This window comes from Limosilactobacillus mucosae (assembly GCF_046939755.1).
GTDB lineage: Bacteria > Bacillota > Bacilli > Lactobacillales > Lactobacillaceae > Limosilactobacillus > Limosilactobacillus mucosae_A.
Genome location: NZ_JBKZAY010000003.1, coordinates 1 through 56792 on the forward strand (window position 1 = coordinate 1; position 56792 = coordinate 56792).

A 56792-nucleotide genomic window follows, 5' to 3' on the forward strand; every position below is an offset into this window, starting at 1 on the left:
TTTATTATGGAGGAGTAGCGAAGTGGTTAAACGCGACGGTCTGTAAAACCGTTCCTTCGGGTTCGGCGGTTCGAATCCACCCTCCTCCACTTATGGCGGTATTGGTGAAGTTTGGTTAACACATCGGTTTGTGGGTCCGACATGCGTGGGTTCGAATCCCACATACCGCCTCTGTTAAAAAGATCATGTTCAATTGATTTGGACATGATCTTTTTTTTACATAATTTTAGAATAAAACTGCTAGGATTTACCACATCGCGAATATGATTGTTTATGCCTCAGAACTCATCTTGATCATAATTGGGGCAATTAGTCGGACATTACGCTGATATATCTGTTTTTAGAATCAAGGTCGGTTTAGGCAGTAATGGTAATACCAGCGATTCATTGAGTAACATTTTGGATGACTATTAAGAGCAAGGCAGCGACTGATTATAGCAGATGGGTTAGGTGATCCAAGCACGATGGCTTTGACGTCTGTCGTTGTCAAGAATCATGAAACTATGAACGAATGCCGATTGGCAGAAGACAAGGCTAATGGTGTTGGTTTTTTAAATTTTATGATGACCGAGACGTTCGCAATTTTATTCGGATTTCTTAAGCTGAGGTTGACTTGATAATTGACTCATTGATATTTGGCGGGCATTGGATTTCACGCTTTAAAATTCCAATCCAGCATAATGGTGAGCTTATTTTGTTCCAAGAATTACAAGACAACTTTGCGCGCTGTCCGCAAATACGTTGATTCCCAAATGTGATCAGCACTTTGACGTTTATGCAAAACTACAGCACAACTGGCAAGGAATGTACAGTGGTCACAAGCATTCAACAAAGTAAGCGATTGATTGGCAAAGAAAAAAGCGTTTTAGGACTAATTTACGGTCTTGAGGCGCTTTTATCGCAATAAAAAATCCCGACTTTAAATGTCAAGCCGGGATTGAAATCAGTTAGAAATTAAATTCGGGAAACCAGATCTTAATTTCACGCGCTGCGCCGTCAACGGTATCGGAAGTGTGAATAACGTTCCGCAAAACGCCATCTGGCCATTCACGACCAAAGTCACCACGAATCGTCCCCCATTCAGCCTGGCCCGGATTGGTAGCTCCAGCCATATTATGAATGGCTTCAACGACATTAGTTCCAGAAACGACCATGCCGACGATTGGTCCTTCCATCATGTAAGTCAGGATTTCAGGCCAAAATGGTTTGTCGGTTTTATCGTAATAGTGGCGCTCAAGTTCGTCTTTGGTAGCATTGATCATCTTCAACGCTTCAATCCGATATCCCTTGCGTTCGATGCGAGTAATAATGTCGCCGATGTGACGCGTTTTAACGCCATCCGGTTTTACCAAAACCAAAGTGTATTCATCTTCGACCATATTAGCGGCCTCCCTTTAACAAACTATGCTATTAGCATATCATATCGGCTACTTTTGTCAAGAAATCGCTTTCAAATTAAATGATTTTTCCTTTCGTGTGGTTAAACGAAAAGCTTTCGGATTTCTAATGAAGAACTTATTTTTATGTTGAGGCTAAATGCTTGAAAATAAGACGAGAATCGGTAGAATTAAACCTGCATAGTTAGTCAGAGAATAATAACCGGTTTTAGGACAAACTGGTTAAAATTGTGATTAGATGATTGGTAAAGAGAGAATCGGCAGCTGACTTATGCTGTTGAATCAATAACGGCGAATCCACGTTCAGATTTTGGATGCGGATTCGCTGTTTTATTTTGAACTAAACTAATACAACGTAAATAATGAATTGTTGATAGTGAATTGTAAATAGTAAAAAGTTAACCTTAGGCGAAATGTTAACGAAACTTGTTGATATTAAAGCATTTCGTTTACTGTTTAATAATCTCCCTCAATGTAAATAGTGAATTGTAAATTATGAATTATGAATAATAAATTGTTGATTAACGAAAAGGTAATCACTAATATTAAGGACTTTAAAAATATCGCGGCTGATGACTTGGGTCTTGAATATTTTGCCTAATTTCTATCGCCACCAAATCTCATAATCGATTATAATTAAGACAAACCATGCGGAAGGTGAGACTATGATAAGTTTAATAATGATGTCTGACGGCTGGGGCCTTTTTTGCCTTTTAGTATTAGGCTTATTTTTGATGTTGGCAGTTGGCTTTTTATGGGGGGATTTTTGTCGACGGATGCGACGTCACCGGCTCAACGTGCTGTCGCAACGGCATCCGATCTCTTGGCAGATTCTCCCGCTGGATTCGCCCGAGGCTTTGCGCGGTTTGCGGATCTTTAATGGCTTTCACAAAACGCTTGAAGCTGCCAGCGAACATCTTGCCAATAATAATCGTGATGCAGCTAAAGGAATCATGGATCAGTATATGACACCGCTGGAATCTAAAGCTTTCTTGCGGGAATGTGAGCAGCGAGTGTATGAAAGTCGGCGCGAATTAGACATGCAATTAGATCTGGTGCGTTGTCGTGAAGTCAAGCTGGAAGGACAAAGAACGATTTTTGAGCTGACAACGCGTCAAAATGGTCACGAGCAGCGTCCCGACGGCAAACCTGCAGCTGTTAGCTATGAACGGGTTGATACGTTTGTCTGGGATGAGACTCATGAAAAAATGCTGCGAATCTGGCGGGGCGGGGCCACTGGTCAGGAACTTGAAATCTGGATCTCACAGTTCGTCTACCCCTATGGCAAATACTGGCAGCGGATGCGCAATGCTGCTTTGGCCGTTGCTGTGCTGCTGATCGTGGCTGCTTTTGTAGTCGGCATTTGTTTTGGCAGCTGGCCGATCAAGAGCTGGGAGCCAATCGTCTGGGCATGCATCATGCTTTATGTTGGCCTTGGGCTGCTGTTTTCTCCTTTGCTCAATTCAGATCGGGATATGGCAGCTGAAGAATTTGTTCGATATTTAAAACGATAATCTAATATACGTTTTATTAAAATTTGTTTAACAGTTTCATGATGGGGTTTTAATAAACCTTAAATATCGTATAATTGATTTATACTGGTAGTCAGTTAATAATGTCCTGCTCAATAAACGCAATGTCATTAAGCGCTGAGCTTGACAATATTATTAGCCATTTGAGGTCATCTGATTAGTGAGGCAATCGCTTTTGGATGGTCTTTTTTGATGTCTGAATTGGCAACGACGATTCTATATTTTCGTAATGTTAAACTAAATAGCAACAGCATTAATTTACATTAACTAAAAATAATAGATAAAATTCGAACCAATAATTAAATGAATGTTTGGCGTCAATAAAATAATGACAGCGACTAAGAAAATGATGCTGATTATAACGAGAAAGTAAAAGAAGTGGCAATTCATAGTTAGTGCCTCAAGAAAACTTGGGTTGGAAGCCTGATAAAACGATTTTAAGCAGATCTGGTAAGAAAGGCATCCATATGATAAGAAACAAAGCAGCAATCATATCTCAAATGAACTCAGATAAAAAACGGCCTGACCGCAGGAAAGTCTGCTGCCAAGCCGTATCAATGAATTTGATTTATCATGCAATTTTAGAAGAAAACAGGGCCCTAAAAATGTTTGATACGGCACTGCTTTTTATTTAGCGTCATGGTGCTGTTGCTCTTTTAACATCTGTTTGATTTCCAATAGTTCTTGATGCAGCTGCTTGTTTTCGGCATGCAGCTTGGCGATTTCTTTTTTGGTGACCTCATGCGGATTGGTAGGTTCAAAATAAGTCGTGATCGTGCTGGTCAAAAGCCCAATGATGCTGACACCTACGACCATCAGCAAAACCGCGGCAATCCGTCCCCAGAGTGTAGTCGGTGAGACGTCGCCATAGCCCACGGTTGAAACGGTTGTCAAGGCCCACCAAAAGGCCGTTGAAAATGAGACGCCCTCTGAAATGCTATACATTCCCGAAGCAATGAATAAAATCCCACAACTAAGATAAAGATAGTAGATCAGGCCATCCGTATGAAAGAATCTTTTTAAGCGTACCGTCAGGCCAACCAAGCGCAAAAGCCGTAAGACGCGCAGCATATGAAAGACGCGGGCGACCCGAGCAAAACGGAACAGCGTAAAGATTGAGTTGGTCGGGATGATTGAAAGCAGATCCCAGATATTTTCCTTGAAAAATTGAATTTTGTCTTTTGCAATTGCTAGGCGCGTAAAGTAGTCAATCACCAGGATTACCCAGATACCGCGATCGATCCAAACGTAGGGCGCTTGGCTGAGATTAATGGCGTGAGCGCAGTCAAACAGCAGCAGAAGAATTGAGATTAAAGCGATCAGTGCAATAAACAGCTGATAGAACAACAGAATTTTGTGTTTGCGAGGATTCATAGTCAATTTTCCCAATAGTATAGTAATTAGTTTTAATAATAATTCGTTTGTAGCAAGGTGACAATAGTTTAGCGCGGATCAATATTTTAATCTGAGTTGAATCTTAGCGGTTTATGATTAGTATTCCCCATGTATGTGGGGGTGATCCTCTTTCAATCGACTGCCAGCCCTGGGATTATAAGTATTCCCCATGTATGTAGAGGCAGTCTGCTCAACTGAAACTGATTGATAACTAAAATAGCGCTATATCAAGCTTTGAAGCCTGGTATAGCGCTATTGGTAGTTTTAGACTTGTTGATCAAACGTTATGCTGAAGCTTTGTTGGCACCGTGACGTTTGATCAGCCAACTGGCAACTGCAGCCAAAAGCATCCAGATCAAACCAACCAGACTGATCTTACAGCCTAGAGCCAAACCTGGTACGTGGTAGTGCAGGACAACGCGATGAGTTCCCGCAGACAGGCGCAGACCGACAAAAGCTTGGTTGGTCCGCAGCAAGGCAGTCTTTTTGCCATCAACGGTCGCCGTCCAACCAGTTGAGTATGGAATCGAAGAAGTCAGAATACCGACCCGCGAAGTCGTAATCGTTCCTGAAAGCTGATTGCGTTTGAATTTGACGTTTTTAAGCGCGTGTTTTTGAATCTGACGCACTTCTTGATTGTATTTGGTTCCCAGCTTTTCGGCAACTACTTGATACTGCCACTGATAGATCCCCAGCTTAGAAGGTTTGAGGGTTAAAGAAGATGGCATTCCCTTAGCAAAGTAGCCAATGTTCATCGTGCCGTTTTTGACTAGCTTGAAGAATGAAAGCTTGCTTTGTTTAGGCTGTTCTAAGTTTTCTGTACCTAGTCGACTGGAGATCTTAATCGCATAGCTCATATCTGGTGAACCGTTCAGAATATGGTAGCGCCAGAATTTGTACTGGTTAAAGCGATAGTTGACGATATCTCCAGGATTCGTTGACTGCTGTTCTTCGTGCTTTTGCTCATAGGCGATCTGTTGTTTCATTGAAAACGGCTGGTACTTGATCGAGGAAAACTCAACGTGCAGTTCACTGTCTTTGAGCTGTTTTTTGAATGCCTTGCTGGTCAACTGCGGCAGTTGCAGCTGATAGGTTTCCAGACTGTCAGTATATTTAAGATCAGTTGCTTTGATTTTGTTTAAGCGGTTTGAAACCAGCTGCGACTTAAGTTTGATGACATTGCCTTTCAAATTGGCAGTCTTCATTCCATTGGTGGCGCCGTTGTTTTTTGAGCTAATCGTTACCCCGCTGGCCAAGGCACGTTCCTTAGCAGTAGGCGATAGCTTCTGGTAGGTCTTTTTACTGATGTAGGAATCCTGCCAATAAAGCAGCGGAAAGGCATTATTGGTCTGATAACGATTGGTAGTGGTTGGAACCAGCTGTGTCTGATCAGTTGGATTGGCTGGCTGACCAACGTCATAGTTTATTTTAGGTTCCGTAGTGGCATCAAGGAAATAGCCGCCCGGAATCTTATTGGCGTTATCGCTGTTGCTTTGTACGAATAGATACTTGACGCCAAGGAAATTATTCAAAACGGTCCGATCATCAACCTGACGCAATGGAACGTTAGCCTGATACTGAGTATTTTGCAACGAGGTACTAAATTGTCCTAAGTACTTGTTTTGCAGTGAGTAGTATGAATCGATATTGTGCATCCCTGAGGTCAGATCATTATCTAAAAGCCCGCCAGAAGTAATCTGATTGTTGGAGATCGTGGACACCCGGAAAAACGAGCCATCGTTCAATCCCTTTTCCAAGCCGCCATAGCGATTTTGGGCAATCGACTGATACTGGCCGCGCACCAATGTACTGTTGGCGAAATTACCGTTATAAGGCGTACCGACATACAGTGCGTTGCAGGCAGCATTGGCCAAAATAATCGTAACCAGCCAGCGATCGGGATGCGGCGTGCCATGCAGATTAATGATCCAAAGCATCAACAGCGACATAATCAAAAAGATGATCGGCATAAACATGGTCGTGTCGTTTTGGAAAATATAGGTTACTACCAAGACTAAAAGATAGATGCCCGTCGCGCAGGTTAAAATCCAAAGCGTGTGCCGATCAAGTCGGGTCGCATTCTGCAAAAGCAGGCAAACCGTTATGGCAATCGGTAGGTAGATCAGCAGCGTCCAGCGATTGGAGGCCGCCATCATACCGTTGAAAAATGCCCCCACCGCCGGAATCAACAGCATAGCCAATGCCAGTGCCAGGCTGATTGATAAAAGCGGAAATTCGCGGGTTCGTGTATAAAGATAAACGATGGCGATAAAAGCGATGCTGACTAAGCCCAATGCCGACCAGAACATAAACGTCCACTGGTCACCATTGATCAGCTGTTTGGGCAAGAACAGGTAGTAGTAGAACGGATAGTGTTTAAGACCATTGGCAAATTCGGAACCGGCTCGAGTGGAGTTCATAACGGCCATGATTTCTGGAACCAAAAGGCAGGCCGCGGTCATAATACTGGTAACTGCAGCAAAGGCCAACTTAGCCAGAACTCTGCCGTAGCTAAGCGTGTGGCGATAATGAGTGGCCACGCGGAGTATCAGATAGATAAATGTACCGATTCCTAACACATAGGCTAGATAGTAATTGTTGATCAGCATCCACAAAAATGCCAGAGTAAGCGGCCAGGCTGAGCCATTTTGCAAGACACGTTCAAGCTGGACGACCAGAATCGGAAACAGAATAAAAGTCGTCATGAAAAACGGCTGGGCGATGCTGGCGTACAATAGGTATGAGTTCACCATGTAGACCACGGTACCGCCTAAGATAACGTGGTCGCGAAAAGAAAAATGACCAGCAAACCAGCAAAACGTCAAGCCGACAAAATACGTTCGTACGACGGTGATAACTTGATAGGCCAGCGTTAGCTTAGCTGCTGGGAACAGCAATGCCAGATAGGCGAAGATATCACCAATCGAATAGTAGGAAAAGACCTGGAAAGTATCGGTGCCCAGTCCCATGTTCCAAGACCACCAGTTTAATGGTCGTGTCGGATGATGGAGCCAGCCCAGCACGATTTTACGATATTCGCCAAGCAGCGGCACGTGCTGATTTAAGGCATCCTTATTCCAGATCAACGTATGTCCGGTGATAGCATAGCTGCCGAACATGCACAGCGCGATAAAGGCAAACATCAGCGTATATTTTAGATACAGCATGCGATGATCGCGCTTGTCGAATGAGAAGTTCATTGAAATTGCTCCTTAGAATAAAAAGTACACCTTTCTATTTTACTATATATTCTTGTAAACCTTGCCAGTGAAAATATTAAGGTATTTTAACGAATTGTTGGCTTTATGATCAGATTGATACGCAACCCATTCAAATCAAGCTAACCGACTGTTTAAAAATAAGATTGCCAAAAGTATGTTCGCCTGCTAAAATGTAGATGGCGAACATATGTTTTTTGAAAACTTAAGGAGGGAATCAAGATGTCATTTGCCTTGCTGTATCGATCGCTTAGCCACACGCGCTGGTATTGGTCAGTCAGCCAAAATTTCACCCAAAAAAGCGAGCGGCAGTTTATCTGGGAATCGGCTACGGATTTGGCTGCCGATTATCCTAAATTGAAATCACGCTATCCTACGCTGTTTGCCAAGAAGCGTGCCGAGGCCTTTTGGATTTATGATCTGGCGCATGATGATGCAACGAGACTATCGCTTGCTGCGGAGAGTAGTGCTGATGTACCAGCTGATGATGCAATGCAAGCAGAAACCGATACTGATAAAACCAATGCCGTTAATTCACCGACAGCTGATAATACGCTGGTTTTGCAAACGAGTACGCCAAAACAGCAGGAAAGTGATCCGAAAACGGCAGAGCATTTTGTTTTGATCGTGGATGGCCAAAACCATGCGTCCTATTACTATAGCCGAACACTTAAAAAATTTGTGGTCTCGGTTAAAGAACACGCCTCGGTCTGGGACCGGCGAGACTCCGCTATCGATGTGGGAAAAGAATTGGCAATCAAGGATTCATTTTGGCTTGGTCATGCTGAATATAACCGTACAACATTGCGATTGGTCAGAGTTGAGGATGGTGAACAGATCTGGCCGCGATTGACTGGGGATGGCTTACCAATGCCAGAGCCAGAACTGATTGATCAATTCCGCCAGAAAATCAGTGCCCATTTAGATGATGATGGTCCGGCAGCGTCAACGATGAGCCTGACTAAAGCGGCACATCATGAGGTTGAAACGATCGATTTTGAAAAATTCAATTTAAGAAAGATTTTAGGAGACGTTGACTATTTGATTGATGCATTGCGACTTAAAGCAACTGCTGAACACCAGCTGAAAGTTTTTGACCAGTCGATTCTGCAGGACTATCTGCATGTAATTGAACTGACCGAGCCTGACCAGATCGATGCGCAGCGGCTGGTTGCCAGTCTACGGTCAAACCGGTGCGCGCGGCGTCAGATCAAAGACCTTAAGATTATATTAACGGCCCTGGCTAAGTCGTTTGATGTTCAGCAGTTTTTGAACATTCTGCTGTCAGAGCCATCACTGGGCAGTCAATATTATTTTCGTGACCAGGCAACAGCTGCAAAGATAAAAGAAATGATCCATTAAAAATTGGCGATTGCGACCAACCAATAAAAAAAGCCGCCTCCAAAGAAGACGACGGTTAGGTTAATGTTCAAGGTAGGCAATCAACTGAGGCAGCTGCTGTTCCATTTCAAGCAATCCCTCATCATGAAAGCCGGCCAGTTTTTTGACGTTATTTTCAAATCGGCTGACCTTAACCGGTTTTTGTGGCGTAATGCAGTAAAGCTCATTATTTAAAAAGGCAGCGTCGATTTCGTTGCATCGCTGATTATATACTTCCGGCCGGTTGATGCCTTCTTCGGCAAAAATCGGATAGTCTTTATACTGGCGACGATAAAGCGCCTTGACCAGGGGACTGGAAGGCTTTTTGCGATATGTGGCCTCACGCGTTCTGACGACAACGATCTTGTCAAATCCTTGTTCTTTAGCCAGATCAGTCGGAATCGAATCAGCAATTCCGCCATCGAGGCAAGGACCTTGATCAGTCGGTTGCGGTTCAACTAAAAACGGCATTGAGCAGGAAGCCTTCAGAGCAGTTACCAAACCTTCACGCCGGTAGTTTACAAAGTCAATTCGCTTGCCAGTTTCAATTGAGGTTGCCACCGCTGTAAAGTTCGATGCAGAGCGCTCATAGGCATGATGATCAAATTGATGCCAGTCCCAGCCGTGATCATCAAACAAAAAGTCCAGATTGAGAATATCTTCATGATGCAGTCCGCGTTTGAGCGAAACATAGTCAGAATCATGACGGTAGCTGGTGTTGACGTGATTTACGTACCCATACTGCTTGGCCACGTAACAGGCACCGCACAATGCACCGGCTGAGACGCCAATCACGCTTTTAAACTCGATGTGATGCTTCAGCAGACAATCCAAGACGCCGGCTGTATACTGACCGCGAAAAGCTCCACCCTCCAAAACTAGTGCCGCATTGTAAAGCATTGTAATCCCTCTCTCTTCATGCATTTAATCGTATTGAATATGATTATAATAACATATCATTAAAGCAAGCAAGGATTATTAAAATGCAAAACGACCGCTAAGCCGTGGTTAAAAAGGCTTGGCGGTCGTAGAATCAGACGTTTTTATTTTGGCCGGCCTGCTTTGCCTGTGTTTCGGCTTGTTTTTGGAGCTCGCGATTGACTAGTTCCGGATCAGCCTTGCCGGGATTGAGTTCTGTGATTTTACCGGTCGCTGCGTAGATTACCCATTCGACGAGGTTAACGATATGATCGCCAATTCGCTCCAGCAGATGAATCACGGTAATGTAGTGACTGCCATCCTTGATCAGTTCGGGATGAGCGTGCATGCGGTTGATGATTTTCTCATGGACCTGTACATATTGCTTATCGACTTCCAAATCCATGTTGGCAACTGAATAGGCCGTTCTTTCATCAGTGTAGACATAGGCATCGAGCGCCTTTTCCAACATATGACGCACGGTTTCAGCCATTTCGGCGATGTCGTTTTCGATGTCTGGCCAGTGTTGGTCCATACCTTTAATACGGATGGCGTCTCTGGCGATATGAGAGGCGTGATCAGCCATTCGTTCCAGATCTGAGCTTGCTTTTAGGATGCTCATGATTGAACGAAACTCGTTTTCCTTTGGCTTTTGAATGTTCATCAGCTTAAAGGCGTGCTTTTCCAGGTAGGTTTCGCCATCATTGATCAATCGGTCGTTTTCGCCGACTTCTTTGGCTAGTGCCACATCGCGATCAATGAACGCCTTAGTTGCCTTATAAATCTGTTCGGAGGTGTTGATCCCCATTTCCATAAAACGGCCACGCAGTTTTTTTAGCTCATCGTTAAAAATCTCGTTCATATGATCTCTCTCCTTTATGGGGCTTTTTTCTTTGACTACTATACTTGTCTAATGTAAAAAATGTGTAAATATAGCGTAAAATTATCTATCTATTTTATAAAAGGCTAATTCCCAACGATTACAGACCTGTTAAAAAATTACAAGGGACACTGAAGGGGAAAATCATACGTCAAGATGATTAATCAGACCGCTGTATCGGGCAGCGGTCTTTTTTGTTACATGCAGATAGATCTCGCGCGTAATGGTGGAATCCTTATGACCTAACCGCTTTGAGATCAGCTCAACTGGCACGCCTAGCTCAGCTAATTTAGAAGCGTGCGTATGGCGGAAAATATGCGTCGACAGTGGTTTGTCTAATTTCAATTCTTGCTGAATTATGTCAAGCCGATTGTTAATTGAAGTAGGGTTGATAAAAATACCGGTTTTAGTTTGAATACTAAATAAAAGGTCATTAGGCTGCTTATTCAGACAATACTGGCGAAAAATTCTGACCGCTTTATCTGGCAGAAGAATGGTCCGGTTGCTGCTTTGAGTTTTGGGAGTGCTGCTAATTGTATACTTACTTTTGGGTTTGTAAGAATAATCCAACGTACAGTCAATTTTGACATACCACTTGCCATTTTCTTGAAAAACTTTCTTGATCTGCAGAGCGAGAATTTCACCGATCCGCATGCCAGTAAGATATTGCCACAACAAGACGTCAGCATGTACTGGATTGATTGCTCTAACAGCTTCCAGCACCTGTTTGACCTCATCATCATCAAGATACTTATTTTCAATTTTTTTCGCTGAATTATCGCGTTTCCAATTAATCTCAAGCTGACCAATTGGTGTTGCACTATAGTCATGCCGGTACGCATAGCGCATCAGCTGATTAATCTTAAACTTGATCAGACCAACGTAAGTATTGCTATATCCACGCTGATAGATCATAGCTTCCAGCATATTGACCAGATATTTATTGGTGATTTTTGATACCAAAATGTCTGAGTTGAAATTCTTTAAAATATGCACCTTGAGATTTTTCCAAGCCGCAAACGTTGAAGGTTTAACCATTTGCTGATAGTATACTTCAAATTCTTCAATTAATTCGCCGAATGTAACGCCTTCTTTGATCTGACCATCTGCAAGATGACGAAGTTTCTCTTCAATCCGCTTGTTCAGGGTCTGCTGCGCCAGCTTGCGCGTGGTATTGGTTTTCTTGTCCATCGTAATTGATACACGCGTGTACTTGAGCGTCAACGGGTTTTTAAATTGTTCAACAAACTTGACTTTGCCAGTTTTCGTGGGTTCAGTCCACATGATTGATCCTTCTTTCTATGAATTTACGGCTGCCGGGCACGCGCATAGCTAAAGGATCAATCAAAATTCTATTGATTTAATTCAATGATACTACTTTTGCCGCAACCTCGTTCCAAGGTTGGAACGAGGTTAAACAAAAAGAGGGCCATTGTTGCACTAATTTTATCATTGAGTATCTTAAATTCTAGAGTGTGGTTTGAAACCACATTCTAATAACTCAAAAGAGGTGAACGATGTGTCAGCAACTACTGAGAATACAAGCAAGGTCAAGCTGGAACTGCCAGATGATTTGAAACAGGCGATTTTAGAAATAGTAAAAGATGCAGCAGTCCAGGTGGTTGGATCGGCAACTCGGCGCGATGAACAAACGTGGCCAGAGTATATGAATAAGCAGCAGGCTGCAAAATACTTGAATATTTCCGTAAACACGCTGCAAAACTGGATCGCAGATGGCGATATACCGTTCGTCGTTGTTGGCAAAATGGTGCGGCTGAATCGCCACCAGCTTGATGCCTGTATGTTAAAAAAGACATTAAAGTAAAATGACGCAAAGTCTTGCCGGGCACGCGCGTCAAAAGAAAGATCTGCAACCTCGTTCCAACCTTGGAACGAGGTTAACCAAAGGTGACGAAACAATCGTTGCCTTTTTTATATATTCTGGCGAAAGTTGAACAAAGTTTGATTTCAACTAACTTTATTAAGTACCGTTGAATGAAGGGAATCTAGAAGGGAGTCCAAAATGGCAGAGTATATGATTTTAACGGAAAAGAAGTCAGCAGCCGATAATTTCGCACAAGCGTTGGGCGGCATGAGTGGCAGCTTTGACGGCCATAGCTATCAGATCGTGCATGCGCAGGGACACTTGATGGAACTGGCAGAGCCAAAAGATCAGGTATCCGATGATTTAAAAGATCGCTACAGTTCCTGGGAGCCGGAAAATATGCCCTGGAATTTGGCCGATTTCAGTTGGAAAAAGGAACCAACAAAAGGATCCAATATCAGAAAGCTCTTGAGTCAGATTAAAAAAGTCAGTCAATCTTCGCAATCAATTGTGATTGCTACTGATAATGATCCGTCTGGTGAAGGGGAACTGCTGGCCTGGGAAATTATCAATGCCATTGGCTGGCATGGCAAGGTTTATCGTGAGTATCACGATGATGAGACACCTAAGTCAATCATTAAGGCAATGCGCAATCTTAAGGACGTTTCCGATCAGTCGCAAGACGGCGACTATCTGAAAGCTAACGTCCGCTCCAAGTGGGACTTTGCCTCAATGCAGCTGACACGTTTGGCCACCAGCTACATTCGTAATGCCGGCTACTACGTTAAGGTAGTTAATCAGGGGCGCTTGAAGTCGGTTATGCTGTCGATGGTCTATCAACGTGAACAGGCAATTAAAAACTACGTCAAGAAACCATATTTCGAGGTTAAGTTTCAAGACGATCAAGGTCACGTTTATGCTCGCAAGGTAGCCAAGGACGATGAAGAGAAACTGGCCAAGATTCGGCATAGCGACAAGGCACTGGCAGAACAGGAGCTGCAGCAGTATCAGTCGCCGGTGCATGTCAAGCGCTTGAGATTGGAAAATAAGCGCAATATGCCAAAGACGCTGCTTGATTTGGCCAAGGTTGATGCGCTGCTGAGTAAAAAAGGCTACTCGTCAAACCAGATTAAAAACGTTTACCAGCAGCTCTATGAAGCTGGCTATGTTTCCTATCCGCGAACTGAGGATAAGGTGATTACTACTGAACAGTTTAATGAGCTAGTACAGAACTCAAAAGAGGTTGCCATGCTGGTAGGTGTCAACGTTAAGCTATTGACGCATACAGCGCCACGCAAGGAATTGGTCAAGGATTCTGCTACGCACGGTGCCAACCGGCCGGGATCCAAAGTGCCAGCCAGTCTCGATGACCTGGGCAAAGTGCTGAAGAATAAAAACGACTTACAATGTGCCAAAGATATCTATTGTCTGCTTGGTCGTACGGCCTTGGCAATCCTTGGTGAAGACTACTTGTATCGGGTCGTTACAGCAGTTATCGAAGAATATCCGGCCTTCGGAACGCAGTACAACGTGCCGGTTAACTACAACTACAAGCAGATCTACTGCGAGGGTGAACTGCCTAAGGAACCAAAGCCATTAGGCAAGCAAGCCAAATCGATCGTTGCCGAAGGTGCCAATCCAAAGCCATCTAAACCAACCAAAGCCTGGCTGTTCAAGCGGTTGGCCAACTACGGCAAGTATGGTATTGGTACTGGGGCTACCCAACAGAGCACCATGGCTGATCTGACCTCAGCCAAAAGCAACTCTCACTTACTGAAGGATACCAAGGGTGTGCTGTCACTGACGGAAACTGGCTTGATGTCGGCTGTGATTGCGCAGGGGACCATGATTGCCTCGCCAAAGGCTACCGAACAGCTTTTCCAAGGTATGGATGCCGTTGGTGCTTTTAAGCTGAAACCGCAAAAGGTGCTTAACTCTATTAATACGGTCATTACGCATGATAAGCCACTGCTGCAGCAGAACATGGCATTGGTTGAGCAAACCATTGGCAAGCCAGAAAAGAAGCAATATCCAAAACGTGACAAGGTAGACGTAACCTACCAGGGAAAGCCGGTCCAGATCAATGCCAAATGGGGCGAACATACCTGGACGCAAGGGGAACTAACAGAGCTTTCCGCAGGCAATACCATTACGTTTGACTACAAGAAGGGACAAATTACTGGTCAACTTGGCGAACGAGAATACAAGGGCCACAAATTTATCGCTTTTGTTCCTGATTTTGACAAGGACTAAGAAAATACGAGGAGTGAATCATTATGTTTAAAATCCGCGGACACTTTATCAAACAAGAACCATACTTCAACAACCTGATGCAGCTGACGTTCAGTACTGAATGCGGCGATCTGGATATCATGGTGCCACAAGATGACTACCAACAGTACTTTGTAACTGATACGGAGCCACAAATGGGTTCTTACTGGATTCTAAGACTCTTTCAAAAGAACTATGCCGATCTGGGCGGTGTCATGTTATTTCGGTTTGGGACGGCTGAACAGATTGCCGAGGCACCGGCAGCACCTGCACCTACAGAAAAAATCGAAGAAAAACCGATGGCACCTGTGGCTATAAAGAAAATTGAAAAATCCCCAGCAGCCGAAGCCGATGCAAAATCAGCATCGGCCAGCGAAGAATTACTGTCTGCTGATACAGACGAAAAAGATACGGCTGAAGATGAAATGCCGGCACCCAATTCAGATACTGAATCAAATGAAGCTACTACTGATGGTGAGAAAGCCGGTGAGCATGAAGAAGAATCAGAAGAACAGCCAATTAAACTAACGCCGGTTAATAAGGAAGCTTCGACTACCGATACGAGTCTGATTGACGACTACGATCCTACTAAGGAATTTCAGAATGACGACGATGAAGAAGATGATGATGATGACTTTATCACCGATGAAGTCCAAAACGTCGATGGCTTTAACTGGGATTTTCAAGAGAAGCAACCAGATGAATCTGCTAACGTTATAGAAGCCAAAACCGTTGGAACTGGTGATGACGTGGCGGAAAAGTTTGCCGAACATGAGGCTGAAAAAACGGCCAGCGAACAAGTAGCCGAAAATGATCCAACCGACTTGGCCGGCAAATGGTCAGAAGATGCAGCAGACAATGACGATGAATGGGCCGACGATGATGAAGCTGATTCTAATGAAGAAGATGATGACGATAGCGAAAATCTTTGGTAAAGATCAATGTGAATGGAGGTGCAGGCCATGGAGCAGAAACATTTTCAGACGCTTCGTGCACTTAACCAAAGCGGCTACACGGCTGATGTCGTCCACAAGCTGAATAAAGACTCTCGCCAGAGTGCACAACGCTGGTCAGATAAGTCAATCATGACTGACTTGACTGCGCCGAACCGGCTGCCAATTGGCTGGCGGGAAGATGGCCTAAGTACACTGACCAGGCTGCGCATTTACGAACTGCGCGATGCGATGGAGCTGGCTGGTCTGAACAGCAACTACTGGTTTGTATCTAATCAGCTGACCAAGGATACATGGGAAATCGACAACCCATTTTTAATGCGCCGCTTTGAGGTCAGCTTCTGTCAACGGAACGAAATGATTGAGTGTTACTGGTATGACACAGGCGTTAAGCAGATCAAAACTTCCAATATCATTGAGGCAATTTTGCTTTCGCAGCCATAGAAGGGGGCGGTACAGTGACTACTGAAACACCATTGATGGATAAATACACTGATGATCTGACCGCAGCCGTAGCGCTGAATCCTAATGCCTACCGGGCAATTGCTCGTGATGACGAAATTCGGCAAGTGATTTACAACCTGAATCGTCGCTCCAAAAACAATCCAATTCTGATTGGCGAGGCGGGGGTTGGTAAGACGGCCATTGTTGAGGGACTGGCTCGGCTGATTGTCCTAAAAAAGGCTGGCCGGCAGCTTAATGACAAGCGGATTCGGGTCCTGCAGATTGCCGCGCTTGGTCAGAATGATACGGTAAGCAAAATGCTGGGCCTGATCAAAGAGTTTCAGGCGACAAAAGGGCAGAACATTCTTTTTATCGACGAGGTTCATACCATCATGGGTGTGGATTCAACCAATGGCGCAATGGATCTGGGCGACGTGTTAAAGCCGGCCATGGCGCGGGGCGATATTCAACTGATCGGGTCAACAACGCTTGACGAATATGATAAGTTTATCGAACGCGATCCAGCTCTACAAAGGCGGTTCCAGCAAGTACTGGTCAATGAGCCGACAAGAGCAACGGCGATCAGAATATTGCGAGGAATTAAGGGAACCTATGAGAAGTATCATCAGGTTAGATATTCTGACAAAGCCGTTGTTGGCTGCGTTGATCTATCAATTCGCTATATCGCTGACCGCTACCTGCCGGATAAGGCGATCGATCTATTGGATCAAGCTGGAGCGATTGCTGCAACGCATGGCAAAGATAAGGTTGGACTAAAAGAGATTGCCTTGGTGCTTCAGGAAATGAAGGGCATTCCAGTAACTAATGTGCTACGTAATGATAACGTCCGTCTGCGCAATATGCGGCAGAAGCTGGGGGAAACCGTCAAAGGGCAGCCTGAAGCCATTAAAGCAGTGGCTGATGCAATCACAATTGCCAAGGCTGGCCTGCAAGCACCGAATAAACCTCTCAGCTCGTTTCTTTTCTTAGGCACGACGGGAACAGGCAAGACGGCATTATCAAAGGCGTTGGCCAGAGTCATGTTTGATGATGAGGAAGCAATGGTGCGGTTCGATATGTCAGAATTCAGCGAACGTTCCTCACTGGATCATTTTCAATCCCTGCTGACGGATCAGATTAAACGACAACCGTACTGTATTCTACTGTTTGATGAAATTGAAAAGGCATGTACGGCCGTGCATGATCGACTCTTACAGGTACTTGACGATGGAGAGTTGCGCGACAAGCGTGGACGGTCAACCAACTTTCGCAACTCGATTATCATCATGACGACAAACCTGGGGGCAGATCTGATTGCGGATAAGGAATCTTATGAGCATGCCATTGACGAGGCCTCACTGGTCGATGAGACGCCACGACAACGAATTCGCCGTCGGGACGCGTTCCGCAAGCAGGTACAGATGGAGCTGACCAATATTTTTCGGCCGGAATTCGTCAACCGAATCCAGCATAAGATCGTGTTTAACATGTTAACGCGCGATATCATCGAACAGATCGCCAGAAACGACTTAAAGGTCATCAATCAGCGCCTGGCTGAACATGGCTTTAAGCTGGAGTTTCAACAGGATCTGATCGATTATCTGGCAGATGTCGGCACTGACGTTAAGAACGGTGCCCGGCCGTTGGAGCGCGTTATCGAACGCGATGTCACCGCGCCATTATCTATGATTATTCTGCAACTGGAAAGCACGCCGGATAATCACTATCACACGATTCAGACCGAGGTTTCTGACCATCGGACGCAACTAGAACGCCAGCCGCTGCAGCGTCATTTGATCAATGGCCGGCAAATTATCTTTAAGCAGCTGCTGGACACCAATTCGAAAGAAGGCACAAAAGTTGGCTAAAGCTAAATTTACGAATAAAAAAACTCTGAATGCCCAAGAACAGTATGAGCAGGCACTGGCCAAGGTGAAGGCAGCCCGTTTAAAGCTCAACCGGATCAGTCAGGAAGAAGAGACCAAGGTCGCCCAAAAGATCGGCGAACGCGTTATGGAACTGTACCACCTTGAGTCCACGGATCAGGTTAAGCAGTGGCTAGCTGAATTGCCGGCAGCAATGCCACCAGAATCAACGTCTTCTGAAAGCGAGGCGTCGGCGCCAAAGGAAAATTTTCGGCCTGACACGGGCGATTCTAAAACAGAAACAAGCCAAAATTATTGATGGCGAAACTTAAACTAACGAAAAAAATGTTTATTCTGGGTAAAAGATCGTTTGTAGAAACGAAATTCATTTGGAAAGGAGAATGAAAATGCCTACTTGGATGCTTAATCTCTGGGCTGGATACCAAACGCATGTGGTAAGTCCCTTGTACTTTAACGCTGACGTTGGTCAAAATACGGCTAACACGATCAAGACGATCGCCAATGATCTTAAGATCGCGGCGCTGGTTGGTATGGGTGCCTCAATCATGTGGGGAGCTGGCCTGTTCGGTATTGGTGGCGAGGAAGCCGCACGGAAAGCAAAGAAGCGCTGGATTCAAGCCAGTGTTGGTATTGTTGTCTGCATCGCCGCTTGGTTCCTGCTGAGCTGGCTGGAAGGCTACGCTAACCAAAACTTCTCAGAATAACTGCTTAATAAATCTCCTAATATTATTTCACCAGTCGAATCTTCGGCTGGTTTTTTTGTTTGGCGAAACTTGTCTAACGATAAAATCCGTTTAGGCTTACTCATGTATTAATTTTTAAAAATAAATAAGGAGATTTAGCGATGGGACTTTTTCATAGAAAAAATAAAAAGAAAAGCATCATGCTTGATGACAAATATACGATTCGCTTAGAATTTGCCGATCAATTCAAACCGGAAAACAATACGCAGGTTGCCGAGGCAATCCAAAGCGCCTCTGAAACGGAAAAGAACAATGGTCTGCCAGCTTTGGATCAAACCTTGCCGTTTGCCACGCTTAAGACGGCTGAGGATCTGTTTGACAATCTGCGTGACGTAGTTGCCGAAACAGCAGAGCCGATCGAGTTTGACTATCTGGCCATTTGGCTGTTTGACAAAACTAAAAAAGCCAAGATGGGCAAGCCAAACTCTGATGACGGCAATCCGCACGAATACATTACTTTGCCAGGCTTTAAGCTTAACTACGACTACCAAAATCTGACTAAAGTAATTTTCGAGACGATCTTCAATCTGCCAGAAAACAGCGATGTTTCCTATGATGAAAAGATTGAGATCTGCCAAGACTTAAAACGGGCCTATCTGGAGTCGGTGAACGTTGGTGAAAATGAAATTGCCCGCCTGCCGAAAAAGGACGAGATTGAAAAGGGAGCCGTTACGCTTGACGTGCCAGCCTATTCAACCAGCGAACCGCCGGCGGAAGCAGAACCCAAAAAGCAGTATTATGATGCAAAAACGCATACCTTCAGTGATCATCCAATTGAAGATGACGCGCCAAGCACAACCGAAACAGTTGCTGCTGAGCCGGTAAGTACTCCAGCGCCGGCGCCGATTGAAAAGCCCAAGCCTGCTGCCAAGCCAACTGCACCGGCTGCTTCTACGGTACATGAGACACGCTCGGCCGTCAGAGCCGTAACCGATGCAGCAGACGACGAACAAAAGCTTGCCCGTGAAAAAGGGCATGTCTCGGCACCGCAGTTTGAGGTGGCAGAACTCGATCCAGTTGAACCAGGGCAGCATGGCTATGTTGAGTATCAGCTAAACCAGCGCAAGAAAACCTTTAATGCGCTGCTGCAAAACAGCGCGGAAAAAATTAATGATAAAAATGAAAAAGCAATTCTTGATCTTCGTGAAAGTTATAAGACTAAGATTGAGAAGGCCGTTGCCAATTTCCGCAAGCAGCACAAAAATGATGCAGCAAATCTGCATGCCAAGATCGCCAATGAACTGTATGCTGCTAAACAACGAGAGTTAAAAGCCGAATATGCCAAAATCGATCGGCAACGCGAAGATGACCTGGAGCAGGCTGAACGTGTATATCAGCAACAGCAAAGCAAAATCAACAGCGATTCCGAAAACAACAAACAGCAGGCCGAACAACGACTTAGCAAGCATTACGAACAGCTTGCCAATAAAAAGTTTGATACAGAATGGGCTGAGATTAAGCGGCGGAATGATGATGCGGAAACTAAGCTGCGCCAAGAGAAACAGCGCCACTATGAACTGCAGGCTCGTGAAGATGCTGCTCAACTGCGCGTCAACGGTTTAGATCTGCTTCAGCAGATGCTGACTGATGAAACGCAGGAATTAGACGATTATCGGACGCAAGTGACGAATGAGCATTTAAATGCCAAACAGATTGTCATTTCAGAAAATCGTTCGGAGACGGAAAAGCAACGAATCCAAGCACCGTTTGAGGAACTGCGGGAAGCCAACAAGACTATCAGCGACTTAAAGGAACAGCTGTCTCGCACTGAAGCGCTGCGGGCAACAGCGGAAACTGAAAATGCTGCGCTCAAGAGTGACAAGCAGTTGCTGCAGGAAAAAAATGATTCTTTAATGAATGAAAAACTGGCAGCTGCTAAGGAACTCAGCACCAAAGATTCCAAAAATAAAAACGATGAGCTGAATTCAACGCTGTCCAACTACATCAAATTCAAGCTGGCAACCGAAATGCAGCCGCAACAGCCAGCAACGCGCGTAGCTGCAGTTGAATCAACAGCAGTTGCCGCCGATGATCATCAAACGTCAAAAGGGCACGGCGAACAATATACTAAACAGATGGACGGCATGCTGCATGGGGTGAAAAGACTGGTTGTTATGTTCTTCCTGCTGCTGGTACTGATGATCTGTGGCTTCAGCTACTACACTTATCGGCAACATAAAGAAAATGCTGCTCGTGTAGAACAGATTACACAAACGATGAACAAGAAGGTTGCCAAGGCTAAGCAGACCAATAGCAACGTTGTTCAAGAATCCTACAAAGCCAGTTCAGCAACTGATGAGACGCAGGCTGCTTTGAATGCCTTGCATGCAAATAACGGTACTGAACTCGACAAGTACAAGAACGAAAAGTACTACGCCTTGGACAAGGCAATCATTAACAACGATGCTAAGGCTGCTGATGCGGCGGTCAAAGCAATGGGAACTGACTTGGCCATGAATGATCGCTATCGCTCAACGCAGGCAGTATCACTACTGAACCAAGCCGGTGATACTGCTCTGGCTAATAAGGTCAGTGATGCTAACAAGTAATATCCAATTAAGCGACTGTTGTCTTGCAGACAATGGTCGTTTTCGCTTTGATGGCGGAACTTGTCTGAACTGGAATTTAAACTAAGCTTTTGTCTGAAGTTACGAAAGGATGGTGGTGCTATTGGCCTTTAATTATGATAGAGAAAGACGCCGCAAAGATGGAAAACAGGGGCGCTTGATTGGGCAGCCAATTGTGCTGACGATAATCTGGCTCTGCTGGGCGGTCTTTATCAGCTGGCTTAATTGTTGGCTAACCGCGGGGATCCGGGCAACGATTGACTGGTTTCACTCGCCGGATAGCTATCAGTTTCTGAACGGTCAAGTTAACGCACAAGTATTTTCAATACTAAGCAACGGTTGGCAGAGGGCCAACTTAGGAAATTATCAGGTCATGCGGAGCAATCCGCTTATTTTTGGAGTAGTCGAACTGATTGGTGCTGGGGTAATGTTGCCATTGGTGATCAAAACCTGGCTAAAATGGCGGCCAAATCATGGCAACCAGTATGGCAATGATCGGCTGACGACGGAAGATGAGGTATTGGTCCAATATCCACAGATTCCAGACCGCGGCTTTGAGTATGATGGCGTAGGCGGGATTCCCGTATCGCACATTAAAGCAACGGCACCGGTCTTCTTGAAACATCACCCGGTTGCCTGGCTACGCTACTATTTCGCGCCGGAGGTCAATCAGCTGGCCACACGTTTGCCTATGCTCAAAAATGCCTTGCCGTTTGTTGAGCCGGCCAAAGGGTTTTACTCAATTGACCAGACAACAGTTAACTCCCTAATCGTCGGGATTACCCGTTCTGGTAAGGGTGAAACACTGGTGATGCCGCTGGTTGATATTCTTTCACGCGGTTCGGAAAAATGCTCAATGGTTGTTAACGATCCAAAAGGTGAATTGTATCAGATGAGCTATGAGACGCTCAGAAAGCGGGGGTACAACGTGCAGGTGCTTAACCTGCAAAACACGGATTTCTCCATGAGTTATAATCCGCTGCAACAGATAATCTCGTTTGCTAAAGAGGGCTACTATGATGAAACGCAGCAGGCTGTTAATACCTTGTCGTCAAGCATCTATGTTGATCCAAACGCCAAGGATAAATTCTGGCAGAACTCATCAATCAACCTGCTAAACGCTTTAATTTTGGCCGTTGTTGACTATGCCAAACGCAACGATCGTTGGGACGAGGTAACGATGGACAACGTACTGCATATGATGACGGAACTTGGCTCTAAACAGGTCAACGTCAATGCCAGTGGCGATATCGTACCGAGTGCAGATGAATTGATGGCAGATAAAAGCCTCAAAATGCCTAGTGATTCGACGATTGCTGGGCAGAAGAACAAACTGCTCGTCTACTTTGCACAAATGCAGAAACTCAATGAAAAGCACTACAGCCAGTTTCGGCAGATGGCGCTAGACTCGTTTGCGCAATCCAAGTTTGCCGGCGATGAAACCTCAGGTAACATCTACTCGTCAGCGATGGAAGGAATTAAAATCTACCAACAGTCGAACATTGCCAAACTGACCTCAAAAAACTCAGTTAACTTTGAAAGTATCGGCTTTCCGCGGACGATGCGCTTTCGGCTGCCAGAACGCTACAAGTTTAAGACGGCTGTCATCGAGATTGACGACAACAACGGTAAAAAGTTGGAGAAGCGGACGCAGATCGTTGATAAGGTTGGTATGCTCAACTACGCAATCAAAGCTAAGCTGCCAGATGATTTTACGATCAGTATCAATTTCGACTATCGCAAAAACGAACCGGACTATCGTGATGCCAAACTCGTGGTCAATGGCCACAAGCTGTATCAACGCAACGGTTTTACGGCCCATTCATTCAAGCGTGATCCTTACACGCATCAGCCACTGCTAAAAGAGGTCAAGCTGACGATCAAGCAGACTACGCTGGCTGGCGACGTTACAGAAATGAAGATGGACTATTCCGAATCACCGGTGGCCATGTTCCTAGTAACGCCACCAAATAATCCATCGTACAACCAGCTGCCGGCTTTTGCCGTCGATCAAATTTTTAACACGATCTACTCAACGGCTCTGGCCAATGGGCGCAAGTCATTTACACGCGTTCATTTTCTGTTGGATGAGTTTGGTAACTTACCGCCTATTTCGCATATGGACACCAAGGTATCAATCGGACTGGGGCAAAACCTGCTGTTTGATATCATCGTGCAAAACCTGGAGCAGCTTCAGATCAACTACTCGCAGCAGCAGGCGGACACTATTGAGTCCAACTGTGCCAATCTGCTGTACATTCTGACGGAATCCAAAAAGACGGCAGAAACCATTTCGGCCAAAATCGGTAAGCGGACCGTCAACGTACAGACCAGTTCTGGCAAAATGGGCGACGTACATGGCACCAGCTTCTCAAACCAATTTATCAGCCAGGATATCATGTCAATGAATGACCTGATGAAGCTGATGGGTGGGGAAATGGTCGTCTTGCGGTCAGTCTATCGTCAGGACCAAAAAGGCCATTCGGTTGCGGCCATGCCAATTTTTGACCATGGTCAGACGGCCATGCCATTCAGATATACGTTCTTGCGGCATGAGTTCAACGATCAGATGACCTTATCCGATATTGGCATTAAATCGCCGCATCGCTCGCTGGACTTAAAGGCGCTGCGCATTAACTACGATAACGCCTATAATCAGTTGCTTGAGCTGATGGACAATGGCCAGACGCAGGCCGAACCAATAGATCCGTTTGGCAGCAACGAATCGGTAGCCGGCAATCAGCCGCATGGAGCTAAGCCTCATCTGGGTGATGAGGATTTCATGCAGGAATTTCTGCAGCCTGATGATGTTTTTGGCACGAATGATCTGGTCGATGATGATAACGATCAAATCTTTTCAGTCGCCGAACTGCAGAATCAGCAGCTACTAGATGGTACGTTTCGAGTAGTCTATACGCTGCTGGCACAAGGATTGCCCAGTGAACGACGCATGCGCTTCTTAAAGGATACGCATGGCTACTGGTCGAAGCCGGAAAACAACAGCTGGAAAAACTTGGCAGGCCTTTTTGATGGCAAGCCAGAGCTTTTTGACAAAGCGAAGGATCAAATATTGCAACTAAAAACTGAAACTTCTGAAGGGGGGAACGCTTAATGCTGACAATGCTTAAAAGCCTGCTGCAGCTGGTGCCGATCATTGCAGTCAAGGCGCCAACAGACAGCGAACTGTCGCAGGCAGTCAGCAACAGTCCAATTACGGACGGATCCAGCAGTCAGATTGTCAAATTTTATCAAGAATGGGGACCGCATCTGCATCTGACCTGGGGTATGTTTCGCAAGATGGCCGGCTGGTTTCAATCCGTGCCAGTGCACTGGATCTATGATTTTAACCGCGGTTTTGAAAAAATCTTTACGGCAACCTTCAGCCTGCTGGGCTGGGACGGTACCTTGTCCAGCAAGGGGTCGCCACTGCACGGGCTGTACGTTGTAATGTCCTCGATTGGTTGGGCCTTACTGGGGGCAGCATTGATCGTGATCGTACTCCAGTCGCTTGGTCATGCCGTCAAGTGGGGCAAAATCCTGCCGAACGTCTTGATGGTTGCCTTAACACTAACGGTCCTGCCATTAATGATGCGGACGGTCAGTGGTGCCGGATCAACGTCAGGCGTCGGCAACGTCGCAGTCTCAGCGCGCAAGGACTTAAATCAGGCCAGCGACAAGGGCATGACTGATGATCTAGCAATCCAGCCGATCAAAAATAATATTATTGATCTGAGTACCGTTGTGCGACATGGCTGGCAGGAAAATCCGGATCGTTTAAATATCTCTAAGCTCAATACCATTAGTGATGAAAACGACGTAAGCAACTTGGACTTTGGCGATTATCTGGATAAAGATACGCTGAAGAATTTGGGCTTGGATAAAGATCCTTACAAGAACTATACGGCACCGCTTCAGTATCACTTAAACGATGAGTCCAAACAGACTGGCGGCGGCTATATCTTGGTAAAGAACGCGACTGGTGTTGGGGCCGGCTCCAACAACGATGACGTCTATGCGCGCTATGACGTTGACTGGATGGGCCTGCTGGGGCAATCCATCATCTTAGGCGTCATTCTCTTGATTGCCTCAATCCGAGTCGTTAAGGATATCTTCGAACTGACGGCCATGAACTTGGTAGCACCGATTCTGGCATTCCAGTCAGTACGCAGTCCGAAAAAGCTGCGTGATCTGGTCAATTCAATCGTGGGATTGTATCTTTCCATGGTCCTGATCGTTTTGGTGCTGAAGATGTTCTTCATCTTTATTGCTGTAGCGCCGACAAAGCTGCCAACTGATATGACGTGGATCACGCACGCCCTGGCCGTAATCGTGATCTATGCCGGTGCCGGCTATGCCATGTTGGCCGGGATCAGCTACTTTGAACGAGTAACTGGCGTCAGCCAAGGCTTTGCTGACGAAAGCGGTCATGCCATGGCTGCTGGTGCAATGGGCGGTGCCATGGCAGGCATGGGTGCTAGAGCGGCCGGCTGGGGCTTTAGCAAGGTTTCCAGCTTTGGCAAAAATAGCAGCAAGGGGATCTATGGCAATAATGGTTCCAACAATTCACACAACCAGTCGCATGATTCCAACAGCAATACGGCACTAGGCAATCATTCGCAGAACAGTCACGGTATCAATGATAACGACAATCTGCAGAATAACTCGGCCAACCATAATGTGAGCCAGAACGCAGCCAACAACCATAATGCAACGGGAATCAACAGCAATACTCAAAATGCTGACAATTCCAGCGAAAACAATAATTCTGGTCAAACCGATGCCAATGTTGATAACAATGCCGATAACAGCATGAACAATAATCCTTATGATGCTACCAACTATGATCAACAGGGTGATACGATCGATGGTCCAGCAACAGGGATCGGCAGCAGCGATGAGATGGGTGAAGAAGCTGGTTATGGCAGCAGTGCGGACGGTCAAGGAATTGGCGAACCTGGTGTCGATGGTCAAGGTGATCAACCATACGCTGACCCCGAAATGGGTAACGGCATTGCTGAACCTGGTATTGATGGTCAAAATGATCAGCCATACGCTGACTCTGAAATGGGCAGCGGTATTGGCGAACCTGGTGTCGATGGTCAAGGTGATCAGCTATACGCTGACTCTGAAATGGGCAGCGGCATTGGCGAACCTGGTATTGATGGTCAAAATGATCAGCCGTACGCTGACCCCGAAATGGGTAACGGCATTGCTGAACCTGGTGTCGATGGTCAAGGTGATCAACCATACGCTGACCCCGAAATGGGTAACGGCATTGCTGAACCTGGTGTCGATGGCCAAAATGATCAGCCATACGCTGACTCTGAAATGGGCAGCGGCATTGCTGAACCTGGTGTCGATGGCCAAGGTAATCAGCCATACCCTGGTTCTGAAATGGGTAGCGGCATTAATGGTTCCGGCACTGATGTGATTGATCAAGAAGCATATGGCCATAGTGGCAATGCTCAACCAGGACTGGCAGCAGATCACGGCATTAATGGTGAAGCACCTAACAAATTTGATATGTCAGAAAAGGCGCATCAATCAGCAGAACCGACTGGAACGGTAGAACCAACGAGAGGCGGTTATGAACATGCTAACGGTAATGCTGGTTATGCTGATCAGGGAGCTGCGCCATCAGTGGCACCATCGATTAACAACGAAAAAGCACCGGACACAAAAACGGTAACGCATGATATGCCAGAAACGGCGATTGAAAAGCCAAGCGTAAGTCAGCGGATCAATCAGGCTGGCAAGAAGCTGGAGAAGTCCAGCACCAGTTATCTTTCGAGTCGTCGCTTCAACATGTCCCAGCGAGGACACGTCAGCGGTCGAGAATCAGCACCATTTGAAGACGATGAATAAACACTAAAGAGTCAGTCGTAAGGCTGGCTCTTTTTTTAACCTCGTTCCAACCTTGGAACGAGGTTGGCGAATGTTGAGCGAATGGCATGGCTAAGTATTATTGGTTGATGAATTAATAACAAGAAAAGGAGGCCGTGATATGGATTTTGGCGTTGTTCCTGATGTCCGATCGGAAATTAAGTTTTTTACCGGCGTTTTTCTTAAGGATGTTGGATGTTTTGGAATTGTAATTGGCAGCGCCTTTCTGCTTGGCAATCTGTTTCCAGCTGAGCAGACGGTGCAGCAGACGCTGTTTATGATCACGTCAGTAATTTTAGCTATTTATTTGGATTTGCGTCCGCATACGAACCCAGGCAAACGCAATTTTGAGGTGATCTGGATGCTGATCGTTAATCGGCAGCCAAGACTGTTTAAGTCATTCGGCTACTACGAGTTTAAAACAGTAGCTCAGATGAGAGAGGAGGACCAGAACTTTGGCGATTAGAGGAACCGCAAGTGCAGACATGGCTGGTCGGCAGCGGCATGGGGCTTTTGCAGGACTTTTTGGTAAAAAACGTCAACAAGAGCAATTAGATAGCGAACACTACCGCGGATCAGAGAACGTACCCAGTGCCACGATGCTGGAATTGCTGGCCTATCGTGGTTTTACCAAGGATACCGATCACTTTATCGTGCTGCGGGAAAAAGCTGATGGCTATGCCGATATGCTTAATATTCGCGGGCAAGGCGTAGGTACGATGTCCGGCCGAGAACAGCAGCAGATTATTGACGGGTTTCATCATTTCTTACAGACCGCGGTTGACGATATGAAAATCATTATTAGTCCTTTCCCAGTCGATGCTTCTAAGCAAAAGTCATACTGGCAGAGTCGGTACGTTAAAGTGCTGAAGGCAGTTCAGCGGGAAAACGATCCGCGACGCCGGCAGCAGCTGCGTACACAACTGCGCTATATCGATATCAAGCAGAAGCAAAACGTAGCCGTAGAAAAGAAGCTGGTATCTGAAGAGTTTATCTTAATTATTTTCGGCAAGCGGAAGCAAGAGCTGCGCAATCTACGCGACGCGGTTATCAGCTGGGGCGGCGATTCGTTGATTCTGGAACCAATGGATCTGGAGCGCAAAGAAGAGACGTTGTTTCGGATCAACAACTTGAACACGCAGATCAAATAAAGGGGGGAATTTGATGAAACGAAAGGAAATTCTACGCTTAACGCAAGCGGGCTATGATCTTGACTTTCTGGCGCGGATTCAGCCGCAAGGCAATCTGAAGCGGCATGCGCGCTACCTGGAAATGGGCGATGGGTACGTTACATGCCTACGCGTATATAAGTATCCAGCACACGGACTGATGCCGTTTTGGGGCGTACCATTAACCAACAACGACGCAACCATGGCCGTGATTAGTCTCGGCACGGAAGACCGGACGGAAATTCTGAAGCAGCTGTCACGCTCTGCTACGGAACAAAAGATTCGAGTTTCCGGCAAAGCTAAGGAAATGGATAACGTGGAAGCGTCCGGCACCTACATGGACCAAATGCGGCTGATGAGCCAGATCTCGCAGGCTAATGAGGTCATGAAACGGGTCTACATGCGTATTTTTGTCTATGCACCAACATTAGCCGAACTTGAGAAGCGGACAAAGCGACTGATTCGGGAAAACGGCCAGTTTATGATGGCTCGGTATGCTGATGAGCAGCTTTCTGATTTTGAGTCGATTTTCATTCCAACGATGCAGGAACAGGATATGCTTAATCACCCGGTAGGCGTACCAATTTCGGCTCGATCAATGTCAGGATCCTATCCGTTCAACCACGTCAAACTTGAGGATCCAAACGGTTCGTACTACGGCTATACACGGACTTCTGGCGAGGTCATGTTTGATCCGTTTCAGCGCGATCGACACCGGACGCGTTCCTTTTTCTTCGTGACGGGGAATGCCGGTATGGGTAAGTCAACCTTGTTAAAAAAGCTGAACGACGACGTATTCGCCAGAGGGGCCTACATTCGCAACTTTGACGTCTCTAGCGAGTATACGGATCAGACGCGTGACCAGAACGGCGTCATCATCAAGCTTGATCAGCCGGAAAACATGATCAATCCGTTTGAGGTCTTTCCTACAGTAGTAAATGACGATGGCACGGTCGATGAGATCAACTCCTTTGCCCAGCACGTAACCAAGCTAAAGAACTTCTTCAAGTTTCTGAGCGAGGACGCCAATAGTGACGATATGACGATGCTGGATAGCTGGATTCAGGATTTCTACATTGATCAGAACCTCTGGGTCCGCAATCCGCAGCAGAACGCCCAGTCGATCCGCATTACTGGTCTGGATCATGATATGTACCCAACGCTGCGGGACTTCGTACTGTACGCCAATGAGCGCCAGCGAAAAGCAGAACGCGATCCACGCATGCGGCTGACCAGCAACATGGTCACATCGATGAACCGGATCACCTCTACCTTTGCCAACATTGAGGAGTCCAAGGGCGATATGTTTGATGGCATTACGAGATTCCCTGATCTGACCAACGAACAGGTGGTAACGTTTAACATTCAAGGGTTACTGGCACAAGGCAAGCCGATTTTCAACGCGCAGATCTACTCGGTCTTGACGCTGTTATCCGCTGATATCATCAAAAACGGCATGAAGCTTCGCCGGCAGCTGAAAAACGGCACGCTGGATATGTATTCGATCCCTTGGTACTACCTGAATATCGATGAGGTTGAAAACATTATCAATCCAAAGTTTACGTTTGGTGTTGAGTTTTTGGCGTCAATGATGGAGCAGATGCGGAAGAATTTCTGTGCAATTACGATGGCTGCCCCGACGATCAAAGACTTGATCATGAACGGCAATTCGCATGATCCGTACGTTTTGGCCGTGCAAAAGATTTTCTCGCTGTTTCAGATCCGCTTCTTCTTCCAGATTTCCGATGATGATCTCCCACGCCTGCAGATGGCGCTGGGTGGCTCAACCACGACTGATGAGCTGCAAGGACTGACTAAGCTGGAAAAAACGGAAGTCTTGATGAACATCAACGGTGATCGCAATGTGCAGTTCAAGGTTGAGATTACGCATGACGAGGAACGGCGGTATGGAGGTGGCATTTAATGGCAATTCGATCACGAGTCCAACTGCGTAAAGATGCCGAACACAAGCGCCAGTCTGAGATTACCGACAAGGCAGTGCGAAAAGCAGAGAAAAATTACCTGGTCAAACACCCGATCAATCGTTATCAGCGGCTCCGCGATGACACCAATGCAGCCGTTCAAAAACGTAAGCAGCAGCTCCTAGATAATGAACACGTCCCTGACTATCAGAACGAGAAGCTGAAGTTTATGCTGATCGCACTAGGCGTTATGGCGCTCATTATGCTGCTCCTGCTGATCTAAGGGGGCGGGATTTTTGAAAAAGAAAAAGTATTGGATTATTGGCGGTATCGCTGTGGGCCTGTTGCTGTTAATCAGTATAATCATGGCCATGATGATGCTGCTCAGCAACAAGTCATGTAAGACCGGTGGCACTTCTGATATTGGTGGTGGCAGTACCGGTGGCGGTGGTGCCTGGACACAAGTGGGAACCGAAGCCTATAAAAATGCCGAAGCCACCTTTAAATCCTGGACCAGCATAGGCATGAGTGGGGCGCAAGCCGCTGGGATCGTTGGCAACATTGGTGGGGCTGAAGATCCTGGATTTGTATTGGATCAAGCGGAAATTGGTGCTGGGGCTGAAGGTGGGGGTGGTTTGTACCAGTTCACACCAAAGAGCAAGTATCTGACCAGTCCAAAGTCGGATAAATCCTGGTCGGTCGAAAACCAGCGAGACGTCGTAATGGCGCTTGAACCACAAACGGTTAAAGCTTACTTCAAGGAAACCAAGGGTGGAACGCCAGAAGATGCGGCAACCGCTTGGATGAACGGTTATGAACGGCCATCGCCATCAGCACGGGCAAATACCAATAGTGCACGACGGGCAGCCGCGCGGACTGCATATGAGCTGTTTGGCGGGGCCAACATCAGCGGTTCAGACTCGATTCTGGGCGATGCTGCGGCAACAGCTGATGGCGGATCTAACGCACAGAACGATGAGAATCAGTGTAGCTCTTCAAGCGCCGGATCTGGCGGTGACTGGGGTTGGCCGTTTGCGTCAATCAAAAACAACAATCCGGCAATTTCCGGTGAGCAGCTGTTTGGCCATAGCACGAGTCGAACGGGAAACTTCCATGATGGCGTGGACTTTGGCGATGCTGCCTATGGCGGACAGGAAATCAAGGCCATTCATGGCGGCACCGTTTATAAAATCGGCCACAGTGGGACGACGCAAAACGACTTAGGCTACTACATTTGTGTTAAATCTGACGATGGCTACTACGAGGTCTATCAAGAGTTTGCCTTCTCAGATAGCCAGGCTGCCAAATACATTAAGGTTAAAGAAGGCGACACGGTTAAGACTGGTGACACGATTGGTACCTTGCCGAAGTCGGGTTCTGAAACCAGTCCGCTAGTTAATCACGTGCATATTGGCGTTTCTAAAAAAGAAATTAGCGCTGCTGAAAGCTCAGCGTTCCGCAATGATGGTACGTGGCTCGATCCGGTGCAACTGATTAAGGACGGCCAATCAAAGTAGGGGGTTAGATTTTTGAAAAAAAACGAAATAGTGCTCTGGGCAGTGGCTATCCTCTGTGCAGTTCTGGCAGTGGTCAATATTCCTAATACTACCAAGCTAAAGACGGTCAACGCGCAGATCCGGCAGACGCAGCTGAAAAAGAAAGCCGTGGCCACGCAGACGGCGATGAATTCGCCATACTCAAATGAATTTGATTTAAAAAGCGCCGAACAGCATGCCGAAGCAACGCTAAAAGGCGCAATTGCCAAGGAACTTGGGGACCTTCACTCTAGAAAGGACTATCAGGCCAATAAAAAACAGCTGCAAGCCGCACTAGGCAAACAGCTGACAACGGAACTGATCAATCTGAACGAGGATCCCAACACGAAGAAATGGGTAATCACTAAAAACGATGCCACGATGGTTGCATTTGGCAATGCTGACAACATCAATAAGGTTCCCGTCTATATCACAACAGAGTTTGAGCAGCAAGATGGTACGAAAAAGCTCTATCTGATCACTTTAAACTATGATCTGGAAAATCTGAGCGTCAACTCATATCAGATTCAAGTCATTACCACGAATGGAGGCAATCAAGATGGAACAAACTAAAAAATCCACACTGGCTGCCGTACTGGTAATTGCTATCAGTCTAGTCTTGCTAGGAATCTTTAAATATCAGCAGAATACTTATGATCAAAAGCTTCAGAAAGCGCAGACGGAGTTGGCAACGGAACAAAAGGCGCTTAAAAAGGCGAAGAAGCAAGAGCAGCGAAAGCTCCGAGAAAAAGCAGCTACCGGTACGGCGGCGCAGCAGGACTCCGCTAAGCAGGCCAAAGCGGAAAACGATGCCAGTACGCAGGCGGCCAAACTATTTAAGATCTTATTTACCTACAGCTCGCAAGCAGACTGGGCTGCACGCAGCACGCAGGCTAAATCGCTGGTGACGGATACGATACTAAACGACAAGACGTATTTCAACGACGGTAAGGATGATACGGGCAACAGCATCATCGACACGATGAAGCTACAATCCAGCTTTATCAGTGCCGATACGCGCGTCAGTCTGATCAATGAAGACGCAAATACCGTTGACTGTGTTTCAGTCGTTAAGTATGCCGCGCAATATGGCTCAGAACGCTCAGCAACGACTACCGTTGTTTATACCAGTACGTATGATTTAAACCAGCAGAAGTTTACGAAACTACAAAAGCTTGGCACCACGATGGTTGACGCAACGACGGATCAATAGAAAAGGGGGATTGTAATGATCAACAAGCAATTGACACGGGTGCAGAAGGCTGATTCGGCTGTTTACGAAACGCCTTCCTGGCTGGGACGGCATATTTTCGGACTGCTGCTGGCAGCAACGGTCGCCACCTTTGCAGGGACAATCACGGCTTGGGCACTGGGGGCGTTTAATTGATGACGGAAGATACGACTCGACGAACAGACTGGACCATTGTTATCAGCTATTATCTGATCTGGCTTGGCTCGTCACTGCTTATCGGTAAGACTGCTTATCTCAGTTCATACACAATGGCTGGGCTGGATACGATCATGCTGATCGCCATATTTTGGCGCTCTAAGGAGCTTAAACGGCCAATTGATATAAATCTCCTTAAAGGTATTGGCTGGGGCTTAGTCGCGTGGGGAGCTGTACTGCTGGCCATGCTGAGTATCAAGGCATTGACTAATAATACAGTTGGCAGCAGCAATACCAGCCTCATACTGCATATGATGCGCAAACAATGGCTGTATACGGTCTATATCGTGCTCGTGGCGCCATTGCTGGAAGAAATTGTGTTTCGGCAGTGTCTTTACCAACGGATTGATACCTGGATGACAAAACACTGGCCTGGCATGTTGCCCAAGGCACAATTTATCGCAGCAGCCTTGGTCGTGGCACTGTTCTTTGCCGCCATGCACGGGGACACGTCGCTATGGGAATATGCACTGATCAGCCTGGTACTACAGGGATTATATCAGCGGTATGGTGATCTGCGCGTCAGCATGGCAGCGCATCTGGTGTTCAACCTAACGACTCTAATCGTTTTAACCTGTTTATAAGAAAAAAAGCGTTATACCGGGAAATTCTTGGTATAACGCTGCTTTTATTTTATATTAAGCCTATGATTGCTTTAAGAGGTGAGTTAGTATGGCAAAGCAAAAAAGCTACTGGGATCTAATTGAGGTAGTATTAGCCAACTCTTCAGCAAAAGATTGGGAGAATGCTAAAACCGAATGGACAATTGTTGATTTTGAAGTTGATGAAACTGCAACTTCAAAGTGTGTCTGTAAAAAAGAAGGCCTGAAGTATTTATACAAGATCAGTAATTTTATTACCGGTAAAACGCTGTTTCCAATTGGTTCTGTGTGCATTAACAAGTTTGAAGAAGAAGAACTGAATCAACAAATGCAATATTGGCAACAATTGGTTAGGCTGAAAAATCTAGCAGTAGAATATGGGAAGAAAAAGAAAATTGACTTTTTTGATGACAAGGCTTATTTTTCACGTAAGCTGATCTACTATCTGGAAGAATTAGAAATAATTGATCGTAAACAACGGGGCTTCTTAATTGATATGTTTAATTCCAGAAGCGATCCAACTGATGGTCAAGAACGTTATGCCTGGGTGATTATCAATAAGTATATCTATCCAGGATTGCGACAAGTATATTGCGATATTCGTGCAAAAAAAGTAACCAGGTATTTAGAAGCCGCATCAGCAATGGTAGATCGATGGATTTAAAAACAGCGTTATACCGGGAAATTCCTGATATAACGCTGCTTTTCTTATTCCTCATGCAAATTCCTTTAACCTCGTTCCAAGCTTGGAACGAGGTTAGTTTATAATGATTCTAAATGATATGGAAATAAAAAGGCCAGCACTTGGCTGACCTAACCACAATAAACGTGGTACTCGATTAATGGCACCCTTAGTACCATTAGTAAAAGCAAAGGTGAAAGTTTGCGCCGTATTCAGGTTATCGCCCACGCCTGTTACCACTTGCGGACCCCGGGGCAGCCGGCTACCCGATCAAGTCTCTCCTTGATCCTCTAATTTAGTCGCCTTCTATTGAGTTACTGTATTCTAACATATTACAAACAAAAGAAAAAGCCTGCGAATTAATCGTAGGCTTTTGTTCTGCTCATTGAGTCGTGGAACAGAGAGGACGAGAATATACGCCGTATTCAGGTTATGCCTGCTCATGTTTCCAATACGCAGACCCCGGGGCAGCCGGCTACCCGATCAAGTCTCCTTGATCCTTTAATTTGCAGGTCCTTCTTCTTTACAAATGATTCTAACACAATGATTTTTAGCATGCCAGACTTCTAACCTCGTTCCAAAGTTGGAACGAGGTTGTTTTTTTAGGTGGCGAAACTTGTCGACAACCAATTTTTATTTATAAAGAAGTTTGGAAGCTCAGCAGTCAAAAACTTTCTTTAAAAATAATGACTCCGAGGCTTCCTGAGTGCGTTGGGGGACCTGCGGGTGTCCGTGTGCAATTCGCATTCCTAACTGAATATTTCCAGGCAAGAAGAGCAATCTTTTTCGATTGGCCATCGTTAATTGCCGCTCAGCAGCGACTCTGCGCCGTTAGCCACCCGAAGCGTCCGTGATTCTGAAGCACACACGGAGTGAAGTTTACCTAAAGAGCAAACGACACCCGGAGCAGGAATTGTAGTCAACAACAGGTATGCGACACCTTCTGCCACAGCAGGCGGTAAAAAAGTGGCTGGATGTCTCGGAAATGCAACAGACCATCCTTCTGATCAATGCGATTTTCTTAGGTTCTCGCGATGTTTTGCTCGAAATTGTAGTAGAGCAATCGTACAAATCAACTCTGGGTCTGAAGGAGCAAGGGCGAGATGCGCTTAAACGGTTTGCCGAAATTTAGTCTTAATTGCTTAATATTGCAAAATATTAAGATGTTATTGAGACTTAAAAAATAGGGGTGTAATGGTGTGCGCACTTTTTGCCACGAGATAGGCAAGGTGCGCAGGTACCCCAGGGGTGGCTTGAGGTCAAGCCATAACGGGGGAGTTAAGGATAAGTGGGCCTAATGGCAGGCAAGCTGTAGAGACTGCAGGGTGCCGATATTAAGAGAAAAGGAAAAAGGTTAGATAGCTGCTAGAGAGTAAGTAAGAGGCCTCGCGACGAAGATGGACGCGGGGCTATTCTTAATTCTATATATGGATAATATTATTTTATATATCTTTTATTTAAGAATACCCTTGTAATTAATATGTGTCATATATATAATAGCTATATAAAATAATACAACAAATATATATGAGGTGGTTTGAATGGAATATATTTTAAATGCAGCCAACGATTTAGGGTATGGCTCAATCAAGGCAACGCTGAACGATGAAAAGGTCAAGATGCCATCAGTAATTGCCGGCAAGAAACCGCAGGATATTACGGAACCGGTATCGTTTGATGATCAAGAAAAGCAGACGGCCTACATGAAAGACTTTCTTAATAAGATGGACGTATCAGTCTCGAGTTCAGTCGTAACCAAGCAGGGCCGTTACCTAATCGGCCAGGCCGCGGTCAACAGCAATCTGCCATTGACGGCTTTTGACGTTAACGACTTTGCCGGCAAGAGCGATGATGATCTGGCAATGGTCCTGACGTTAAGCCTGATTGCTGGCAAGCGGGTCAAAGATGCCTTCTTTAACAGCGAAGATCTTGGTGAAACGCTGAAGGTCACGGTAAACATGGCTACGGCGCTCCCAGTTGCGGAAGGTAAGAATACCGGCGTGATTGACCGCTACAAGAATAAGTTTCTGGGCAAAACCCACACGGTAACGTACCACAACTTTAAGGATCCAATTACCGTAGCCATCAAGTTTCGGACGGTCTACGTTGCTTTGGAAGGCGAAACGGCGCAACTTTTCATTAAAAACTCAGATGAAAAATTCAAGGCCGCGATGGTAGCAGATCTGAAGGCCAACTATCCAGAATTGGCTGACGTTTCAGCTAACGATATCGTTCAAACCCAAAATGTGTTGGGGATCGATATCGGCGAGGGCACGACTGATCTGGTCATGCTGGTGAACAATCTGGTCAATGCCAAAGCTTCTACGTCGTTAGCCAAGGGTTACGGCAACGTCTTGCAGCTGGCCAATGATGCTTTACAGAAGCAACAGATGGGTTTTGACAATCGGGCACAATTGCAAAGTTATTTGGCTCAGCACGTTAGCCCATTTGCCCGCAAGCATCAGCAACGGATTCAGAGCATCGTATATGAACAGCTGGAGCCGTTTGCTGATGAGATTGTCACGGCAGTTTCAAAAACCATGCGGCTGGCAAACGCAAGAGCTGAATTGATCTATGTCTATGGCGGTGGCTCAATTCCAATGGCTACGCAGTCTAGTCTGCGCACGAAACTGGCCGACAAGCTACGACACTTTACCGGTGGCGATGAAGTGCCGATCATCTGGATTGCGCCTGAGTACGCTCAATTCCTAAATGAAAAGGGACTGGAACTGATCTTGAGCGCAATTGCAGAATAAGGTGGTGATCAAATGGCTAGAAAAAACTACAGCTTCGGCTTTCCAGTCGGCTCAACAGCTTATGAATGGCTGGAAGCACAGGATAACAAAACTTTGTCGCTTAGTCTGGCAATCGATTTTCTCGTTCAAGTGTATGGCAAAGGCGACTTCATGCAGGTCGTGATGGGGGCAATGGCCAACAACGTTGCGGATCCGGCTGACTTGCTGGCAGAAAAGGTTAATCAGATGAACCAAAAGCCAGAACCAAAACAGCCGGTTTCAAGCACTGCTTCTGAAGAAGAATCAAAGGAAACGGCTGAAAAGACGCTGGCAGGCAAGACTGTTAGTGCACCAACGCCAGACAAAAAGAAGATTGATATCAGCATGCTGTCAACGGAGCGCGACTCATGAGAAAGCAGGCGGCCCTGGCTATGATTTTCGGCGGTATGATCATTGCCTTGCTGGCGTCAATTTTAGGACAACTGGCGCAAGGTGATAAACAGCTGATCAAAATGTCAGCCGGATTGATTGTGCTGGGCGCAGTCATTATATTTACCGGCGCCTTACTTGGATTAGAGTAACGGCTGATCTTGGGGGAGATGGTGTGATGCACAAGGTTAAGGTTAAGCTGGCCGAGATACTCATTGCACTGGTGTTAGAGCAATGGCTCGGCTTATGGACGTATTTATTGATAAAGCTGTTTTGGTTCAACAAGATGCTTGGATTTGCACTGGCACTGGTCATGATTGTGATAGCGCTGGTGGCCGTAGCACTCGTAATGGAACCAAAGGATTAGAAAAAGGAGATTATAGCCATGAACACAATGGAAATTTATGAAGTAATACCTATAACGGGCTGAGGAAATTGATCCCAACTCGTTCCCAACAGCCACGATTATTGTTTAAGCCTACGGCGGTCGGTTGATGCCGATTGCCGTTTTTTAAAAGGAGTGAAAAACATGTCAACTAGCTTAACCTTTGGCGCTATGTTGCTGATTATTGGCTTGTTCATTAATTTATTGGCGCTGGAGTGGTCGATTGAGCACGACGACAAGCGATCCATCGAAGTCTGTGTCGCCAGTATGACGGGGCTGATAATGGTAATGTTTGTCTACGCGATGATTCATTAGGGGGGTGATGATAACCATGAGTATTTTAGAACTTATTATCATAGCGGTTATTGTTTACTTTGTCGTTGACTTGCTCTTGCGTGTATTAGGCGGAAAGATAGCTGAAGATAGCCTGACGATGAATGATCTATTGGCAAGGTTTTTCTCTTTTGCAATTGGACTAGTCATTAGTGATTGGCATTATCTTATATTTCAAGTGGAACTAAGCAGGCGGCGGTCAGTAATGATTGCCACTTTTTCGTTTGATAACAGCAGAATTCATGACAATTAATCGTTGTCTGTCAAAAACATTTGTTGACAACCGTTTGCACAAAGCGTAGTATTGCTCGTTGAGATTTTTGAATCTCATTAGATTTTATAGGTACATCTGGGAAAAGGCGGACTGCTTTATTTGGGGCAGGACCGTCTTTTTCCATACAAAAAACAGCCGCTAGACTCATCTAACGACTGCTTGGCACAAGGTTGTGTTGTATTCAATTTATGTTGAGTATACGGGAAAACCGATCTTTAATCAATCGGCCAGCTCTAGAAAAAATCTTGCGTCATATCAGTTATTAACTCATAATGGATAGGATTATGAAATTGCTACCACAAAGGATGGTGAGTGGTCATGGTCGCAAGTGATGCCCAGAAACGGGCCAGACAAAAATGGGCAAGTCAGCATCAAGATAAGCTGCGTATCTATCGCTATCGTTCCTATGCCAGGAAATACGTCCGCGAGATCGCAACTGATGGTGACTTGCAGGAGTTAATTGAGTTAATTAAAAAACGTAAGGAAAAATATACGGCTGGTAAATGCTAGAAGATTAGCCTATAAAATGAAAACATAAAAAGGAGGACTTCTGCATATGGTAAATATTAACGAGACGATTGCGAACGTAAACAAGCTTGATCCAGAACTCGCACGCCAGGTTCGTAAATACGTGCGTGATCATAGTTATGGCCTGGTGTTTGAAAATAATCTGCCGGAGGCCGTACGGTTATACACGAAGACTGTTGCTGTCGGTGATACAGTGAATATCCGTCCGGATCGGGGAAAGAAAGAGCACAATGAAAACAAGGTCGCATGGAACGTCAAGACTATAAAAGACGATATAGCAACCATTGAGAACGGTAAGGAAGAGTGTAATGTTGCTGTAGAGGACCTTGTCCCCATTGTGTCGTACCGTGATGTAATTTATCCTGGTCTTCATGAAGTAGACCGCATTGAGCGTGGCGACAAGGATGATCCGTACCAAGTGGTAGTTAATGCCGAGAACTATCATGCACTTGAGATGCTCACGTACTGTTATGCTGGTAAAGTAGATTGTATCTACATCGATCCACCATATAACACGGGAGCTAAAGATTGGAAGTATAATAACGACTATGTTGATAGTAACGATCAGTACCGGCATTCAAAATGGCTAGCATTCATGGAACGGCGTTTGAAGCTAGCGAAGAGACTACTCAACCCGAAGGATTCCGTACTTATTGTCACGATTGATGAAAAAGAATATGCCAGGTTAGGATTGCTCCTTGAGCAGATGTTTCCAGATGCCCAGATACAGATGACAAGTATTACTATTAATCCGTCTGGTGCAATTAGAAAAAATCTTTTTGCTAGGTCTGATGAGTATGCCTATTTTGTGTTACTTGGAAATGCTCATGTTATCCAGCAAGAAGGAATTGGAGATGAAAAAGAAGTCCGGTGGTGGTATTTGAGGCGGTTGGAATATGCATCTCGAAGAGGAACAGTTAAAGGTGGCACTGCGCAATTTTATCCAATATATATAAATAATGAAACACAGCTTATTGAGAAGATAGGGGATCCAATCACTCCTGATATTGATAGATTTAGTGTGCCGGATATCGATGGGTGCACAACGGTTTTTCCTGTTAGAGATGATGGAACAGAAATGAATTGGGGTGTGAAAGGTGAAACATTACAGTATTTGTTGGATGAGCATGTAGTACAGGTGACGAAGAATGAAAAATCTTTATATCAGCCATTTACTATTAAATATCTGAGCGCAAATTATAAGAAAAAAATAGAAAGTGGAAGATGGGCTATTAAAGGATATAGGCCAGACGGGTCCAAAATTGTTGTTGAGACTGGCGGAAAAATCAACAGGACCACAACAGTTTGGACTAATAAGATTTATGATGCCAAGACCTATGGTACTGTGATGTTGAAGAACATTGTTGGGAATGATAAGTTCTCATTTCCAAAATCATTATATGCTGTACATGATTGTCTAAAATATTTTGTAAAGGATCAGAAAGATGCACTAGTTGTTGACTTTTTCGCAGGTTCTGGTACCACTTTGCAGGCAGTAAATCTTTTGAACGCCGAAGATGGCGGCCATAGAAGATGCATTTGCGTTACAAATAATGAAGTACCAGCAGATCGTAATGGTGGAGAACATAATGCAAAAGATATGATGTCAGAAGGCCTTCGCCCAGGCGATCCAGATTGGGAAAAGTATGGTATAGCAAACTATGTTACCTGGCCACGTACAAAGTGCAGTATTGAAGGGGTGGATATCAACGGAAATCCACTACAGGGAGATTATGGTCATCCATCAAAGGATATTGATTTGGGTTATTCGCTTCCTATGTCCGATGGTTTCAAGGCAAATGCTATCTTCTTTGACCTAACATATGAATCTGCATGGCCAATACGTCTCGATAACGCATTCGATGCCATTGCGCCGATTCTCTGGATGCAGGCAGGATGTAAGGGACCAATTATTCATCGTGTTGGTAAGTCGTATCTGCTTACTGATTATTACGGCGTTTTGTTTGATTATGGTCAGGCTTCAAAGTTTGTGGATGCTATAAAGAAGCATCCGAATATTAAGACCGTGTTCGTTGTGACGGATGACCAGAGGCGTTATTCGAACATGTGTAGGCGTCTTCCTGACATTGGGGTACATCGCTTGTATGAGTCGTTTTTGAAGACGTTTAAGATTTGTGGTGAAGGGGGTCTTGACTAATGAAATATGAACTTTTTAATTTTCAAAAGGATGCGGTCAGCTCTCTCTTGAAAAAAATGCGTGCAATGAGTAATAGCTACGAAAACGATGGAGAATTTTCCTCTGTGTCTTTAACAGCTCCAACTGGTGCAGGTAAGACGGTTATTTCTGCTGCCGTTGCTGAGGGCCTATTTTATGGAAACGATACGTTCGAGGGTGATGACCATGCGGTTATCCTGTGGTTGTCGGATTCACCAAGTTTGAATGAACAGACAATGAAACGGTTTGATGCCGCAACGGACTTACTGAACGGTGCAACATCTATGGAGACTGTTGGACCTGAGTTTGCTAGAGCACACACCCGTCTGATGCCTGAGCATATCTACTTTCTAAATCGTCAGTTGCTTTCAAGGAAGAGTAAGCTGACAAATGATGCCGAGGGTGGTAGAACTTTTTGGGACGTACTAACAAATACTATCGAAGATACAGATACGCATCTATATCTATTCATTGATGAAGCTCACAAGGGTCTTGGAAAAGATGCAACAAGTGACTCAACCAATAAGACAATATATGCTAAGCTCATTGACGGGCAGGTTGGCTTAAATCCGCCAATGCCATGTGTTGTTGGTGTTTCGGCAACTCCTGAGCGGTTCAATGTTGCAATGCGCGGACGTAAGAATCGTGATATGAAGGCTCCTGTTGATGTACCTATCTCCGCAGTACGTGCATCAGGGCTGATAAAGGATGTAATTGAACTACGCACGCCAAAAAAACGGGCAAATACACGCCACCAAGACCTAACGCAAGCATGTGTGAAGCTATCCCATGCATCGAAATTATGGAAAGATTATTGTACAAAGAATAGTATTCAAACTGTTGTACCTCTTATGGTCGTACAAGTTGAGGATAAAGTGACGAAGGAAACCTTGACAGAACTCTGCACGCAGATTCTCGAGGTATGTAAATGGCTAGAACGTGACTGCTTCGCGAACGTTTTCGGTGAACATGATGATATCGAAACTGCCGTAGCGAAGATTCCATATTGTTCACCTGAGAATGTGTCGGAAAACACGGGTATTCGTGTTCTTTTCGCCAAGGATGCCATCTCCACAGGTTGGGATTGTCCTCGTGCTGAAGTTATCTACTCACGTCGTAAGCGTAATGACCCTACTTATATAGCTCAGCTTATTGGGCGTATGATTCGTACACCATTGGCTAGACGCATTGAATCCGAGGAAGGACTTAACAATGTAGCTTGCTATCTGCCGGAATATGACTCCGAAACAGTTGAAGAAGTGGTTGAGAAGCTCAAGGAAGATAATGTAGCTGTTGATGAGAACGACGGTATCCTAAAAAATCCTGCAGATGTCAGCTGGTATGGCGACACGAGACGTAAAGCCGAAAAGAAGCTAAAGACAAAAAAGGCGCAAAATTCAGAGAATCCTTCTGATGACAACAGCTTTGAAGGTGCCTCGCCAGTGAATGAGAAAATTGACGAATATGTAGAAGATACGAACGAAGAGATGCCTAATGATGACTTGGGAGAATTCGATGTCGATACAGACGATAACGAAACTATCGAGGAAATCGAGGACGCACTTAAACATATGCCAAATGTTGACTCAAAGCTCATTAAAGAGAGTTTTGAGTCCATCATTACGCGTCAGGTACGTCATGACAAGCCAAATGCGTTCATGGATCTGTGGGACTGCGTTGATATCATTTCTTCGGACATTGACAGTGATTCTAACTTGAACGAGAAGATTACTAAGGATTTCTGTAATAACGTGGATGCAGAAATAGAAAGGAATCCATCTGAATACAAGCGTACTTACAATGAGATTAACAGTACAGTCGTAACCGTGAAGAGAATTGATCCGTTGACTGGCGCAGAGTATGAGGATCGCGAGGAGTCGGTTGAGAATGATTCTGACCGTATGACTGCATATTATCATAAGGCTATAAGTACGTTCGCTGGTGCATCAGATGTTGTGAATGAGTATATCAACCACTATATGGTCGATAGATCCGTTGATTATAATAAGGCAGTGGCACGTATGAGTGCTGTTGCAGCATGCTTTGAGATTGTACAAAGTCTTGAACAATGGGCAGAGAAGACGACACGCGAGCTTCTTGATGAGTATGGTCCATCAAGATATGCAGTAACTGAAGTGAATAAGGAAAAATGGGATCGTATAGAAGGAAATACCTTGCCATATGTTGAGTCAACACTAAATATTAATGCTAGTGTGAGACGCCAGAATATGGACTACGACTGCTATCCAAAACATATAATCAGTGATGAGAATGGGTGGGCATATCTAAAACTCAATGACCTTGAAAAGAAGGTAGTTAAAACAGAGTTGTCACGTACACTAAACGTAGCTTGGTATAGAAATCAGTCGCGTAATTTAAATGCGGCTTTAGCCATTCCATATAAACTAGGTGGCGAGTGGGAGAATATGTATCCCGACTTTATTTTCTTCCAGAAGACGAGTAAAGGGAAAATCATTCGAACTATTGTTGATCCGCATGGTGACTGGCTTGGTGACAGTATTGCAAAGCTCAAGGGATATGTGAAATATTTGAGAGAACATCCAGATATGTTCGGTAGTGTGCTTGCCGTTGCAGATGAGAAGGTTGATAATGTGCAGAAATACCTTTATCTAGATTTGATGGACACAAAAGTACAGGGTGCTATTGATGACTTTTCGGGTAGTTCCGCAAAAGATCTTTTTCTAGGTAACTTGAGTCACCCATATATTGTGAAATCAGACGAGTCAGATATTAATGAATAGCTAACTCAAAAAGCGCCTCACGGTCAACGATCGTGGGACGCTTCTTTTATTGATGTAATTAATTTTTGACGGCCTGCCAGATGCGATGCCACTTGAACGCATCACCCAACAAGACGATTAAGTAGGTGCCCAGCATTAGGGCGTAATGCCCCTTAGCCAACTGCCAGCCGGTGATGATAAGTAAGATGACGCTTAACTGGTTGAAATTAACGTGCAGGCGGTGATAACGACTAAATTGGGAGTAGTTGCGGTGCTTGAGCCGCCTGAGGTTACGCTCGGTCTGAAAGGAGATCAGCATTTCCAAGACAAAGGCCAAGATGGCGACGATAATGATAGGGGTAGTAGGCTGCATGATGTTACCTTCCTGAGCGTTTGAGTCGTAGGGTTACGCCGGGCTGGTCCACGTACCAGAAACAATCGTCTTGGTACTGGCGGCCAAACTTATTCAGCATGAACTGACGGTACATACGCGTAGCCTCAATATAGATCCGAAACTCATCATAAACTGTGTAGTCATCAATGTAAATCACGTCTTGAAGCAAAAAATCGCTGGTGCGGTAGTCGCCACTCAGTTCAATCCATCGATCACCACTAGACTGGTAGAATTTAAAATTATGAATTCGATTAGGGACGGTTTTTAAGCGCCTGGCGTACAGATATTTCAGTTCAACATCGGTTAATTTGTTTGCGTATTTCATTGCTGTTACCTCATGTTGATAATATATTAATTATATAGCAAATTGATATAAAATAATATTGAAAAGTTAAAATTTAAAAATAATGACTAGCATTTGAATAGCAAATTGCTATTTTTATGTAAATAATGCTATACTGTAGCTATCAATTCACAACCAGAGGGGGCTATTTGAATGGCAAAAGAAAAAACGGAAAGAACTGCCTATTCGTTCCGCTTCATCAAGGACAGTCAGACGGTGGCCTGGCTGAACGCGCAGGAAAACCGGACCGTCTCGCTGGATCTGCTGATTAAGATGGCAGCCAACAAGTACGGCAACGTCGATCTGCCAACGCTGCTGGCCAAGTGGGCCACGGAGCACGAAGGTTCCGATACAGAATCTGATGAAAAGAAGTAAAAGAAAATCAGTCAGTCTTCAAGCGAGGGCTGGCTGATTTTTTCATATATGGATTAAATATAAATTGTACTGAATCATATATGGATTAAATATAGATTGTACTGAATTATATATATGGGGAGAGTGTCATGATGATGCTCATATATGCGTCATATATAGATTAAATATAGATTGTACAGAATCGTATATATGGGGATAGCACTGAGGTGAGGCTTATATATGTACTGTATATATGTTGTACAGAATCATATATATAAGAATGGAATAAGAACGGATCCATATATAAGCTAAATATATATCGTACTGAATCATATATATGAGGGCAGTGTCAGGACAGAGTACATATATGCGCTATATATGTACTGAATATATATTGTATTGAATCGTATATATGAAGATGACGGCAAGGTGAAGACCATATATGCGTCATATATATACTGTACGGAATTGTATATATGTAAATGGAATGAGGACGGATCCATATATACACCATATATGTCTGCAGAAAATCTGCAGAAAAATGTTAGTGCAAATGCCAATATACCAGTATTCTTTAAACTTTTAGTCTAAAAAACCTGCAGAAAACGTACTGAATCACATATATAAACATATGTTCTGTTAGAGGCTAAAAAATAAACCACCGATCGTGGCAGGAAACATTTTATTTCAGCAGCTGCAGACGATGCCAGAAGGCCCATTCCGCGTCTACGATGAACGACTGCGGAATGCCAAAGGTCTGCATCAGTGCCTCAGGAGTCTGAAAATGCCAGCCATGCGTCCAACTGTACCGCAACAGTAGGCTGATGGCCGTGCGATTACCGGAACTCTCGTACTTTTCACAGACGCTGACGTACTCGCAGGCATAGGCAGGCGGATCCTGATCAATGATATGGCCGATCTCATGGGCCAGGGTAAAGGGACGCTCGTTGACTGGCTGCCAGTTTGGATTGTACAGCACGAGACGCTCCTTGGGATTCGCCTGCGAGGGCCAGTCATGCGGCCATTCGCAGCAGGTTACGACTGTAATGCCGTGGTGCCTGCAGTAGGCCAGCAGCCAGTCGATTACTTCGTCCATCGTCATCACTCCCGCCTCAGTGGTTATTGATCGTCATTCTCGTCGTTTTTGATCTGCGTGTCCAGGTAGGCTTTCAAGATGGCCTTCATCGACTCGCGCTGGGCATCAGAGATCTTAATGCCGCGGTAGCTGTGCATCTCATCAACCAGATCGTCAACGCTTTTAGCTTCTTCAGGCTTGGCAACATTGGAACCAGACTGTCGCGCATCGAATCGTTCTTTTTTATCGGTAACGCCCATCAGCCAGCCTTCGTCAACATTTAATGCACGGGCCATGGCGCCGAGGTTATTCTGTGAGGCTTTGTATTTACCCTTAACGTAATCAGAAATGGAGTTTCTTCCAATACCGGACCTTCTCGACAATTCGGATTGAGTCATATTGGATTCACTTAAGGCCTGTCTTAGCCTTGATTGAAAGCTATCCATGGTGGATGAAGCTCCTTTCTCTATTTTTAATTTTGTAAACTTTTGATAACAAAATTTTAACACAAATCGGTATGTCTCGAAATGACTACGAGACGGCTAAGAATGGGGGCAAAATATATTGACTTTAGGACAAGGCTATTTTAATATGTTGTTGTTCGGATAAATGTACAAATCATATGGTGAAAGGGAGTGATGATTTGAACAAGGAATATGACTACTCATTGTTAAAAGGCAAAATGGCCGAAAAAGGATATACATTAACAGATCTTGCTGAAGCCATGGGAATTGCCAGGTCTGCGCTTAGTCGAAAAATAAATAATCGGGCTAGGTCAGGATTCACACAACGGGAAATGGTTAGCATTGCCAAAATATTAGATATCAATCTTGATAACATTAATCGCTATTTTTTTTACATTCGTTGTACGGAAAACAGAACAAAATGTAAGAATTTAAAAAAGTGATCATTGTAGGAGACAGTGTAAACAAAAAATTACAAATTGTAAAAACCGAGGTGATTTTTATGAGTGATCAGCAGACGATCCTAATGCTGGCCCGCGTGCTTAAGAGTTCGGATCAGGCGATCATGGTCAATCAATTGCTGACCTGGCAGTATGAGGAAGTCCGCATCAACGATCCGGAAGACTTTCATGACGGACGCTGGTGGGTCTATATGCCAATTCGCGAGTGGCAGGAGCAGCTGAGCTGGATCTCAGAACATACGATTCGACGCAATTTGAAAGAACTAAAAGAGCTGGGCCTGATTCGCATCGGCAACTTTAACCCAAATAGATATGACCGTACCAGATGGTACACGGTCGATGAGCAAGCGCTGGAGAAGAGGATTCAAAAATGTATCGCAAACAAATAACGCTCCGGTTTCCTGAAGAGCTGTATCAACAGCTGCAACGAGAAGCGGAGCGTATGGGGATAAGCGTCAATGCGCTGATATCGATTATTTTGAATGATTATCTGTAGCAATCTAATCTTTGTCTTGATTTTTGAAATGTTGATCAAGAATGAATTCAATTTCACGGCCAACAGAACGCTTATGATCCGCTGCAGATTGCTTCACGATTTCATAAAGTTTTTTATCCATGCGTAAAGTAAAACGCTTGTCCTCGCTACGTGTGTACCTATCAGTCATTGTGATACTCCTTTAATATTTTGACGTCTCTTTGACACCATTATAAAAGTTTTTGAGATTTTATCAAATCACCATATTGACGTCAAAAAGCATATCGAGTATATTATTCATCAAGAAAGGATTGACGTCAAAAATATGACAAAAGAAAGAATTAGATTAACATACCGCTTGACTGGTGATCTCTACGACAAGATTTCTAATCGTGCGAAGGAAAAAGGTATCACGGTTAATGCTGAGATTAATAGTGTTCTGTGGGAGTACTACAACAATTTAGACAGGGAGGATGATCAGGATGAACGACGAACAGTTTGAGAGGCCAAGCTATTACTCAATCATTCCAGCAACCGTACGTTACGATAAACGACTTAAAGCTTATGAGCGCCTGATGTTCAGTGAAATTACTGCTTTGAGCAATAAGTATGGCTATTGTACTGCTTCTAACAGCTATTTTGCCTCACTTTATGAGGTTGACAAAACGACAATCTCGCGCTGGATCAATCATTTGAAAAATCTTGGCTATTTGCAAACGCAAATGATTAAAAATGGACGTGCTGTTGCCAGTCGACGAATCTATCCAAACATGGATCCAGTAGGAAGACCCTGCAATACCCCTATTGATCGAAATGCAACACCTATTGATCAAAAAATCAATACCCTATTGATCAAAGGATCAAGGGGGTATACGCAAAAGGATCAATACCCTATTGATCGAATTGCTAAGGAGAATAATACAAGAGTCAATAATACAAGAGTTAATAATACAAGCATCATCAACAGCAACTATGCAACTAACAGTGAATATATACATAGCGACACGAATGCTTCTTCGCTAGCGACTGATGATGATGTTAGACGGACACAATCTGGTCAGGCCTTGGCTCAGTCAGTTGCTACTGCCGCGCCTGCTCAACTACAACAGCCTGCTGTTCAGCCACAACATCAGTCTCAAGCAAGCAATTGGACGGAGCCGGCTGATCCAAGTGGTCCTGACTCTTTGGCTGATCCCAATGGCATGAACCCAATTTTCAAGATCTGGGGCGATCTCTGGAGTTGGCCGAGTTCAACAACGATCGCTGACTTGACTGCATGGGTGAAAGAGTTTGGCTCAGAGGTCGTGCTTTACGCGATCAAGAAGGCGGCGACGGCTGATGCCAGTCGGCCTCATGCTTATGTGGCGGCGATCATGCGCGGCTATCGCAACGCCGGAATCAAGAACCTGGATGACGTTAAGGCAGCTGAGCAAGCCCGTGATCAACGCAATCGGCAGAGCTACGGACGACAACAGTATGGCCGTGGTGGCGGTCGGGCCAACGCTCAAGAGCAGTTGCCGGACTGGGCAAAGCAGGACGACGATGATGAGGGGCAGACGAAAACCATTGAACAGCTTAATTATGAGCGTTCAGAGAGAGAGTTGCACCGTGCGGTCGTGCTCCATCGCAAGCTGTATAACGTTGATCTCGAGAGGATTTGCCACAGCCTAGATCAACCGGACGGCCACGGCTATCTGTCGGCAAAGGCACCCAAGTTGTTTGAACAATACTGCGAACAGAACAATCTGGATGTTGTTGAGCAAATAAAAAAAGCCCGCAAGACTGCGGACTTTGATTCATCAATTTAAAAACATTCGAAGTTTGATTTACGTATTACAGATTAGCTGAAAAATGCTGATAAATCAAGCTTCTAGCATAAAAAGTGTTAGGAGATTTTAAAAATGATCACTGTAAAAGATTTTAACCAAGCTGCTGAAGCCAAGGGCTTCACGACTTCCGTTGACGCAGCACTAGGCTTGATTCTACTCAAGCACCATGACACGACGGTTTGGGCGATCGCCATCCACAAGGTTGGCGTGGCCAGTCAACTGGCTCCCCTCCTGAAGCTAGACAAAGCCATTCAGGCACGAGATCTGGCGGAAACTTTGGCTAAAACCGATTTGGCTGACCGCTACGCTGATATCTTTGATCTTTTCTAGGAGGGGTGCTTATGCAGGAAATTAAAAAGAGTGATGACGCGCGGCAAACCAAGCTTTATCAGCGGTTTGGCAACCTTCCGGTGCCGGAAGACTTGGTTGACTTTTACCAGCACCTGGATCCCGCGGACCTGGTTGAGTTCGTTCAAGTCGAGAGCGAGTACGTCAACGTCATTCAGGGCACGCGGCTGCAGCTTGGCCGAGTCTATCGGGCAGCTCAGAAGCTGTTTGCACACGCTGGAAGCCGGTCTGACTTGCACGAAGCAATGACTTTCGAGAAATGGGTGCGTGCGCACGGTCAGTCGAAACAGACCGCGCTTCGGCTGATTACACTAGCTGATCAGGTGGATCTGATTCAAGCACAGGCTTTGGATACCCACGACGATGGCCAGCTGATGGTTGACAACTATTTGACACTCAGTCAGAGCGATCAAATGGCGATTGCAGATGGCAAGGTCGACGAAAAGGTCGTTGGCATGTTGCTGCATGCCACGCCAGATATGCGTAGATCGCCGATTTGGAAGGGCATGCTCAAGGAGTTGCACGAAAGTCGGCAGGCAATCGAGGCGCAGAAAAAGCAACTGCAGAACCAGACTGATCAGATTCAGCAGCTAACCCAGCGCAACAGCGATCTTGAGAGGTCACGATCCGATTTTACGGACCAGCTTTCGGCCGAAAAAGAGGAGACCCGCCACTTACAGCTGCAGCTGGCCGAAGCACAGGCACAAGAGCCGGAACCAGTCGAGGTCCCGCCGGCTGACTATGATGAGTTGAAAGAGCGGCGCGTAGAGCTTGAAGCCCAACTTAAGGACACCGAACAGACGCTGGAAGAGGTCAAAAAAGAACTGCACGAAGCGCAGAGCACATCAACGGGGAGCTACTCGCAAGAAGATATCGATGATCTGCAGGCGCAGCTGGCAGAGCTGACGCAGCAGAATCAGGCGCTGACCAAGCAGGTCAAAGCGCAGGCAGCACATAAAGATTCGCGACAGAAAGCCTTTCAGACGGTTTCGGCCCGCTCAACCGATATGCTGTCGGCGCTCCCGCGGACGCTGGACGTAATGGCCTTGGCCGGCGATATTGAGCAGCTGACGGATAAAGAGCTGCAGCAGACGGATCTGCCCGCTTTAGCCAACGCACTGGAAGACAAGGCCAGTCAGTTGCGAAAGCTGATGCACGAGAGTCAGCGAGTGGTTGAGGGCGACTTCTCAGAGATTAAGGGGAAGGGGGACGATGGCGCATGATGTTTGCGAAAGGCAAGTACGTCAACATTGACGGCCTCTCCTCGCAGGCGTACTACCTGCGGGTCCCACCAGATAAGCTGCGAGAGTTTCAAACGGCCGTCTTAAAGGCTAGTCACCACGACTATCTGGCTCTGGCCACCGATCAAGGCTGTCGTCTGCGCGCGGTCCTGCTTGAGGGCCGACTGATCCGGCAGCTGCCTAAAAACGCCCGCGCGGTCGGGGACTGCTTTGCAGTCCTGTATGGTGCTGATAGTCGGCCCTTGATGGCCGTTGATCTGGTGCAGACGATCCCAAAGTCGGTCATGGAGCGCACGTTATCCAATCTGGCCGCTAAGATCTACTTGCCGGAAGCACGGCATCAGTTGCCAAAGTGAGGCGGGTATGATCAGAAACGGGAAGAATCAAAGGCCGACACGGGCACAAGTACGTGAGCAGCAGCTGCATGACCTGATCAAGGGCAGCTGGGAAACCGAAGAGCAAACGGAGGCGCGGTCAGACGATCGGCATATGGTCAGCGACTTCATCATGTCGCTGGTCGTGATTCTCATTCTACTGGCCGCCGGCTGGATAGCAGCCGTGTTTTTAAGGGGGCTAAAATTATGAAATTCTGCTATGTCGTGTCGCGAAAGGAAGGCGAAGACGTAGAGCCAATTGCGGTTTTTCGTCGCCTTAAACCGGCACTGAAATACGTTAAACGTCACGGTATGGAGCCGGAAACCGCGAGGCAGGACAACGCCTATCAAGGTCTGCTTGAGCAAGGGTGGGTCGTTGACTTTGTACCGGTAGCGATGCCTGAGCAAACTGCCAGCACGGCAATGGCAAAAACCAAGCTAAGCATTGGCAAGGCAATTTTGAAGGAGTGACCAGGTTGAATCGATTGTCGGAAACCAGAAAGCTTCACGGAAAAACGTTGGCTGAAGTTGCTGATGCTATTAATTTGGCGCCAAATACTATTAGCCAGTATGAGAATGGAAAACGAGAACCTAAACTAAAAATTTGGCAGGAAATGGCTGATTACTTCAGCGTTTCAGTGCCCTATCTACAGGGATTTGATGAGTGCAAGCCAGCGACTAATCGCATCAGGTACCTACGTGAGAAAAACGGCTTGAGTCAAAGTGCTTTAGGTGGGCAGATTGGGGTCTCACAACAAGCTATTAATAATTATGAGAATGGTACACGCGAACCAAAGCTTAAAACTTGTCAAAAACTTGCTGACTGCTTCGGCGTATCAATCCAGTATCTGCTTAAGCTTGACTCAGATACTAATCAGACTAAGGGTGAACTGGATTTGGCATTAGCTCAGGCAACGAAAGAATATAGCTTGAGTGATCGGCAGGTTCAGGAACTGAAACAAGAACTGCTCGCTAATCTATGGTTCCAAGCCAAATGGATTAAGGAAAAGGAGTGTGAAAAACATGACACAACGGATTTCCAGTGAAAAATGGGCCAAGATGGCCGACTACATTGAGCAAAACATGGACGGATACGACTTGATCGAACGGCACGGCTACTGCCTGGGCGTTAAATTACCGGACGTGGCCGCCTGGCTGGAGTTTACCGAGACCAAGGGTACGATCGCCATTGATATCATGGATCACCCCGAAACACCGATGGACGGCCAGATTCTGGAGTACTCCTTTGGCTACAGCCTCGAGGCCATTCCAACGATTCTGGCAGTGGCCAACCGGTATCTGGTTGAATGCGGCGGCTTTGAACAGGCCGTCTACCAGAAGAACCACGGCAAGCGCTTCGCTAACTACTACGATGACGAGATCCGCAAGCTGATTCCCAGCCGAGGCGGCTCGAACCGCACCTACGTCTACGTGGTCTATGAAATCTTCTACGATGAGCAGGGCGATACCACCAAGGTCGGGAGCTATAGCTTCTTGTACAAGGCCGATGCAGAGCATTACCTGAAGAAATTGCAGGCGGATCAAAAACCAAACCGCTTTGCCTATCTGCGGACGCAGAAACTGCTCTTGAACGATCAGGTTGATCGTAAGAATGTGACCAACATCTGGGTTGATCCAGAAGTTGCCCACGCTAATCTATACAACTACGCACCGCAGATTCCAATGGCCTTCAGCCAATTCAAACGGGCCAGCGACGAGGGGACCACAAAGTTTATCCACGACGTTCAACAGATCGTCTTGGATCCGGATTCAATCAAGGGGCGTGTCTCATGAACAGTGAAAAACAATACACAATGGCCGATGTTTACAAGCAGGTCTACGAAGAAACCGGAATCCTGCCCGTTCATTGCCTCTGGCTGGACGATCAAAAGATGACCAAGGCTGAGATGCTTAAACGGGCGCAGGAAACCAAGCGCTTGATGTTATTGGCGTTTGAAGAAGTCGATAAGGAAAGAGGCGATCCAAAATGACGATTACCAACGGTCAGTACCTGGTACGTAGCGGTCAGACAATCCGTTACAGCAACCATGGTCAGGAAAGTCTGCTGGTCGGTGAGATCACCGAAAACAGCAGGGATTATGACGTCGAACTCTTCTACGGTCCCAGCCGCTTAATTTTTTACCGGACGATCCGGTTGAAGAAACGGGCTGGCTGGCACCGCATCAGGCAAGAAAGAAGGAGATATCAGCATGTATAGCGACAATCCAATTAAGGAACAACGGCGGCGCCGGATCACAATCAGCATTATCGCCGTCCTCATTATCAGTGGCGCGCTGTTCGGCTTTCACTTTTTTCATAGCTACCGCCGGACCAACACCACGGCGCAGATCAAGCTGATGAGCAGCAGTACGCCTACCGTTGTGGTGTTCTACTCGAAAACCTGCTCCGACTGCAAGCGGGTTGCGGCAACCGTACATAAGGCTGACTACGAAAGCCGCCTGGCCGACAACGTGATTGGCCTGGGTGATGCGGCAAACAAGCAGCACCACGTTGCGTACGTTGAGTGGCAGAACGGTCATGATAAACGGCTGTTTGAGCAGTACAACGTCAAGTCGGTACCGACTTTCATGGTCTTTCAAAACGGCCAACCGCAGCCACTGGAAACAGTCAATGGCTTGCCGGTCTATCAGTACAGCGGCACCGATAAGCAGAAAATCAAGCAGATCTTCCAACGGCTGACTTTGGAAGCGCAGGTGACGGAAAATCAAACCAACTAAGCAACTGATCGCACAACGGCGAAATCGTCGTCGGCGTGAATGGGAGAACAAGGTTTACTTCAGACGGCTGATGGCGATTGGTAAGGCGCAGGAAAATCTTTCCGAAACCATGACCGCAGAGCCGGCGATTGCCTTTTGGACTGACCTGATCGGCATGCCCAGCGAACACGTCTGTGTTGAGCTGACCAGCCTATCCACTCGATACGGTGCTGATGAGGTGATCGATTGGATCAAGATTGTTTACACTAATGGGTTTTCAGATGCAGATAAGGCGATTGAGCGGATCAGCAAAGCGCTGGAGCTTGACTATAAATACAATCAATCAAACCTGTAGCAGGTAAAAACTATCGCTTAAAAAGGCTTTTAAAACGTTTTAAATTAAAAGGAGAGATTCAATGTTAAAAACATACGGCTTCCGCAGGGCGGCCAAATACATCAACCAAACCGGGATCCTGGAACAGACCTACACGGCCAAGATCATGAAGCAATTGCGCGATGACGTCCGGCTGGTACCAAAGATTCACCGGCGTCGCTACACGCAGGAACAGCTGGATACCTTTGTCAAAGAGGTCCGGCCGCGCTAAAGGAGGAATTTTAAATGAACCCGACAAAGAAAAAGGCAGCCCTGGAGCTGCAACTGACGGACGAGATCAAAAAGGATCTCATGGACGATATCGACAAAGCGCAGACAATCAGTCACCACTGGGAAGGCCAACTAGACGGGACCGATCTGTTACAGACGTATTATCCAGAAGCGGCCAAGGCCGGCACGACGCCGTTGATGGCCGACGTATTGGCACTGCATTTGACCTACTGGCTCAACAATGAGGGCATCTGCTATGCTCAACCGCGCATGATGAAGTACCGGACGCGGATCTCAATCAGCGGTTATCCGGTGAATGAAGGAGTGGATTCAGCTTGGCTGACGGATTGGTTTGCAAAGCGCAACCAGTATATCCTGGACGATTTGAGCACGGCGAAAGCCATTGCAGAGCAGATCTTGCAGAACGAAGCAAATAACGAAGAAAGCGAGGAAGCAGACGATGACGAAGGTAATGAAGACTAATGCCCGCGGGGAAAAGAAACGTTTTGACACTGTAGATGGCATGATGCCATTTGCCATCAGCGTTAACACGGACGGCTACGAGGGAGATAATGCACAAACGGATATCATCATCGAAAACGACGGTGCCGGTGTCTTGCATGACGTGGCCGTTGAAATCAACGGTGAGGTACAGTACTTCAGCAACGTGAAGCAGCTGAAGTTTACGACAATGGGCAGTCTAGAGCGTGAGGATCTGGCCGAAATGCTACGCTGGGTGGCTGATCAGCTTGATGTCTAGGCTAGAAAGGAGCAGTCATGCTGGATGAGCTTAAACGCCTCCGAGGGGCCTGGCAGAAAAAGCTGGCTAAGTTTTACGAATGGCATACCGAACATGCTATGCAACGCAAACTGATTGTCTCCGGCACGCTGGTAGCCATTATGGCTGCCTTGCTGATTGGTACGAAAACGGCTCCCAAACAGTCGCGCTTTACTAACACGCCGCTGAATACACAGGAATCGTTTGGTCAAAACTCCAGCGCCACAATTGCCATGACCTCGCGGCAGTACAACGCAAAAAAACACTTCATGGTGATCAAATTTCAAGTGCAGGCCAGCAGCGGTCAGGTGATCAATCCACGCAGCATCAAACTGAATGCCAGCACGCTTCAGCACCAGGACGCCAGCTACCAGGTCCTGCCCTTGGCCAACAACAGCTATGTAATGGTCATCAGCAATCTGAAGCCCGGCTATCAGGCCCTGCAGATTGTGGCCACGAATAAGAATCCTGATCTAAGCCAGCTGACGACGACTGATGAGGACTACGACGGGACCAGCTCATCGTCCTCGTCAGCAGTCAGCAATGCCAACAGCAATCAAGCCAAGAACAAGTACAAGTTCATCATCAACGAGAGCGACAAGTTCATTGACAATACGCTGGTCCAAAAATCGCAGAAACAGTACGCAGTCGAATCGCTCAACGGCTCAATCAAGAACCTGAACAAGAGCATTGACAAACAGCAGGCCGCGATTAAGGACTATCAGGCGCAGATTACGGCTGATAAGGTGGGGATCGAACAGATTCAAAAGGATAGCCAGTACAAGGCTGATGACGATTCCGGCTCGGACACGATTCGCAGTGCGCAGTCTGATATCACCAATCAGCAGGCTAATATTGATCAGGCCAATAAAAAAATCGCCAAGTACCAAGAACAGATCAAGCTTTATCGCAAACAGATCCGCGACATTAAAAACGGCAGCTACCGCTTTATCGCAAGCAAGAGTACGGGTGAATTGAAATAATTTAGTTGAGATACGAAAGGGGGCTAGGCTCGGCAGATCATGGGTCTGTCGGGCTTTTTTTATGAAAAAATACTTGATTTTGGTATCAATCGACGAACGCAT

General features: G+C 45.9%; 64 protein-coding genes and 2 tRNA genes (1 of these 66 running past the window's edge). 55 read left to right on the forward strand and 11 right to left on the reverse strand.

Annotated elements, in window-relative coordinates; translation table 11 throughout:
* Positions 1-8 precede the first annotated feature (8 nt).
* Positions 9-89: transfer RNA gene (locus ACLUWI_RS01715), tRNA-Tyr, on the forward strand.
* Positions 90-95: 6 nt separating this feature from the next.
* Positions 96-170, forward strand: a tRNA-His gene (locus ACLUWI_RS01720).
* A 777-nt stretch (positions 171-947) separates the two neighbouring features.
* On the opposite strand, the gene ndk is transcribed toward ACLUWI_RS01720, so the two are convergent.
* The gene (ndk, locus tag ACLUWI_RS01725; RefSeq protein WP_412145906.1) at positions 948-1379 is read right to left on the reverse strand and encodes a nucleoside-diphosphate kinase; all 432 of its coding nucleotides are present in this window, start codon (positions 1377-1379) and stop codon (positions 948-950) included.
* A 683-nt stretch (positions 1380-2062) separates the two neighbouring features.
* Between ndk and ACLUWI_RS01730 the strand changes: the two genes are divergently transcribed.
* Positions 2063-2911, forward strand: a complete 849-nt coding sequence (locus tag ACLUWI_RS01730; RefSeq protein WP_412145907.1) for a hypothetical protein — start codon at positions 2063-2065, stop codon at positions 2909-2911.
* 645 nt (positions 2912-3556) lie between these two features.
* Here ACLUWI_RS01730 and ACLUWI_RS01735 read toward each other — a convergent pair.
* Entirely contained in the window at positions 3557-4303 is a 747-nt protein-coding gene (locus tag ACLUWI_RS01735; RefSeq protein ID WP_412145908.1) for a potassium channel family protein, read from the reverse strand.
* Positions 4304-4608: 305 nt separating this feature from the next.
* Positions 4609-7524, reverse strand: coding sequence for a YfhO family protein (locus ACLUWI_RS01740; protein WP_412145909.1), 2916 nt, complete (start codon positions 7522-7524; stop codon positions 4609-4611).
* Positions 7525-7764: 240 nt separating this feature from the next.
* Here ACLUWI_RS01740 and ACLUWI_RS01745 point away from each other — a divergent pair, with 240 nt between their 5' ends.
* A complete protein-coding gene (locus ACLUWI_RS01745; protein WP_412145910.1) occupies positions 7765-8904 on the forward strand; it encodes a hypothetical protein in 1140 nt (379 codons plus the stop codon).
* Positions 8905-8964: 60 nt separating this feature from the next.
* On the opposite strand, the gene ACLUWI_RS01750 is transcribed toward ACLUWI_RS01745, so the two are convergent.
* The 3 genes from ACLUWI_RS01750 to ACLUWI_RS01760 form a co-directional block, all read right to left on the reverse strand.
* Positions 8965-9822 carry a patatin family protein gene (locus ACLUWI_RS01750; protein ID WP_412145911.1) on the reverse strand — a complete coding sequence of 286 codons (858 nt, stop codon included), beginning with the start codon at positions 9820-9822 and terminating at the stop codon, positions 8965-8967.
* A 133-nt stretch (positions 9823-9955) separates the two neighbouring features.
* Positions 9956-10702 (reverse strand): phosphate signaling complex protein PhoU, encoded by a 747-nt coding sequence (gene phoU / locus ACLUWI_RS01755; protein ID WP_412145912.1) that lies wholly within the window; start codon positions 10700-10702, stop codon positions 9956-9958.
* 162 nt (positions 10703-10864) lie between these two features.
* Positions 10865-12004, reverse strand: a complete 1140-nt coding sequence (locus ACLUWI_RS01760; RefSeq protein WP_006499531.1) for a tyrosine-type recombinase/integrase — start codon at positions 12002-12004, stop codon at positions 10865-10867.
* Between the two features lie 235 nt (positions 12005-12239).
* Here ACLUWI_RS01760 and ACLUWI_RS01765 point away from each other — a divergent pair, with 235 nt between their 5' ends.
* From ACLUWI_RS01765 to ACLUWI_RS01910, 30 genes are all read left to right on the forward strand, one after another.
* Positions 12240-12545 carry a helix-turn-helix domain-containing protein gene (locus tag ACLUWI_RS01765; protein WP_034540347.1) on the forward strand — a complete coding sequence of 102 codons (306 nt, stop codon included), beginning with the start codon at positions 12240-12242 and terminating at the stop codon, positions 12543-12545.
* 198 nt (positions 12546-12743) lie between these two features.
* The gene (locus tag ACLUWI_RS01770) at positions 12744-14798 is read left to right on the forward strand and encodes a DNA topoisomerase (protein WP_412145913.1); all 2055 of its coding nucleotides are present in this window, start codon (positions 12744-12746) and stop codon (positions 14796-14798) included.
* A gap of 23 nt (positions 14799-14821) precedes the next feature.
* Positions 14822-15751 (forward strand): hypothetical protein, encoded by a 930-nt coding sequence (locus ACLUWI_RS01775; protein WP_412145914.1) that lies wholly within the window; start codon positions 14822-14824, stop codon positions 15749-15751.
* Positions 15752-15778: 27 nt separating this feature from the next.
* On the forward strand, positions 15779-16213 hold the full coding sequence (locus tag ACLUWI_RS01780) for a hypothetical protein (RefSeq protein ID WP_034540343.1): 435 nt from the start codon (positions 15779-15781) through the stop codon (positions 16211-16213).
* 35 nt (positions 16214-16248) lie between these two features.
* Positions 16249-18081, forward strand: coding sequence for an AAA family ATPase (locus ACLUWI_RS01785; protein WP_412145988.1), 1833 nt, complete (start codon positions 16249-16251; stop codon positions 18079-18081).
* The gene (locus ACLUWI_RS01790; RefSeq protein ID WP_278758404.1) at positions 18074-18397 is read left to right on the forward strand and encodes a hypothetical protein; all 324 of its coding nucleotides are present in this window, start codon (positions 18074-18076) and stop codon (positions 18395-18397) included. The genes ACLUWI_RS01785 and ACLUWI_RS01790 overlap by 8 nt, the downstream gene beginning before the upstream one ends.
* 100 nt (positions 18398-18497) lie before the next feature.
* The gene (locus tag ACLUWI_RS01795; RefSeq protein WP_052088811.1) at positions 18498-18803 is read left to right on the forward strand and encodes a hypothetical protein; all 306 of its coding nucleotides are present in this window, start codon (positions 18498-18500) and stop codon (positions 18801-18803) included.
* A 140-nt stretch (positions 18804-18943) separates the two neighbouring features.
* Positions 18944-21391: a hypothetical protein gene (locus ACLUWI_RS01800; RefSeq protein ID WP_412145915.1), complete on the forward strand. Its 2448-nt coding sequence runs from the start codon at positions 18944-18946 to the stop codon at positions 21389-21391.
* A gap of 115 nt (positions 21392-21506) precedes the next feature.
* Complete coding sequence (locus tag ACLUWI_RS01805) at positions 21507-24521, forward strand: VirD4-like conjugal transfer protein, CD1115 family (RefSeq protein WP_412145989.1); 3015 nt, start codon at positions 21507-21509, stop codon at positions 24519-24521.
* The gene (locus ACLUWI_RS01810) at positions 24521-27274 is read left to right on the forward strand and encodes a pLS20_p028 family conjugation system transmembrane protein (RefSeq protein WP_412145916.1); all 2754 of its coding nucleotides are present in this window, start codon (positions 24521-24523) and stop codon (positions 27272-27274) included. The genes ACLUWI_RS01805 and ACLUWI_RS01810 overlap by 1 nt, the downstream gene beginning before the upstream one ends.
* A gap of 139 nt (positions 27275-27413) precedes the next feature.
* Entirely contained in the window at positions 27414-27758 is a 345-nt protein-coding gene (locus ACLUWI_RS01815; protein WP_034540337.1) for a DUF5592 family protein, read from the forward strand.
* The gene (locus ACLUWI_RS01820; RefSeq protein ID WP_412145917.1) at positions 27748-28443 is read left to right on the forward strand and encodes a hypothetical protein; all 696 of its coding nucleotides are present in this window, start codon (positions 27748-27750) and stop codon (positions 28441-28443) included. Before ACLUWI_RS01815 ends, ACLUWI_RS01820 begins: the two co-directional genes overlap by 11 nt.
* A 13-nt stretch (positions 28444-28456) precedes the next feature.
* Positions 28457-30385 (forward strand): conjugal transfer protein, encoded by a 1929-nt coding sequence (locus tag ACLUWI_RS01825; RefSeq protein WP_412145918.1) that lies wholly within the window; start codon positions 28457-28459, stop codon positions 30383-30385.
* Positions 30385-30666 carry a hypothetical protein gene (locus tag ACLUWI_RS01830; protein WP_412145919.1) on the forward strand — a complete coding sequence of 94 codons (282 nt, stop codon included), beginning with the start codon at positions 30385-30387 and terminating at the stop codon, positions 30664-30666. Before ACLUWI_RS01825 ends, ACLUWI_RS01830 begins: the two co-directional genes overlap by 1 nt.
* A 13-nt stretch (positions 30667-30679) precedes the next feature.
* A complete protein-coding gene (locus ACLUWI_RS01835; protein WP_412145920.1) occupies positions 30680-31900 on the forward strand; it encodes a phage tail tip lysozyme in 1221 nt (406 codons plus the stop codon).
* Between the two features lie 12 nt (positions 31901-31912).
* The gene (locus tag ACLUWI_RS01840; protein WP_278758238.1) at positions 31913-32491 is read left to right on the forward strand and encodes a hypothetical protein; all 579 of its coding nucleotides are present in this window, start codon (positions 31913-31915) and stop codon (positions 32489-32491) included.
* Positions 32478-33131 (forward strand): hypothetical protein, encoded by a 654-nt coding sequence (locus ACLUWI_RS01845; RefSeq protein ID WP_289579432.1) that lies wholly within the window; start codon positions 32478-32480, stop codon positions 33129-33131. The genes ACLUWI_RS01840 and ACLUWI_RS01845 overlap by 14 nt, the downstream gene beginning before the upstream one ends.
* A 15-nt stretch (positions 33132-33146) precedes the next feature.
* Positions 33147-33305, forward strand: a complete 159-nt coding sequence (locus ACLUWI_RS01850; RefSeq protein ID WP_412145921.1) for a hypothetical protein — start codon at positions 33147-33149, stop codon at positions 33303-33305.
* Positions 33305-33949: a CPBP family intramembrane glutamic endopeptidase gene (locus tag ACLUWI_RS01855; protein ID WP_412145990.1), complete on the forward strand. Its 645-nt coding sequence runs from the start codon at positions 33305-33307 to the stop codon at positions 33947-33949. The genes ACLUWI_RS01850 and ACLUWI_RS01855 overlap by 1 nt, the downstream gene beginning before the upstream one ends.
* Before the next feature lie 88 nt (positions 33950-34037).
* Positions 34038-34631 (forward strand): hypothetical protein, encoded by a 594-nt coding sequence (locus tag ACLUWI_RS01860; RefSeq protein ID WP_412145922.1) that lies wholly within the window; start codon positions 34038-34040, stop codon positions 34629-34631.
* A gap of 1003 nt (positions 34632-35634) precedes the next feature.
* Positions 35635-35781 (forward strand): hypothetical protein, encoded by a 147-nt coding sequence (locus tag ACLUWI_RS01865; RefSeq protein ID WP_289579435.1) that lies wholly within the window; start codon positions 35635-35637, stop codon positions 35779-35781.
* 409 nt (positions 35782-36190) lie between these two features.
* Positions 36191-37405: a hypothetical protein gene (locus ACLUWI_RS01870; protein ID WP_412145923.1), complete on the forward strand. Its 1215-nt coding sequence runs from the start codon at positions 36191-36193 to the stop codon at positions 37403-37405.
* A gap of 12 nt (positions 37406-37417) precedes the next feature.
* Positions 37418-37795 carry a hypothetical protein gene (locus tag ACLUWI_RS01875; protein WP_412145924.1) on the forward strand — a complete coding sequence of 126 codons (378 nt, stop codon included), beginning with the start codon at positions 37418-37420 and terminating at the stop codon, positions 37793-37795.
* The gene (locus ACLUWI_RS01880) at positions 37792-37965 is read left to right on the forward strand and encodes a hypothetical protein (protein ID WP_278758220.1); all 174 of its coding nucleotides are present in this window, start codon (positions 37792-37794) and stop codon (positions 37963-37965) included. Before ACLUWI_RS01875 ends, ACLUWI_RS01880 begins: the two co-directional genes overlap by 4 nt.
* A gap of 26 nt (positions 37966-37991) precedes the next feature.
* A complete protein-coding gene (locus tag ACLUWI_RS01885) occupies positions 37992-38180 on the forward strand; it encodes a hypothetical protein (protein ID WP_412145925.1) in 189 nt (62 codons plus the stop codon).
* A gap of 162 nt (positions 38181-38342) precedes the next feature.
* Positions 38343-38513 carry a hypothetical protein gene (locus ACLUWI_RS01890; protein ID WP_278758218.1) on the forward strand — a complete coding sequence of 57 codons (171 nt, stop codon included), beginning with the start codon at positions 38343-38345 and terminating at the stop codon, positions 38511-38513.
* A gap of 16 nt (positions 38514-38529) precedes the next feature.
* Positions 38530-38784: a hypothetical protein gene (locus tag ACLUWI_RS01895; RefSeq protein WP_412145926.1), complete on the forward strand. Its 255-nt coding sequence runs from the start codon at positions 38530-38532 to the stop codon at positions 38782-38784.
* Between the two features lie 339 nt (positions 38785-39123).
* Positions 39124-39315, forward strand: a complete 192-nt coding sequence (locus tag ACLUWI_RS01900; RefSeq protein WP_289579440.1) for a hypothetical protein — start codon at positions 39124-39126, stop codon at positions 39313-39315.
* A 46-nt stretch (positions 39316-39361) separates the two neighbouring features.
* Entirely contained in the window at positions 39362-41491 is a 2130-nt protein-coding gene (locus tag ACLUWI_RS01905; RefSeq protein WP_412145927.1) for a DNA methyltransferase, read from the forward strand.
* Positions 41491-44271, forward strand: coding sequence for a DEAD/DEAH box helicase (locus ACLUWI_RS01910; protein ID WP_412145928.1), 2781 nt, complete (start codon positions 41491-41493; stop codon positions 44269-44271). Before ACLUWI_RS01905 ends, ACLUWI_RS01910 begins: the two co-directional genes overlap by 1 nt.
* Before the next feature lie 58 nt (positions 44272-44329).
* On the opposite strand, the gene ACLUWI_RS01915 is transcribed toward ACLUWI_RS01910, so the two are convergent.
* The gene (locus tag ACLUWI_RS01915; RefSeq protein ID WP_270359987.1) at positions 44330-44623 is read right to left on the reverse strand and encodes a hypothetical protein; all 294 of its coding nucleotides are present in this window, start codon (positions 44621-44623) and stop codon (positions 44330-44332) included.
* 4 nt (positions 44624-44627) lie between these two features.
* Positions 44628-44969, reverse strand: a complete 342-nt coding sequence (locus ACLUWI_RS01920) for a hypothetical protein (RefSeq protein ID WP_278846658.1) — start codon at positions 44967-44969, stop codon at positions 44628-44630.
* 171 nt (positions 44970-45140) lie between these two features.
* On the opposite strand from ACLUWI_RS01920, the gene ACLUWI_RS01925 reads away from it, so the two are divergent.
* A complete protein-coding gene (locus tag ACLUWI_RS01925; protein WP_270359985.1) occupies positions 45141-45362 on the forward strand; it encodes a hypothetical protein in 222 nt (73 codons plus the stop codon).
* A 661-nt stretch (positions 45363-46023) separates the two neighbouring features.
* Here the strand turns inward: ACLUWI_RS01925 and ACLUWI_RS01930 are convergent.
* Both ACLUWI_RS01930 and ACLUWI_RS01935 read right to left on the reverse strand, forming a co-directional pair.
* Positions 46024-46443, reverse strand: coding sequence for an ImmA/IrrE family metallo-endopeptidase (locus ACLUWI_RS01930; RefSeq protein ID WP_412145929.1), 420 nt, complete (start codon positions 46441-46443; stop codon positions 46024-46026).
* A 17-nt stretch (positions 46444-46460) separates the two neighbouring features.
* Positions 46461-46862 (reverse strand): helix-turn-helix domain-containing protein, encoded by a 402-nt coding sequence (locus ACLUWI_RS01935; protein ID WP_412145930.1) that lies wholly within the window; start codon positions 46860-46862, stop codon positions 46461-46463.
* A 197-nt stretch (positions 46863-47059) separates the two neighbouring features.
* Here ACLUWI_RS01935 and ACLUWI_RS01940 point away from each other — a divergent pair, with 197 nt between their 5' ends.
* Genes ACLUWI_RS01940 through ACLUWI_RS01950 form a run of 3 tightly spaced genes read left to right on the forward strand, consistent with a single transcriptional unit; the run spans position 47060 to position 47837 of the window.
* A complete protein-coding gene (locus tag ACLUWI_RS01940; protein ID WP_412145931.1) occupies positions 47060-47323 on the forward strand; it encodes a DUF739 family protein in 264 nt (87 codons plus the stop codon).
* 59 nt (positions 47324-47382) lie between these two features.
* Positions 47383-47730, forward strand: coding sequence for a hypothetical protein (locus ACLUWI_RS01945; protein ID WP_412145932.1), 348 nt, complete (start codon positions 47383-47385; stop codon positions 47728-47730).
* Positions 47712-47837, forward strand: a complete 126-nt coding sequence (locus ACLUWI_RS01950; protein WP_412145933.1) for a toxin-antitoxin system HicB family antitoxin — start codon at positions 47712-47714, stop codon at positions 47835-47837. The genes ACLUWI_RS01945 and ACLUWI_RS01950 overlap by 19 nt, the downstream gene beginning before the upstream one ends.
* Positions 47838-47841: 4 nt before the next feature.
* Here the strand turns inward: ACLUWI_RS01950 and ACLUWI_RS01955 are convergent, their stop codons facing one another.
* Complete coding sequence (locus ACLUWI_RS01955; protein ID WP_412145934.1) at positions 47842-48006, reverse strand: Arc family DNA-binding protein; 165 nt, start codon at positions 48004-48006, stop codon at positions 47842-47844.
* A 292-nt stretch (positions 48007-48298) separates the two neighbouring features.
* Here ACLUWI_RS01955 and ACLUWI_RS01960 point away from each other — a divergent pair, with 292 nt between their 5' ends.
* The 17 genes from ACLUWI_RS01960 to ACLUWI_RS02040 all read left to right on the forward strand — a co-directional run.
* Entirely contained in the window at positions 48299-49624 is a 1326-nt protein-coding gene (locus ACLUWI_RS01960; RefSeq protein ID WP_412145935.1) for a helix-turn-helix domain-containing protein, read from the forward strand.
* Between the two features lie 93 nt (positions 49625-49717).
* Complete coding sequence (locus ACLUWI_RS01965) at positions 49718-49975, forward strand: hypothetical protein (RefSeq protein ID WP_289579460.1); 258 nt, start codon at positions 49718-49720, stop codon at positions 49973-49975.
* Positions 49976-49986: 11 nt separating this feature from the next.
* On the forward strand, positions 49987-51216 hold the full coding sequence (locus ACLUWI_RS01970; protein ID WP_412145936.1) for a hypothetical protein: 1230 nt from the start codon (positions 49987-49989) through the stop codon (positions 51214-51216).
* Entirely contained in the window at positions 51213-51590 is a 378-nt protein-coding gene (locus tag ACLUWI_RS01975) for a hypothetical protein (RefSeq protein ID WP_412145937.1), read from the forward strand. Before ACLUWI_RS01970 ends, ACLUWI_RS01975 begins: the two co-directional genes overlap by 4 nt.
* Before the next feature lie 7 nt (positions 51591-51597).
* On the forward strand, positions 51598-51819 hold the full coding sequence (locus ACLUWI_RS01980; protein WP_412145938.1) for a hypothetical protein: 222 nt from the start codon (positions 51598-51600) through the stop codon (positions 51817-51819).
* Positions 51816-52079 carry a hypothetical protein gene (locus ACLUWI_RS01985; RefSeq protein WP_412145939.1) on the forward strand — a complete coding sequence of 88 codons (264 nt, stop codon included), beginning with the start codon at positions 51816-51818 and terminating at the stop codon, positions 52077-52079. Before ACLUWI_RS01980 ends, ACLUWI_RS01985 begins: the two co-directional genes overlap by 4 nt.
* 5 nt (positions 52080-52084) lie before the next feature.
* Positions 52085-52654 carry a helix-turn-helix transcriptional regulator gene (locus ACLUWI_RS01990; RefSeq protein WP_278769256.1) on the forward strand — a complete coding sequence of 190 codons (570 nt, stop codon included), beginning with the start codon at positions 52085-52087 and terminating at the stop codon, positions 52652-52654.
* Positions 52632-53402 carry a hypothetical protein gene (locus tag ACLUWI_RS01995; protein ID WP_412145940.1) on the forward strand — a complete coding sequence of 257 codons (771 nt, stop codon included), beginning with the start codon at positions 52632-52634 and terminating at the stop codon, positions 53400-53402. Before ACLUWI_RS01990 ends, ACLUWI_RS01995 begins: the two co-directional genes overlap by 23 nt.
* Positions 53399-53599 (forward strand): hypothetical protein, encoded by a 201-nt coding sequence (locus ACLUWI_RS02000; RefSeq protein ID WP_006499485.1) that lies wholly within the window; start codon positions 53399-53401, stop codon positions 53597-53599. The genes ACLUWI_RS01995 and ACLUWI_RS02000 overlap by 4 nt, the downstream gene beginning before the upstream one ends.
* Complete coding sequence (locus ACLUWI_RS02005; RefSeq protein WP_412145941.1) at positions 53596-53826, forward strand: hypothetical protein; 231 nt, start codon at positions 53596-53598, stop codon at positions 53824-53826. Before ACLUWI_RS02000 ends, ACLUWI_RS02005 begins: the two co-directional genes overlap by 4 nt.
* Positions 53819-54346, forward strand: coding sequence for a thioredoxin family protein (locus ACLUWI_RS02010; protein ID WP_412145942.1), 528 nt, complete (start codon positions 53819-53821; stop codon positions 54344-54346). The genes ACLUWI_RS02005 and ACLUWI_RS02010 overlap by 8 nt, the downstream gene beginning before the upstream one ends.
* Before the next feature lie 70 nt (positions 54347-54416).
* A complete protein-coding gene (locus tag ACLUWI_RS02015; RefSeq protein WP_412145943.1) occupies positions 54417-54680 on the forward strand; it encodes a hypothetical protein in 264 nt (87 codons plus the stop codon).
* A 61-nt stretch (positions 54681-54741) separates the two neighbouring features.
* A complete protein-coding gene (locus ACLUWI_RS02020) occupies positions 54742-54930 on the forward strand; it encodes a hypothetical protein (protein WP_412145944.1) in 189 nt (62 codons plus the stop codon).
* 14 nt (positions 54931-54944) lie between these two features.
* A complete protein-coding gene (locus tag ACLUWI_RS02025) occupies positions 54945-55412 on the forward strand; it encodes a hypothetical protein (RefSeq protein WP_412145945.1) in 468 nt (155 codons plus the stop codon).
* Positions 55390-55689: a hypothetical protein gene (locus tag ACLUWI_RS02030; RefSeq protein ID WP_412145946.1), complete on the forward strand. Its 300-nt coding sequence runs from the start codon at positions 55390-55392 to the stop codon at positions 55687-55689. Before ACLUWI_RS02025 ends, ACLUWI_RS02030 begins: the two co-directional genes overlap by 23 nt.
* Before the next feature lie 17 nt (positions 55690-55706).
* Positions 55707-56690 (forward strand): hypothetical protein, encoded by a 984-nt coding sequence (locus ACLUWI_RS02035; protein WP_412145947.1) that lies wholly within the window; start codon positions 55707-55709, stop codon positions 56688-56690.
* A 61-nt stretch (positions 56691-56751) separates the two neighbouring features.
* Positions 56752-56792: the beginning of a hypothetical protein gene (locus ACLUWI_RS02040; protein ID WP_278757856.1), read on the forward strand. Its footprint extends 379 nt past the window's final position; 41 of the gene's 420 nt are visible here — the first part of the coding sequence; its start codon is at positions 56752-56754; its stop codon lies off the right edge, out of view.

Bases quoted from the DNA above. Each gene is read 5' to 3' on its own strand.
- ndk (WP_412145906.1), bottom strand. From the start codon at position 1,379: ATGGTCGAAGATGAATACACTTTGGTTTTGGTAAAACCGGATGGCGTT.
- ACLUWI_RS01730 (WP_412145907.1), top strand. From the start codon at position 2,063: ATGATAAGTTTAATAATGATGTCTGACGGCTGGGGCCTTTTTTGCCTT.
- ACLUWI_RS01735 (WP_412145908.1), bottom strand. From the start codon at position 4,303: ATGAATCCTCGCAAACACAAAATTCTGTTGTTCTATCAGCTGTTTATT.
- ACLUWI_RS01740 (WP_412145909.1), bottom strand. From the start codon at position 7,524: ATGAACTTCTCATTCGACAAGCGCGATCATCGCATGCTGTATCTAAAA.
- ACLUWI_RS01745 (WP_412145910.1), top strand. From the start codon at position 7,765: ATGTCATTTGCCTTGCTGTATCGATCGCTTAGCCACACGCGCTGGTAT.
- ACLUWI_RS01750 (WP_412145911.1), bottom strand. From the start codon at position 9,822: ATGCTTTACAATGCGGCACTAGTTTTGGAGGGTGGAGCTTTTCGCGGT.
- phoU (WP_412145912.1), bottom strand. From the start codon at position 10,702: ATGAACGAGATTTTTAACGATGAGCTAAAAAAACTGCGTGGCCGTTTT.
- ACLUWI_RS01760 (WP_006499531.1), bottom strand. From the start codon at position 12,004: ATGTGGACTGAACCCACGAAAACTGGCAAAGTCAAGTTTGTTGAACAA.
- ACLUWI_RS01770 (WP_412145913.1), top strand. From the start codon at position 12,744: ATGGCAGAGTATATGATTTTAACGGAAAAGAAGTCAGCAGCCGATAAT.
- ACLUWI_RS01775 (WP_412145914.1), top strand. From the start codon at position 14,822: ATGTTTAAAATCCGCGGACACTTTATCAAACAAGAACCATACTTCAAC.
- ACLUWI_RS01780 (WP_034540343.1), top strand. From the start codon at position 15,779: ATGGAGCAGAAACATTTTCAGACGCTTCGTGCACTTAACCAAAGCGGC.
- ACLUWI_RS01785 (WP_412145988.1), top strand. From the start codon at position 16,249: ATGGATAAATACACTGATGATCTGACCGCAGCCGTAGCGCTGAATCCT.
- ACLUWI_RS01795 (WP_052088811.1), top strand. From the start codon at position 18,498: ATGCTTAATCTCTGGGCTGGATACCAAACGCATGTGGTAAGTCCCTTG.
- ACLUWI_RS01800 (WP_412145915.1), top strand. From the start codon at position 18,944: ATGGGACTTTTTCATAGAAAAAATAAAAAGAAAAGCATCATGCTTGAT.
- ACLUWI_RS01810 (WP_412145916.1), top strand. From the start codon at position 24,521: ATGCTGACAATGCTTAAAAGCCTGCTGCAGCTGGTGCCGATCATTGCA.
- ACLUWI_RS01815 (WP_034540337.1), top strand. From the start codon at position 27,414: ATGGATTTTGGCGTTGTTCCTGATGTCCGATCGGAAATTAAGTTTTTT.
- ACLUWI_RS01825 (WP_412145918.1), top strand. From the start codon at position 28,457: ATGAAACGAAAGGAAATTCTACGCTTAACGCAAGCGGGCTATGATCTT.
- ACLUWI_RS01830 (WP_412145919.1), top strand. From the start codon at position 30,385: ATGGCAATTCGATCACGAGTCCAACTGCGTAAAGATGCCGAACACAAG.
- ACLUWI_RS01845 (WP_289579432.1), top strand. From the start codon at position 32,478: ATGGAACAAACTAAAAAATCCACACTGGCTGCCGTACTGGTAATTGCT.
- ACLUWI_RS01850 (WP_412145921.1), top strand. From the start codon at position 33,147: ATGATCAACAAGCAATTGACACGGGTGCAGAAGGCTGATTCGGCTGTT.
- ACLUWI_RS01855 (WP_412145990.1), top strand. From the start codon at position 33,305: ATGACGGAAGATACGACTCGACGAACAGACTGGACCATTGTTATCAGC.
- ACLUWI_RS01860 (WP_412145922.1), top strand. From the start codon at position 34,038: ATGGCAAAGCAAAAAAGCTACTGGGATCTAATTGAGGTAGTATTAGCC.
- ACLUWI_RS01865 (WP_289579435.1), top strand. From the start codon at position 35,635: ATGCAACAGACCATCCTTCTGATCAATGCGATTTTCTTAGGTTCTCGC.
- ACLUWI_RS01870 (WP_412145923.1), top strand. From the start codon at position 36,191: ATGGAATATATTTTAAATGCAGCCAACGATTTAGGGTATGGCTCAATC.
- ACLUWI_RS01875 (WP_412145924.1), top strand. From the start codon at position 37,418: ATGGCTAGAAAAAACTACAGCTTCGGCTTTCCAGTCGGCTCAACAGCT.
- ACLUWI_RS01880 (WP_278758220.1), top strand. From the start codon at position 37,792: ATGAGAAAGCAGGCGGCCCTGGCTATGATTTTCGGCGGTATGATCATT.
- ACLUWI_RS01885 (WP_412145925.1), top strand. From the start codon at position 37,992: ATGCACAAGGTTAAGGTTAAGCTGGCCGAGATACTCATTGCACTGGTG.
- ACLUWI_RS01890 (WP_278758218.1), top strand. From the start codon at position 38,343: ATGTCAACTAGCTTAACCTTTGGCGCTATGTTGCTGATTATTGGCTTG.
- ACLUWI_RS01895 (WP_412145926.1), top strand. From the start codon at position 38,530: ATGAGTATTTTAGAACTTATTATCATAGCGGTTATTGTTTACTTTGTC.
- ACLUWI_RS01900 (WP_289579440.1), top strand. From the start codon at position 39,124: ATGGTCGCAAGTGATGCCCAGAAACGGGCCAGACAAAAATGGGCAAGT.
- ACLUWI_RS01905 (WP_412145927.1), top strand. From the start codon at position 39,362: ATGGTAAATATTAACGAGACGATTGCGAACGTAAACAAGCTTGATCCA.
- ACLUWI_RS01910 (WP_412145928.1), top strand. From the start codon at position 41,491: ATGAAATATGAACTTTTTAATTTTCAAAAGGATGCGGTCAGCTCTCTC.
- ACLUWI_RS01915 (WP_270359987.1), bottom strand. From the start codon at position 44,623: ATGCAGCCTACTACCCCTATCATTATCGTCGCCATCTTGGCCTTTGTC.
- ACLUWI_RS01920 (WP_278846658.1), bottom strand. From the start codon at position 44,969: ATGAAATACGCAAACAAATTAACCGATGTTGAACTGAAATATCTGTAC.
- ACLUWI_RS01925 (WP_270359985.1), top strand. From the start codon at position 45,141: ATGGCAAAAGAAAAAACGGAAAGAACTGCCTATTCGTTCCGCTTCATC.
- ACLUWI_RS01930 (WP_412145929.1), bottom strand. From the start codon at position 46,443: ATGACGATGGACGAAGTAATCGACTGGCTGCTGGCCTACTGCAGGCAC.
- ACLUWI_RS01935 (WP_412145930.1), bottom strand. From the start codon at position 46,862: ATGGATAGCTTTCAATCAAGGCTAAGACAGGCCTTAAGTGAATCCAAT.
- ACLUWI_RS01945 (WP_412145932.1), top strand. From the start codon at position 47,383: ATGAGTGATCAGCAGACGATCCTAATGCTGGCCCGCGTGCTTAAGAGT.
- ACLUWI_RS01950 (WP_412145933.1), top strand. From the start codon at position 47,712: ATGTATCGCAAACAAATAACGCTCCGGTTTCCTGAAGAGCTGTATCAA.
- ACLUWI_RS01955 (WP_412145934.1), bottom strand. From the start codon at position 48,006: ATGACTGATAGGTACACACGTAGCGAGGACAAGCGTTTTACTTTACGC.
- ACLUWI_RS01960 (WP_412145935.1), top strand. From the start codon at position 48,299: ATGAACGACGAACAGTTTGAGAGGCCAAGCTATTACTCAATCATTCCA.
- ACLUWI_RS01965 (WP_289579460.1), top strand. From the start codon at position 49,718: ATGATCACTGTAAAAGATTTTAACCAAGCTGCTGAAGCCAAGGGCTTC.
- ACLUWI_RS01970 (WP_412145936.1), top strand. From the start codon at position 49,987: ATGCAGGAAATTAAAAAGAGTGATGACGCGCGGCAAACCAAGCTTTAT.
- ACLUWI_RS01975 (WP_412145937.1), top strand. From the start codon at position 51,213: ATGATGTTTGCGAAAGGCAAGTACGTCAACATTGACGGCCTCTCCTCG.
- ACLUWI_RS01980 (WP_412145938.1), top strand. From the start codon at position 51,598: ATGATCAGAAACGGGAAGAATCAAAGGCCGACACGGGCACAAGTACGT.
- ACLUWI_RS01985 (WP_412145939.1), top strand. From the start codon at position 51,816: ATGAAATTCTGCTATGTCGTGTCGCGAAAGGAAGGCGAAGACGTAGAG.
- ACLUWI_RS01995 (WP_412145940.1), top strand. From the start codon at position 52,632: ATGACACAACGGATTTCCAGTGAAAAATGGGCCAAGATGGCCGACTAC.
- ACLUWI_RS02000 (WP_006499485.1), top strand. From the start codon at position 53,399: ATGAACAGTGAAAAACAATACACAATGGCCGATGTTTACAAGCAGGTC.
- ACLUWI_RS02005 (WP_412145941.1), top strand. From the start codon at position 53,596: ATGACGATTACCAACGGTCAGTACCTGGTACGTAGCGGTCAGACAATC.
- ACLUWI_RS02010 (WP_412145942.1), top strand. From the start codon at position 53,819: ATGTATAGCGACAATCCAATTAAGGAACAACGGCGGCGCCGGATCACA.
- ACLUWI_RS02015 (WP_412145943.1), top strand. From the start codon at position 54,417: ATGGCGATTGGTAAGGCGCAGGAAAATCTTTCCGAAACCATGACCGCA.
- ACLUWI_RS02020 (WP_412145944.1), top strand. From the start codon at position 54,742: ATGTTAAAAACATACGGCTTCCGCAGGGCGGCCAAATACATCAACCAA.
- ACLUWI_RS02025 (WP_412145945.1), top strand. From the start codon at position 54,945: ATGAACCCGACAAAGAAAAAGGCAGCCCTGGAGCTGCAACTGACGGAC.
- ACLUWI_RS02030 (WP_412145946.1), top strand. From the start codon at position 55,390: ATGACGAAGGTAATGAAGACTAATGCCCGCGGGGAAAAGAAACGTTTT.
- ACLUWI_RS02035 (WP_412145947.1), top strand. From the start codon at position 55,707: ATGCTGGATGAGCTTAAACGCCTCCGAGGGGCCTGGCAGAAAAAGCTG.